Source organism: Streptomyces sp. CBMA156, from assembly GCF_014596515.1.
Classification (GTDB): Bacteria; Actinomycetota; Actinomycetes; order Streptomycetales; family Streptomycetaceae; genus Kitasatospora.
The window spans coordinates 1-48,043 of the sequence record NZ_MSJQ01000099.1 but is presented as its reverse complement, the minus strand read 5'-3'; the positions used below and the strand labels follow the sequence as shown (position 1 = coordinate 48,043).

Genomic DNA, 48,043 nt, shown 5'->3' with positions numbered 1-48,043 from the left:
CCCGGGCGCCCGGCGCCGGTTCCTCCGTCCGGCCGGTCGCCGCCGGTTCCTCCGTCCGGCTGGTCGGCGCCGACCGGCGGCGCGGCCCCGGGAACGACCGGCAGGGCGGCCCCTAGGGTCGGCCGGACCGTCCGTCCCAGCCCGGGAGAACGATGCCGAGGGTCCTCAGTCTCCGCTCGCGGTGGGCGAGCGCCGCCGCCGGACTGGCCGTGTTCGCCTCCGCGCTCGCGGGCTGCGGAGGCGGTGGGAGCGGCGGCCCGGTCACCCTGAACTGGTACAACTTCCCGGACGACTCGGGCGCCCTCCAGCAGGCCGCCGACCGCTGCGGGCAGCAGTCCGGCGGCCGCTACACGATCCGCTACGACAAGCTGCCCCGCGGCGCGGACGGCCAGCGCCAGCAGCTGGTGCGCCGGATGGCGGCGCACGACGCCGGCGTGGACATCCTGGGCCTGGACGTCACCTGGCCCGCCGAGTTCGCCGAGGCCGGCTGGATCCGCGAGTGGACCGGGACGATGCGCGAGCGGGCCACCGCCGACACCCTCGACGCGGCGGTGCGGACCGCGACCTGGCGGGACCGGCTGTACGCCGTCCCGTACAACTCCAACACCCAGCTGCTCTGGTACCGCGACGACCTGGTGCCCACCCCGCCGAAGACCTGGGCGGAGATGCTCGCCCGAGCGCAGCAGCTGGCCGACGAGGGCAAGCCGCACCTCGTGGAGATCCAGGGCGCCCAGTACGAGGGGCTGACGGTCTGGTTCAACACGCTGGTCGCCAGCGCGGGCGGCACGATCCTCACCCCCGACGCCCAGGCGCCCTCGCTCGGCGCGCCCGCCGTCACGGCCGCCGGGGTGATGCGCGACCTGGCGGTCTCGGTGGCCGCCGACCCCTCGCTGGCGAACCAGATGGAGGACCAGAACCGGCTCGCGATGGAGTCCGGCACCGCCGCCTTCGAACTCAACTACCCCTTCGTCTACCCCGCGATGAAGGCCGACCGGCCGGAGCTGTTCCCGCACTTCCGCTGGGCCCCGTACCCCGCGGTGACGGCCGACCGCCCCGCTCACGTGACCATCGGCGGCATCGACCTCGCCGTGGGCGCCTACAGCCGGCACCCCGACCTCGCCGCCGAGGCCACCCTCTGCCTGCGCGACCGGGACAACCAGCTCACCAACGCGCTGGAGGGCGGCCTCCCGCCCTCGCTGCGGAGCCTCTACCAGACCGCCGAACTGACCGCCAGCTACCCGTTCGCCGCCGACGTGCTGGCCGCCCTGGACTCCGCCGGCGTACGGCCGCAGACCCCGGCCTACCAGAACGTCTCCATCGCCATCTCGCACACCCTCTCCCCGCCCGCCGGCATCCGCCCGGAGAAGGACGTGGCCGACCTCCGCGGGCAGATCAGGGACGCCCTCGGTTCGAAGGGGCTGATCCCGTGACACCTTCCACCGAGGCCGCCGCCGCGGCCGTGCCGAGGCCCGCCGGGCCGTCGCGCGGCGCCCGCCAGGAGCGCCGGCTGGGCCTGCTGCTGTGCGCCCCCGCGGTGATCGTCATGCTCGCGGTCACCGCCTACCCGATCGGCTACGCCGTCTACCTCTCCCTCCAGCGCTACGACCTGCGCTTCCCCGACCAGGCGCACTGGGTCGGGCTCGCCAACTACGGTGCGGTGCTGGCCTCCCCGGTGTGGTGGCAGGCGCTCGGCGTCACGGCGCTGATCACCGTGGTGTCGGTGACCGTCGAGCTGCTGCTCGGCCTGGCGCTCGCCCTGGTGATGCACCGCGCGGTCTTCGGCCGCGGCGCCGTGCGCACCGCCGTCCTGGTGCCGTACGGGATCGTCACCGTGGTCGCCGCGTACTCCTGGCAGTACGCCTGGACGCCCGGCACCGGCTACCTGGCCGCCCTGCTGCCGGAGGGCAGTGCCCCGCTGACCGAGCAGTGGCCGGCCGTCGGTCTGATCATCCTTGCGGAGGTCTGGAAGACCACCCCGTTCATGGCCCTGCTGCTGCTCGCCGGCCTCGCGCTGGTGCCGGACGAGACGGTCAGGGCCGCGATGGTGGACGGCGCGGGCTTCGGGCAGCGGCTGCGCCTGGTGATCCTGCCGCTGATGAAGCCGGCGATCCTGGTCGCGCTGCTCTTCCGCACCCTGGACGCCTTCCGGATCTTCGACAACATCTACGTGCTGACCAGCGGCTCCAACGGCACCGGATCGGTGTCGATCCTCGGCTACGACAACCTGTTCACCGCGCTCAACCTGGGCATCGGCTCGGCGATCTCGGTGCTGATCTTCGTCTGCGTGGCGCTCATCGCCCTGGTCTTCGTCAAGCTGTTCGGCACGGCGACGCCCGGCGCCGAACCGGAGCACCGATGAGCACCCGGCACGCCAGGACGCTGACCGGCTGGGGCGTCGCCAACCTGGTGGTCGTGCTCTACGCGCTCTTCCCGGTGTGGTGGATCGTGGCGCTCTCCTTCAAGGACCCGAGCACCCTGTCCGACGGCGCCTTCGTGCCGCGCCGGTGGACCCTCGCCAACTACCGCGGCATCTTCCAGACCTCCGAGTTCACCCGCGCCCTGGTGAACTCGATCGGGATCGCGGTGATCGCCACCACCATCGCCGTGGTGCTCGGCACCATGGCCGCGTACGCGGTCGCCCGGCTGCGCTTCCCCGGCAAGCGGCTGCTGATCGGGGTGTCCCTGCTGATCGCGATGTTCCCGCCGATCTCGCTGGTCTCACCGCTGTTCGACATCGAGCGGGCGCTCGGCCTGTTCGACACCTGGCCCGGGCTGATCATCCCGTACATGACCTTCTCGCTGCCGCTGGCGATCTACACCCTCTCGGCGTTCTTCCGGGAGATCCCCTGGGACCTGGAGAAGGCGGCCAAGGTGGACGGCGCCACGCCGTGGCAGGCGTTCCGGCTGGTCATCGCGCCGCTGGCGGCACCGGGCGTGTTCACCACCGGCATCCTGGTCTTCATCTTCTGCTGGAACGACTTCCTGTTCGCGATCTCGCTGACCTCCACCACCTCGGCCAGGACCGTGCCGGCCGCCATCGCCTTCTTCACCGGGAGTTCCCAGTTCGAGCAGCCGACCGGCTCGATCGCGGCCGCCGCCGTGATCATCACGATCCCGATCGTGGTCTTCGTGCTGCTGTTCCAGCGCCGCATCGTCGCCGGGCTCACCGCCGGCGCAGTCAAGGGCTGAGACCCGCGCCGGGTCCCACAGCCGAGTCCCCAAGGCCGAGCCCGCCCCACCCGGCGGACCAGGAAGGCGGATCGTGGCCGAGATCGTCCTCGACGGCATCACCAAGCGCTACCCCGACGGCGCCCTCGCCGTCCGCGACGTCGACCTCACCATCGCCGACGGCGAGTTCGTGATCCTGGTGGGCCCGTCCGGCTGCGGCAAGTCCACCACGCTCAACATGATCGCCGGGCTGGAGGACATCACCGAGGGCACCCTGCGGATCGCCGGGGAGGTGGTCAACGACCGCGCGCCCAAGGACCGGGACATCGCCATGGTGTTCCAGAGCTACGCCCTCTACCCGCACATGAGCGTGCGCGACAACATGGGCTTCGCGCTGCGCCTGGCCAAGGTCGACAAGGCGACCATCGCCGCCAAGGTCGAGGAGGCCGCCCGCGTCCTGGACCTCACCCGGCACCTCGACCGCAAGCCCGCCAACCTCTCCGGCGGGCAGCGCCAGCGGGTCGCCATGGGCCGGGCGATCGTCCGCGACCCCAAGGTCTTCCTGATGGACGAGCCGCTGTCCAACCTGGACGCCAAGCTCCGGGTGCAGATGCGTACCCAGATCGCCGCCCTCCAGCGCCGCCTGGGCACCACCACCGTCTACGTCACCCACGACCAGGTCGAGGCCATGACGCTCGGCGACCGGGTGGTGGTGATGCGCTCCGGCGTCGTCCAGCAGGTCGGCTCGCCGCAGCACCTGTACGACGAGCCGGTGAACCTCTTCGTCGCCGGGTTCATCGGCTCGCCGGGCATGAACTTCCTCGGCGCCGCGCTGGAACGGGACGCCCTGCACACCTCGCTGGGCGCCTTGCCGCTGGACGACCGCACCCGGCGCGCCCTGGAGCGCGCGGACGCGCCGCGCGAGCTGATCGTCGGCATCCGCCCCGAGGACTTCGAGGACGCCGCGCTGGCCGAGGGGCACGACGGCGGGGTCACCGTCACCGTGACCGTCGAGGTCAGGGAGTCGGTCGGCTCGGACGTCTACGTCCACTTCGCGGAGGAGGGCGGTCCGGTGGCGGGTTCGGGGGGTTCGGGGGGTTCGGCAGGTTTGGCGGGGTCGGCCGGGTCGGTGAGGTCGGTGAGCGAGGAACTCGCCGAACTCGCCGCCGACTCTGGCCGCGCCGACACCGGGATGCTGGAGCACCGGGTGGTGGCCCGGCTGAACCCGGTGACCAGGGCCGCCGAGGGCGGTCCGCTGGAGCTGTGGGTGGATACGGCGCGGATCCACGTCTTCGATCCGCGCAGCGGCGCCAACCTGACCCACCCGGAGCACGCGTAGCCAGGTGCCTCGGGGCCCGGGCCGCCAGGGCTCGGCGTCCAGGGCTTGACGTCCAGGGCTTGGCACGGAAGGCCCAACGCCCCCGGGCGCGCGGTGTGCCTGACCGGGACCCTGTGTGGGCCGACCTACATTGCCCGATTATGAGAGAAAATGTCGGAATCACTCGCCGATCGGTGCTCAAGGCCGTCCCCGCCGCCGTCCTGGTGGCGGCCTCCGACGGGATCCTCGCCCGGCGCGCCAGGGCGGCGACCCCCTTCCCCCAGCCGGTCGTCCGCAGCGCGCGGCCGGCGCCCGGCGCACCGAGGGCGGTGCTCGACCAGACGCTCGACGTGCGGTTCACCGACACCCCCGTCCCCGGCCTCGGGACGGTCACCACGCGCACCTACAACGGCACCATCCCCGGGCCGACCCTGCGGGTGCGCGCCGGAGACACCCTGCGGCTGACCCAGGTCAACGGCCTGCCACCGAACCGGGCCCACGACGGCGGCCACCACAACCGGCCGCACCGCGAGAACAGCTTCAACCTGCACACCCACGGCCTGCACGTCTCCCCGTCCGGGGACGCCGACAACGTCCAGCGCGAGTTCACGCCGCGCACCGCCGAGGAGGCCGAGGCCGGCGCCCCCGAACCGCGGTACCTGACCGTCATCGACATCCCGGCCGACCACCCGGCCGGCACCTACTGGTACCACCCGCACGTGCACGGGGCCACCGCCGAACAGATCGCCGGAGGGATGGCAGGGGTCCTCGTCGTCGAGGGCGACGTCGACGAGGTGCCGGAGATCGCGGCCGCCGCCGACGTCGTCGTCTGCGTCAACGAACTCATGGTCAAGGACGGCAGGACCGCCGCGTTCGTCGCGGGCAACTCGTTCGCCGGCATCACGCCCGCCTTCACCGTCAACGGCGAAGTCAACCCGACCCTCACGCTGCGCCCCGGCGAGGTCCAGCGCTGGCGGCTGGTGGCGGCGACCGCGTTCACCGCGCTGTCGCTCCGACTCGCCGACGGCGACTCCGTACTGACACTCAATCAGATCGCCATGGACGGCGTGACCTTCCCGGCGCCGGTCGCCACCGACACGGTGCTGCTGTCCGTCGGCAACCGGGCCGACGTGCTGGTCCGGGGCGGCGAGCCCGGGACATACGAACTGCGGGCCCAGGGCGCCCCCGGCCCGCTGATGACGGTCGAGGTGACGGGGGAGGCCGTCGACCCGCCGATGGGACTGCCGGCCGCCCTGCCGCAGGGCAAGCCCTTCCTCGACGAGGGCGACATCACCAACCCCGAGGGCGACCGTACGGTGGTCTTCCACGTCGACGGCGGGGTCTTCGAGCAGCCGTTCCCGCACGCCTACCGCGTCCTCGGCAGCCGCCCGACCCCCGCGGCCGACCCCGACGGCGACCTCACCAGCGACCCCGCCTACGGCCTGTTCGACCCCGACTACGTCAACCACACCCTGGAACTCGGCACCGTCGAGCGGTGGACCCTGCGCACCGACGAGTCCGCACCGGGCTTCCACCACCCCTTCCACCTGCACACCAACCACGTCCTCGTCACCCACCGCAACGGCGAACGGCTCGACCCGCCGGTGTGGCAGGACACCGTCGACCTGGCCGGCGGCAGTCCGAGCGACACCGTCACCCTGCTGGTCGGGTACCAGGACTTCACCGGCAGTACCGTCCTGCACTGCCACCAGCTCCAGCACGAGGAACTCGGCATGATGCAGCGCGTCGACTACGTCGAGTCCCGGCAGGGGGAACGGGCCGGGAGGCGGGTGTAGCCGATGCCGGGCCGGTCCCTCCGGCGCCGGCCTGCGGGTGGAGGCGCGGCTCGCCCGCTCTGGGGGTGCGCGCCCGAGAGCGGGGGGAAGCGGGTCCGGCTGGAGACGGCGCTCCCGTCGGGAGCCTCAGCCGGCCGGACCCGGAAATACGGTGGGAAAACACCCGCACCATGCGTTCGACCCCGAATCCCGGGTAGAACACCCATGTGGCGGCCGTGAACGATCCGGCTGCCCCGGCACCCCCGCACGGTGTGCCACCGGGACCTCGCCTGCGGAAGCCGGGCACAGGTCCTGGGGGAAGAAGCCCGTGACGTGACACGCGAGACCGTCGCTGTCCACGGGCGCTCACCCCGATGCCCAGGAGCGATCACGTGTCCATCCACCGGGAAACGAGCGGTCGGGAGGCGACTGGCCGGGAGTTCACGGCCCCGGGCCTGTCGCCCGACCGGCCGTCCGGCCTTCCGTCCGATCTGCCGTCCGATCTGCCGCGCAGGCCGACGGTGGCCGAGCTGCGCCGGATGGGGAAGTCGGAGGCCCGTGAGCTGAGCGACGCCCTGTTCGAGCGGCTGGCCGGACTGGCCAGGGAGACCCGCGCCTACAGCTACGTCCGCGGCACGATCATCGAGCTGAACATGCCGCTGGTGCGGTTCATCGCGGCCCGCTTCCGGCACCGGGCGGAGGACATGGAGGACATCCTCCAGGTCGGCACGATCGGTCTGATCAAGGCCGTCGACGGCTACGACCGGCAGCGCGGCGTCGAGTTCGTCACCTACGCGATCCCGACCATCACCGGGGAGATCAAACGGTTCTTCCGCGACACCTCGTGGCCGGTGCGGGTCCCGCGCGGCATGCAGGAGCTCTACCTGAGCGTCGCCCGAGGCTCCGACCGCCTGGAACAGCGACTCGGCCGGCTCCCGCAGCCCGAGGAGATCGCCGAGGACCTGCACCTCACCGTCGAACAGGCCACCGAGGGCCTGACAGCGGGCCGGGTCTACCGCCCCAACTCCCTGGACGCGCTGCGCGACCAGGACACCGACGAGACCGGCAGCGCCCTGCTCGACCGCCTCGGCGGCTGCGACCCCGGCCTCGAACTCGCCGACTTCCGGATCGCGGTGCGCCCCCTGCTGGCCCGGCTGCCCGAACGCGAGCAGACCGTCCTCAAACTCCGCTTCTGGGACGGCTGGACCCAGTCCAGGATCGCCGACCGGATCGGCGTCTCCCAGATGCACGTCTCCCGGCTGCTCAGCGCCACCCTGGCCTGGCTCCGCGAGCAACTGGAGGACCAGGACGCCCCCGGCTGGGCCGACAAGCCCGGGCGGCCCGGGTGTCCTGGGTGCCAGGCTGAGCCCGCGGTGTCCGGCTGAGACGGTCGGGCCGGTCACAGGTCAGGCCGCTCACAGATCGGGCGGGTGCCGTGTCGAGTCCGAACGCCATCGCGTCCGGGCCGGGCAGCGCTCCCGTCCGTCCGCCTCGGCTGCCCCGGCCCGGACGACGCGGCTGTCTGCCGGCCGTCAGGCTGTGTCCGCATCAGGGGCGTTAACGATCGCGGATCCGGGGTAATCGCCGCGGCGGACCACGGGGGCGGCGCAGCGAGGAGGCGGACAGCATGGACGGACGCGAGCAGGCGGAGCCGCGCGGAACCAGTGGAACCGAACGGGAGCGGGTGCACGGCCGGGCCCTGGGGCGGTGGCTGGGGTCGCGTCCGGGGCCGGGGCTGCGCGGCGTCGGGCTCGGTCTGCGCGGCCGGGCCTGGGACCTGGTGCGCGGCGTGCGGCCGCGCACCGTCCTCGGGCTCGCCCTGCTGTCGCTGGGCCTGCTGGCGGCCGGTCTGGGGACGTCGAAGGCACCGTTCCTCTGGGGCCTCGCGGGCTGCTGGGCGCTGGCGCTGGCGATCGCCGCCACGGTGCTCCGCGCCTGCGCCGACGGGCGGGGGGACGGGGGGTGAGGGTGTGGTCCGTACCGTCCGTGCTGTCTGGGGTGCCAGTGGCGCGACCGGGGTGGGTCCGGGCCCCCGCCCTCGCGGCATGGTTCCACTGTGTGATCGGCGCATACTGTCCGTAAACACACGGAGGTGTTCATGCCCATGGTGGATGTCGCGGCCCTCGGCCGGCTGGTCGCGGAGTACGAGGCCCTGTCCCCGTCGCGCTCACCGGAAGCCCGGCAGCGGTTGCGCGACGTCTGCTACACGATCGGCATCTACACGGGGGAGGCCGACGCGGCCCGCGCGGTCGCCCGGGCCCGCGTGCTGCTGGACCGTCAGGACACCGCAGGCGACGACGGGGCAGCTGCCGGGGCCCCGGTCCCGGACCGCGCCCGCGAGAACCTGCTCGCCGAACTCGGCGACCTCGCGGCCCGTGAACAGGGCCGCTCCGGGCCCTTCTCGACGCTGCACGACATCGTTCAGCTGACCCGCGTCACCGTCCCGGACTGCGTGGGCGCCGCCGTGAGCACCTGGCACGACGACGGCTCCGTCGAGACCTTCGCGGCTACCTCGTCGTACCTGATGGCCCTCGAACGCGCACAGGGCGAGGCGGGCGCGGGCCCGCTGTCCCGGATCCGCCGCCAGGGCGAGGGGCAGGTCGTGGTCAAGCTGGACCCGGGCCGGCCCGGCCGCTTCGCCGACCGGGCCCGGCGCTGCGGCGTACGGGCCGTGGCCAGCGCCCACCTGCGCACCCACCCGCACGGGTGCACCGCCTTCAGCGCGTACCTGCGGACGCCGGCCGATCCCGGCACACCGGCCCTCGGGCTGGTGGAGGTGCTCGCCCTCCAGGCGTCCGTCGCCCTCGACCGCTTCGCACTCTCCCGGGCGGCCGCCGACCTGCTCGACCGCCGGCACGCCACCGGCCTGGCCATCGGCATCACCGTCGAGCGCTTCGGCGTCACCCCGCACACCGCGCTCGGCCTACTGGTCAGGGCTGCCCAGCGGCTGGGCACGGACCTCGACACGGTCGTCCGGCGTCTGGCGGGGGGTGAGGAGTCGTAAGGGAAGGGGCGTTCCGGCGGTGGCTGTCGGGCTGCCGCCGGAGACTGTCGAGGGGCGGGGAACCGGACGCGCTCAGCGGGCTTCGCCTTGGCACGAGGACCAGGCGGCCGTTCCCAGAGTCAGCAGCACCGACAGCGCGAACACCGTGAACAGGTGCTCGCCACTCAGCGCCGCATGCCCCAGCAGGGCCGCCTGCGCCCCGGCGGCCAGCACCAGCACGCGCCTGCCCCGGTCGGCCGGCAGCCGCCAAACCGCCCGTATCGCCCACCCGTTGAGCCCGGCCATCACCAGCCCCGCGCTCGCGAACACGTACGGCACCGCCTTGGGGCGCGGGGCCAGCTCGTCCTCGAAGCCGACGCCGTTGTAGAACAGCGGCACCGCGATGCAGAAGAACAGCACCACCGCCACCGTCTCCAGGGTCAGCAGCACGGTTGCCGCGGCCTGCGACAGCCAGGTGAGACGGGACATGTGCGGGGCCTTCCGGTGGTGAGGTGAGGGTGACGGAGGACCCGTCATCGCGGCGTGGTCGCCCGGCAAGCCGTGCGGATGATGGTGCGCGGGCCGGGGCCGGCGGGTGTCGCGCGCTGCTGCGGGCATGGCACGATGTGTGGGCTCCTTGACGCCATCCCAAGCTGCTACTGACGGGGCGCCACAGCATAGTCAAGAAATGGCAAAGGCCATGCTGCGCCGCAGGTCGGAAAGCCTCCTCCCCGCACCCGCAGGGGTCAGCCGCCGGGATCCGGGGCGATGCAGGACTGGTCGGTCTCCTCCCCGCACCCGCGGGGGTCAGCCTCGCGTCCAGTACCTCGGTCCACGGCCGGTGCTCTCCTCCCCGCACCCGCGGGGGTCAGCCTCGCGTCCAGTACCTCGGTCCACGGCCGGTGCTCTCCTCCCCGCACCCGCGGGGGTCAGCCGCCGAGCGTGATCAGATCGCCAGGCTGGAGGCACTCCTCCCCGCACCCGCGGGGGTCAGTCGGAAGTGCCCGCCTACTTCACAACTCCACAGCGCTCCTCCCCGCACCCGCGGGGGTCAGCCGCAGAACCGGATTGGCGCCAGACACGCCCCGTCCTCCTCCCCGCACCCGGGGGTCAGCCGCTCGTCGACGACGTGCCGCTGTTCGTCCCAGCCTTCTCCCTGCTTGCACCTCACCAGCAGGGGCGCGCCGGTGGCGGCAACGCGGTTCAACAGCTGAACGGTGTTGTCGGGTTCCTCGGCGGTGGCTCAGTGTGCGGGGTCGGCGCCGCACGCGGCTGTGGTGAGGAAGGCGGTGACGGCGGCCTTGGCGCCGCGCGGGTCGGAGGCGTCGTACGGGTTGTGGGAGAGCACGAGTTGACGTCGGCCGTCGGCCGTGCCGGCCACCATCGTCGAGTAGCCGGGGAGGTCTCCGCTGTGGCCCCAGAGCACTCCGCACGGCGTGTCGAACCGGGCCAGCCCCAGCCCGTATCCGCGCCCGGGTCCCGCGTCCACCGTCCTGGTCATTTCGGCGAGTTGGGCGGGCGGCAGCAGCCTGCCGCCCAGCAGGGCGGCGGTGAACCGGTTGAGGTCGTCCGCGCTGGATATGCCCTGTCCGGCGGCGCCCAGGACGGACGGGTTGAGTTCGGTGATGTCCACCGGACCGGTCGAGAGCTTCACGTAGCCGTGCGCGTGCGGGCCGGGCAGCAGTGGCGACAGCCCGGGCATGCTGGTGTCGTGCAGTCCCAGCGGCCGGATGATCCGCCGGTCGACCTCCTGCTGCCAGGAGTGGCCGGTGACCCGCTCGATGAGCAGGCCGGCGAGCAGGTAATTGGTGTTGGAGTAGTGCCATCCCTGCCCTGGCGGGAAGTACGGGGCGTTGCCGTTGGCGAGCGCGAGCAGTTCGGCCGACTGGTAGGTGCGCCAGCGCGGTCCTGCCAGCCAGCTGCGGTACTGGGCTTCGTCCCGAGGATCGAGGCCCGGTGCATCGGTGTAGTTGTACAACCCGCTGGTGTGGTTGAGCAGTTGGCGGATGGTGATGGTCGCGCCGTTCGGTACCGCGCCGGGCAGGTGGCGTTCGATCGGGTCGTCCAGGCCGATGCGCCGCTCACCGGTGAGTTGGAGCATGACGGTGGCGGCGAAGGTCTTGGTGACGCTGCCGATCCTGAACCGGGCCTGAGCGGGCACCGGCGCGCCGGTGCCCAGATCAGCGACGCCGGCCCGCCCACGCCAGATGGTCCGCCCGTCCTGGCGGACCTCGCCGACGGCTGCCGAGGAGCCGGCGTCGACGATGCCCTGCAGTGTGGTGCGCAGCGCGGCGACCCCGGCGGTTTCCACACGGAGTTCCTGGTGTCCGCCCGTCGGCCGGGCGGGGGATGCGGCGAAGCTCGCGGATGTGCCGGTGCCGAGCAGGGCGGCGGCGGCCAGGAGCGCGGCCGCCGAGCGGACGCCGAGTCCCAGGGGGCGCGAATATGACGTTACGTCGGGCATGAACTTCCCTTCAGGAGCAGGCGCTTGTCGCCGCCCCTGAAGCAAGCCTGCCGGTGGGGTTCCCGTCCGGGCATCCGCCGAAGGTGTCGCACCGTGTCCTACCTGAGGCCGGTGGACCCGGCACCCGTGCGGCCCTGTGGTAGGACCCAAGGCGAAGGCGGGCTGACCACCCTGGGCGCGTGTCTGTGGGCTTCCGTCCGCTCGCCGGGCAGGGGGCCGTGGGCGCCGAGGTGCCAGGTTCGGCCGTCGGTCGTTGGGATCCGGTCAACTCGGCTGCGAGGCCAGTGGAGTTCGATGGATCGCAGGCGCACCGGAAGCGGCGGCTTCTAGGCTCGCACGAACAATGGCGTCGTGAGGGGGAGTGCCGTGACTCGTAGGCCTGTCCGGCGGCGGCGCCGTTCGACCACCGTTCGTCGGGTCGTACGGCAGGCGAAGGCCAACCCCCTGCCGTCGGGCATCGCCGCGCTGGTCGTGCTCGCCCTGGCCGTGACGATGGTCCGCTGGTTGGCTCAACACCTGGTGCTGGTCGCCGCGTTGCTCGCCCTCGGAGCGGTGGCAGGCCTCGTGGTACTGCGTTCGCGAGCGCGGACCCGCCGTCGGGAGCTGGAGGCGCGGACGGCCCAACTGCGGCACATCGGGCCGTTCCTGGCGATGACCCCCAAGGCCTTCGAGCACGCGTTGGCCGATCTGTGCCGTCGGGACGGCTGCACGAAGGTGACGGTGGTCGGCGGCGCCGGAGACCTCGCGGCGGATGTCCTGGCCGTCACCCCGACGGGGCAGCGGCTCCTCATCCAGGCCAAGCGGTATGGCCCGAAGACCTTCGTCGGCTCCCACGACGTCCAGAAGGTCAACGGCACCTACCGCGACGTGCACCACTGCGATCTGGCCGCCGTGGTGACGACCAGCTCGTTCACCAAGGCCGCCGCCGCCTTCTGCACGCAGGTCGGCATCCGTACCGTCGACCGGCGAGCGCTCGCTCTGTGGGCGGACGGGCGGGGCGGACCACCGTGGGCCTGAGTTCACCCGTCCGCGCGTTCGGGGTCGGCAGGGGACAGCAGGAGCCGGCGCCGTTCCCGGTCCAATTCGGCGACGAGGAGCGGGAGTTCATCACCGATCCGGACCGCATCCGTCGGATCTCCTTCGGCGGGCGCGAGGTCCCGTAGCCGCACCAGTCCTTCGACGCCGTCGGCGACCTGGACGAACACGCCGAACGGGACCACCCCGGTGACCCGCCCCCGCAGCCGTTGACCGACCGGGCTGCGGTCGGCGAACGCCTGGAACGGGTCCGGTCGCAGCGCCCGCAGGGAGAGTCTGGCCTCCAGGTTCCAAGTGTCGACCTGGAGGAACTCGCAGGTGACGCGCTGCCCGACCCGTACGACGTCGGACGCCGCCTCGATGCGCCGCCACGACAGTTCGGGGACCGTGATGAACCCCACGCCGGGGAAGAGCGGGTGGTCGGGGCCGTCGTCCAGCGCCACGAACACGCCGTACCGTTCGATCGCCGCGACGGTGCCGGAGAGTGGCCGGCCGATGTTCAGCGATGCCAGGAACACCTCCAGCTCCGGGCTCCTGAGTGCTCCATCCATGCGACCCAGTCTTCCATCGTGCCCGACCGGTCTGTCGGTGGTCCCGTCTAGCCTGGCGGCGAAGCGGGCGTCGAAGGACGTCCCGGCGGAACGAACAGGGCGGGTGCGGGGCATGAGCGTGGACTTCTTCTGGCGGCGGGTGGACGGAGGACTGCTGGATGAGTTGTCGCCGGAGGAGCTCTTCGACCTGGTGCCGGATTGGTTCGACAGCGAGTTCGGACCGCTGCATCAGGCGGGCACCGTGCTGGCGGTGGAGCGCAACGGATACCTGATGCACGTCGCCCTGATGGAGGCGGTCGGCGGCGCGGGGCCGGACCTGAGAACCGCCCAACTGCCGGTGTTCGCCGGGGAGGAGCGGGTGATCGCCGATGAGGAGACGACGATCCGGGTGCTCCGGCCCGACGAGGTCCGGGCGGCGTCGGCCTTCCTGGAGCGGGTCGGCGTCGACGACCTGGTGGGCACCGTGGGCGCCGCGCTGGCGGAGAAGGTCGCCGACCTCGAATTCGCGACTCCGTGGTCCGAGGAATGGGCCGGCCACCTGACCGCCGACCTGCGCGCGCTGAAGGACTTCTACGCCGGGGCCGCCGCTGCCGGCGATGCGATGGTCAAGTTCGAGTCCGCATGACCTCTTGCGGGCCGGTTCGGCCGACTGTCAGTGGCATGCGGTTGAGTGTGAAGCATGTCCGTTCACGACCTCATCACCCTCCTGCCCGCCCCCGATGAGCTGCGAGCCCGCTGCCGGGCGGTGGCGCTGCTGGACGCGATCGTCTCCGTGCCCTACAGCCCCAGTTACGCGTTCGCGGTCGACTGGCGCCCGGGTGTCGACCTGGCCGGGATGGACAACGGGTCCGGCGACCAGTTCGACATCGTCTTCGACCCGGCGGGCGTGTTCCTCTACGGATTCGACCACGAAAGCGACGCCTCGCCGTGGCGGGAGGAAGTCCGCGCGCACTGGCCAGGACTGCTCGACGGCCTGCCGGCGTCGCTCGCGCACTACCCCCAGGCACCCGAGTTCGAGTTCGACGGGTTCTTCGACGCGACGTGTGCGCCTGGTACGAGACCGGTTCCGGCGGCTGGCAGTGCGGACCGGTCGACTTCACCGACGGTGACACGGACGGTGCCGACTGGCTGTTCGAGGTCCTCACCGGTGCCGAAGCCGCGCGGGCCTTCATCGACTACGCGGAGGAGTACCACGAGCGGTCCGTCGACAGGGAGGCGGTGGAGTCGGTCCTGAAGGGCGCCCCGCTCGACCGCCGTACGGTCTCCGCGCTGGCGGACGCTGCGGACTTCGACGCCGTCGCGGCGCGGGCACGTGCGTTGGGTTGGAGGGTGGTGGACGGCTGACGCTGCGGCGGGGTGGGGGGTTTGTCGACCGGCCGCAGTAGGTTCTGCTGCGGCCGGTGAACTCCTCGTTGTCTCATGGGCCTGCGCGGACTTGAGGCCGGCATGGACGATTCCGGAGGTGGAGCATGCCCAGGCGTGACTACGAGGACGACCCGAACGCCCCGAAGGTGAACAGCCTGGTTCCGGCCGCCTCCGTCGTGGTGACCGACGACGCTGGCCGCATCCTGCTCCAGCGCCGGACGGACAACGGCATGTGGGCCCTTCCCGGCGGCACGATGGACATCGGCGAGTCCATCGCCGGGTGCGGCATCCGCGAGACCCGCGAGGAGACCGGCCTCGACATCGAGATCACCGGGATCGTCGGCACCTACACCAACCCCGGGCACGTCCTCGCGTACGACGACGGCGAGGTCCGGCAGGAGTTCTCCGTCTGCCTCCTCGGACGCCCGATCCGAGGGGAGCTGCGGGTGTCCGACGAGTCGCACGAGGTGGCGTGGTTCGCCCCGGCCGAGACGGACGAACTGCCGATGGTGCCGAGCATCCGCAAGCGGCTGACGGACTGGCGCTCGGGAGCGATCCCGGTGGTGCGGTGACCGGCGTCGTCGGGCCGCGTGAACGGCGGTGTCATCTGGGCACGGAGCGGCCGACGGCCTCGATGCTGCCGCATCGCATGGTGCGGACGGTGTCGGCCGGCGGCTGACCCCTGCGGGGTGCGGGGAGGAGCTCAAGGAGCTGTGGGCGACCAACCAGGCCGCCGGCTGACCCCCACGGGTGCGGGGAAGAGTTCCAAATCGGATTACCCAGGGTGTCCTTGATCGGCTGACCCCCGCGGGCGCGGGGAGGTGGCCACCGTCGACGGGAACCGGGCGTTCTACGGCGGCTGACCCCTGCGGGCGCGGGGAGGAGCGGCCAAGATCCCACCGAATCCACACAACACGCGGCTGACCCCCGCGGGCGCGGGGAGGAGCCGCGAGGCGGCTTCCGGGGAGCCGCTTGTCACCGCTGACCCCCGCGGGCGGGGGGAGGAGGACAAGAAGATCCCCGGTGCCTGGCTGGCTGACGGCTGACCCCCGCGGGCGCGGGGAGGAGGTGGTGGGTTCCGGGGAGTCCGGGACCGGGATACCGAGGCGGGCGAGCGGCTGACCCCCGCGGGCGCGGGGAGGAGGGACGCACCAGAGACTCCCTGAACCGAAACGTCGGCTGACCCCCGCGGGCGCGGGGAGGAGTCGGTGGGTTCGCGGCCGGCCAACGGGCGCTCCGGCTGACCCCCGCGGGCGCGGGGAGGAGGGTCCGAGCTGGCTGATGCTCCCCGCGACGTTCGGCTGACCCCCGCGGGCGCGGGGAGGAGGTCTATCTGGATCCACTCGTCGTTGTCCGCCTCGGCTGACCCCCGCGGGCGCGGGGAGGATACTTTGTGACCTGGGGCGATGCGGCGGCTTTGCTGTTTCTTTGCATCGTCAAGTGCGTCTCTGCCCGAACGCCTCTCCACTGTAGTTGAACTGTCGAGATGTCAAAGAGCCAGCGAATCATCTCAGTGCTTGCCCGCCACGGGCGTCCGCCGCCACCGCTGTGCGGCCCGCAGGCAAGTGTGAAGGTGGGCCCACACCCACCCCTGCCGGGGGTGCAGCCGGATTCTTCCGCCGCCCCGCCACTCCTAGGGTTGATCATGTGCCCCGAGCCCCGGGCGGCACATGATCGACGCGGGGAGGACGAGGTGCGAGGAACGGCACGCACGACGCAGGAGGCTTCGGCCCCTGGGCTGTTGGGGCTGCGCAAGCGGTTCAAGCCGCGGCTCCCGCAGTCAGGGTCGAGCCAGGCGGCTGCGATCATGAACGGTCCGCGCCGTACCCGATCGGAGGCCCCGTGAGCAGCCCGCAGGCGACCCCGGTCGCCGGAGAACCACGTGGCGCCGCACAGGAGTTGCGCGCCGCCGTACGGGCCCTCGGGCGGCTCGCCGTCCTGACGCTGCTGATACCCGTTGGTGTGGTGCTCGCGACGGCCTTCCTGCTGTCCTTCCTGCTCTGGGGCTGCCTCGGGATGTTCCCGCTGTTCCCGGCGGTCATCCGGCGGGTCCGCTCCGTCGCCGGCGCCGGCCGGTGGGCGGCCGGCCACTGGTCGCAGGTGCCGGTGCCACCGCCGTACCGACCGCGTCCGGCCCTGGAACGCACCCTGCACGGCTGGTACTGGACCGGCCACGACTACCACAGGAACCGCTGGTTCGCGGGTATGTCCCTTGACGTCCGCTGGCTCTGGAACGACCCGGCGACCTGGCGTGACGCTCTCTGGCTGATCACCGACCCGCTGGTCGGCGGCGGCATCGCGGCCGGGCCCGTGCTGCTGGCCGGCGCCGGCCTGTACGGGGTCGTCCAGGCGCCCCTGCCGTACGACCTGCCGTTCGGCGGCCTGTCCGCCCTGCTCCTCGGTCTGCTCGGCCCCGTACCGATCGCCGGGGGCCTCGGCCTCGCCCGGCCCGCGCTGCGCCTGCACGGCCGCTGGACCCGCAGCCTGCTCGGCCCCACCGAGCGCTCCCGGCTCGCCAGGAGGGTCGAGCAGCTCACCGAGATCCGGCTGGACGCCACCGAGGCCCAGGCCGCCGAACTGCGCAGGATCGAAAGGGACTTGCACGACGGCGCGCAGGCCAGGCTGGTCGCGGTGAGCCTGCGCTTGGGCGCGGTCGCGGCACTGATCGACCGCGATCCGGAACAGGCCAAGCGGGTGGTGACGGACACCCAGGAGAACGTCACCCAGGCGCTCCAGGAACTCCGCGACCTGGTGCGCGGCATCCACCCGCCGGTGCTCGCCGAACGCGGTCTCGCGGAGGGCGTGCGGGCGCTGGCGCTGGACGTCCCGCTGAAGGTCGAGGTGCGGACCGAACTGCCAGGACGGGCCGAGGCGCCGGTGGAGTCGGCGGTCTACTTCGCCGTCAGCGAGGCGCTCACCAACGCCGTCAAGCACGGCGACGCCCGGCACGCCACGGTGCACCTCTCCCACACTGCGGGACTGCTGCGCGCCGAGGTCACCGACGACGGCCGCGGCGGCGCCGACCCCGGCCTGGGCAGCGGCCTGCGGGGCATCCAGCGCAGACTGGCGGTGTTCGACGGTACGCTCACGCTGACCAGCCCCCCGGGGGGTCCGACCAGGCTGATCATGGAGCTACCGTGCGTGTTGTCCTCGCCGAGGACCTCGTCCTGCTGAGGGACGGCCTCTCCCTGCTGCTGAGCGCCCACGGGCACGAGATCGTCGCCGCGGTGGAGAGCGGCCCCGAACTGGCCGCCGCACTCGCCGAACACCGTCCCGACATCGCGGTGGTCGACGTGCGTCTGCCACCCACCTACTCCGACGAGGGCCTCCAGGCCGCGCTCGCCGCCCGCCGCGAACGGCCGGGCCTGCCCGTCCTCGTCCTCTCCCAGCACGTCGAACAGCTCTACGCCCGGGAGCTGATCGCCGACGGCGCCGGCGGCGTCGGCTACCTCCTCAAGGACCGGGTCTCCAAGGCCGACCAGTTCGTAGACGCCGTCCACACCGTCGCGGCCGGCGGCACGGTGATGGACCCCCAGGTCATCTCCCGCCTGCTCGCCCGCAACGCCTACGACCAGCCGCTCGCCCTGCTCACCCCGAGGGAACGCGACGTCCTCGCGATGATGGCCGAGGGCCGCTCCAACGCGGCGATCGCCCAGCGCCTGCACTTCAGCGAGGGCGCGGTCAGCAAGCACACGTCCAGCATCTTCGCCAAGCTCAACCTGGGCGCCTCCGACGACGACAACCGCCGGGTGCTCGCCGTCCTCGCGTACCTCGACGGGACGCGCACTGGCTGAGGCCGTACGGCGGGCGGGCGTGGAGCGGGTGACACGCGCCCTCGCGGTGACAACCCCATGGGAAGGCCGCGAGTCGGACGCGCCGAACCCCCGGGGATGCGGGGAGGACCGTCCCATCTGCGCGGCCGACAGCGGTTACGTCGGCTGACCCCCGCGGGTGCGGGGAGGAGGGCAGCGCCAGCCACAGGGTCCGGCGGTGCATCGGCTGACCCCCGCGGGTGCGGGGAGGAGGCCGACATGACCCCCATGGAGGAGGCGAAGAGCGGCTGACCCCCGCGGGTGCGGGGAGGACTGGGCGGGGACCTTGCCGCGGGGGTCCAAGACCGGCTGACCCCCGCGGGTGCGGGGAGGACACTTCGTGACCTGGGGCGATGAAGCGAGTCTGCGATTTCTTTGCACGCCCGGACGCCTCCCGTGCGAGCATCACCGCCGCCGTGGCCTGACGAGATGTCAAGGAGCGCGTGAATCATCCCACGCGGCACTGAGAGAGCAGTAGCCGGAGCGTGAGCAGCAACTGGCGCAGGGGCGCCGGGCTTGGGCGCCGCACCGATGAACCGAGCGCAGGGCTACCCGTCTCCGCGCCCGCGCGAGTTCAGTCGCGCCGCGCGCTCCCGTCGCCGCCCCCCGGCGCACGAATACTGTCACAAATGTGGCCGTTGTGCCGCGATGGTGATCATTTTGGAGTACATGGCGAATGTACTGAATATTCCCCTGAGTAGTCATCAGGTGTAAGATGGAGAAACCGCGGCTCCGTGCCGAGAACGATATCAACGGGGGCAGTCATGGCTCGTCGATGGGAAGCCGATCCTTCCGCTTCGCTGCAGAAGCGCCTCGGGAAATCCGCCAAAGAACTGGGATCGTCCGACGAGAAGGACGAATGCCCGGACATCTGGCAGCTCTCGAACGGCGATGTCGCGGTGATCGGCCGTGACCTCACGGAGAACTACCGTGGCCGGCTCCCCGAGGGCGTCGTCCTGGGTGCGGACGAGCGGCTCGTCGTCATTCCCGGCCTCATGCTGAGCACGGCGAAAGCGGACATCCCGGATGCCTGATCGGCACGCTCCCGAGCTGCGGCCCGAGTGGGGCGAGTCGCTCGCCCGGGACGACTACAAGCGCGACTTCCGTGAGCGGGACGCGCTGGTCCGCGGCCGGGACTCGTGGAAGCTGGAGCGCCGACAGCACTTCGAGGAGCAGGGCAGCCAGAGCTGGGATGCCGCCCGCCGGGGTGACTGGGCCGAGGCGTTGCGGCTTCTGGAGGGCCGGCGCCAGGCGCTGCTCGCGATCGGGCGGGAGGACGCGGCGCGGCAGTCGTTCTTCCACCGGGTGCGGGTGGTCGAGCGGCCGTGGACGGACTACCTGTGGTGGCAACTGCACTCGCTGCGGCTCCGGGCCGAATGCGGCGAGCGGATCCGCATTGTCCGTGCCGCGACACTGGCCGCTTCCGAGGAATTCGGGCCGCTGCCGGAAATCGTCGTTCTCGGCGGCCGCACGCTCTACCAGGTGCGCTATTCGGACACGGGAATTCCGGCCGGCGCGGTCAGGTACACCGATCTCGGTCTCGTCCGCCGCTGGGAGGACTACCTCGCGGATCTCCACCGCGCGGGCGAGGACGTCCGGTCCTACTTCGATCGCGAAGTGGCGCCTCTTCCCCCACCCGTGCGGAATGGGAGCACAGTGGCGGCCGAGCGCGATGGGAATGCCGTCGGCGCCGGAAGTACCCGGTCCGCAGTGTCCGGTTCCTCCGCCCACGACGTCGTCCAGGCCAGGGACGTCAGCGGAGGCATCCACTTCCACCGTGCGACCGGGCGTTCGGACTCCGCCCCGACGCCCCGCCAACTGCCCGCCGACGTCCGTGGTTTCGTCAACCGCGTCGACGAACTCCACCAACTGGACGACGCCCTGGCCGGCGAGGAGCAGCACCCGTCCGACCCGGCCGTCGTCGTGATCGCCGGAACCGCCGGCGCGGGCAAGACCTCGCTCGCCCTGCACTGGGCCCACCAGGCCCGCCACCGGTTCCCCGACGGCCAGTTGTACGTCAACCTCCGCGGCTACGACCCCGGCCGGCCGGTCACCGCCCACGAGGCGCTCCACCGCTTCCTGACGTCCCTCGGCGTCAACGCCGGCTCCGTCCCGCACGACCCCGACGCGGCCGCCGCCCTCTACCGCTCCCTCCTCGCCGAACGCCGCGTCCTGGTCGTCCTCGACAACGCCGCCAGCGCGAACCAGGTACGCCCCCTCCTTCCCGGCAGCACCGGCAGCCTTGTTCTGGTCACCAGCCGCAGCCGCCTGTCCGGCCTCGCCGTCCGCGACGGCGCCCGCCGGCTCACCCTGCGGACCCTGCCCGAACCCGAGGCCGTCGCCCTGCTGCGCGCCGTCACCGCCGGGCACCGGCCGCAGGACGACCCCGCGAAGCTCACCGAACTCGCCCGCCTCTGCGCCCAACTGCCGCTGGCCCTGCGGATCGCGGCCGAACGCGCCGCCAGCCTGCCCCACATGGGCCTGGACGACCTGATCGGCGACCTGCGCGACGAATCAGCGCTCTGGGACGCCCTCAGCGTCGGGGAGGACGAGGACGCCGACGCCGTCCGTACGGTCTTCGCCTGGTCCTACCGGGCGCTGCCGGAACAGGTCGCACGCCTCTTCCGTCTCCTCGGCCTCCACCCGGGCCCCGACTTCGGACTGCACGCCGCGGCCGCCCTCGCCGGCCTCACGCCCAGTCGCACCCGCCAGCTCCTGGACTCCCTGGTCGGCGCCCACCTCGTCGAACAGAGCGCACCCGACCGCTACCAGTTCCACGACCTCCTGCGCGCCTACGCCACCGACCAGGCCCAGCAGGAGGAAACCCCTGCCCAGCGCCAGGCCGCACTGCGCCGGGTGTTCGACTGGTACCTGCACACCGCCGACGCCGCCCAGCAGTGGCTGCGGCCCGCCGAAGGCCGGTTGGCACTCGACCCCGCGCCCGACGGAGTCCAGCCGACGGCCTTCGCCGACTACAACGCCGCCGTGGACTGGGCCGAGCGCGAGCGCGCCAACCTCCTGCAAGCCGTCCACACCGCCCGCGCCGCAGGCGAGGACCGGCGGACCTGGCAACTGGCCGCCGTCCTGTGGAACGCCCAGGCCCCCTCGGCCCCCGGCGCGGACTGGCTTCCCGCAGGCCGGCTCGGCCTGGGCGCCGCCGAGCGCCTCGGCGACACCGCCGCCCAGGCTTTGCTGCTCACGGACCTCGGCATGGGGTACACCAGGATCAACTCCCTAGACGACAGCCTGGAGCACCACCGCAGAGCCCTGGCACTCTGGCGCGAACTCGGCGACGGGCCCAACGAGGCGCACTCGCTCAACCTGCTCGGGCTGGTCCACCTGCACGGCAGGCAACTGGACGACGCCGCACGGCACTTCGAGCAGGCGCTAGCGGCCTTCCGGCAGGCGAACGAGGCGCACTGGGAGGCCACCACACTCTCCAACCTCGCCAGCACCCACTACCGCGCCGGACGCCTCCCCGAGGCGGCAGCCGCCGTCGGCCAGGCACTCACCGCCCACCGCGCACTGAAGAACCAACGCGGCGAGGGCAACGCCCTGCGCCTGCTGAGCGATATCCAGCGCGACGACGGCGACCCGGCCGGCGCACTCGCCTCGGCACACGCGGCCCTCGACATCGCCCTGAACCTCCGCGACCACCGGCTGGAAGGCTTCTGGCTCATCACCCTCGGCGACGCCCAACGCGCCGACGGCCAACCCACCGAAGCCCTCGACTCCTACCAGCGCGCCGCCGTCCTCCACCGCCGCCTCGGCGACCGCAGCCGCGAAGCCCTCGCCTGGCACGGCGCCGGCGAGACCTACCGCCACCTCGACCGCCCCGCCGAGGCCGCCGCCTTCCTGCGCCGGGCCGCCACCGCCCACCGCGACCTCGGCGACCCCTGGCACGAGGCCCTGGCCCTCGCCGCCCTCGCGGCAACGGTGTCCGGCGACGACCCCCAGGCGGCCCGGCAGCACCGGGCGGAGGCCCTCGCCCTGCTCGCCGGGTACGGCGACCCGCGGGCGACCGCGGAGCGGGAGCGCCTCGCGCGGGGGAAGGCTGACGGGGCGGGTGGTGTGAGAGCTTGCGGCTGACACCCGCGAGTGTGGGGAGGAACCACTCGGTACGGCGGAGCCCTCGTAGTGGACCGGCTGACCCCCGCGGATGCGGGGAGGAGAGTTCAAACAGCGCGTCGCCCAGGTCTTCGGCCGGCTGACCCTCGCGGGTGCGGGGAGGAGGGCGGACGGCTCGTGCGGCAGTGGCTGCCCGAAGACTGACCCCCGCGGGTGCGGGGAGGAAGTCAAGGCGGCTTCGTACAAGTTCGCCGAAACCGGCTGACCCCCGCGGGTGCGGGGAGGACGTAACCGCATGCGCATTCGACATGCGGTGGTGGGCTGACCCCCGCGGGTGCGGGGGGGGACCTGCTCCTCCACGACGCCCGCCAGCGACCGGACGGCTGACCCCCGCGGGTGCGGGGAGGACACGTTCGAGGACCCCGCCCAGCTCGCCGCCGCCGGCTGACCCCCGCGGGTGCGGGGAGGACGGACCTCCGCCGAGCAGCCCCCCGAGAGACACCGGCTGACCCCCGCGGGTGCGGGGAGGACACTTCGTGACCTGCGGCGAAGCGGGGGCTTTGCCACTTCTTGGCCATGCGAGCGACGCACAGGCCGGCTTGGCCCTTGTGCCGTTGGATCGTTGAGATGTCAAGGAACTCCCGAATGATGCCATGACTGGGCCTGCCGTAGGCCAAACATTCCAACCTATGGGGAAGTTGATTCCGGTGTTGAGTGTCGGAATCGTTACGCGGCCGGTTCCCGCGCGGCGTTCGGCGTCGCGACCTCGGGTGATGTGCCCGGGAGGCCTGCCGCATCGGCGCTCCTCCCGTCGTCGGCTTCGCAGCCGCCGCGACGGATTGTCAGTGGTAGCTGATAGTTATTCAGCCATGACTGACAGCAAGCCCGTTGGCCAGTCCGGATCCGCCGATCCGGACACTCGCCTGTGGGGCAAGAGTGAAGGCCTGCCCGGCCCGTACCCCGTGATCTGTCACCTGCTGGACACGGCGGCGGTCGCGGGTGCCCTGTGGGACGCCGTCCTGAGCGAGCGCGTGCGGGCGCGGATCGCGGAGGCCGTCGGGGCTGCCGAGGATGAGGCCCGGGTGATGGTGATGCTGTGGGCGGGGCTGCACGACGTCGGGAAGATCTCGGTGCACTTCCAGCAGCAGGTGGCGCAGGAGTTCGCGAAGCTGCTGGAGGATCCGAAGCTCGCTGGAGACGGCTCGGCGGCGAAGCGCAGCGGCTTCCTGCGGCATGAGACGGCGACGCACTGGGGCCTGGTCGAGTTCTTCAAGCAGTGCGGCTATCCGTTGCGCAGGCCGGTCAGGCAGTCGCCGGCCCACCAGATCGCCCAGCTCCTCGGCGGACACCACGGCTGCTTCGCCGCGTCGTTGCTGCCCAAGGAGATCCTCAACCCGAGCGGCTACCAGCCCGGACTCGGCGCCGCGGAGGGGTGGCGCGAGCAGCGGCTCGCCCATGCGCACGCGGTGCGCCGGACGGTCGGGGACAAGCGGGCGCTGGGGTCCGTGCTGCCTGGGGAGTCGGCCGTGGTGGTCGCTGGGCTGGTCGTGGTGGCCGACTGGTTGGCCAGCCAGGTCGACCTCATCGAGCCGCGGATGCCGGGGGAGGGCTGGAAGGCGGGGGACGCGGATCTCGCCGAGCATTTCCGGGTGGCCGCCGAGGCCGCGCCGGGGTGGGTGGGTGCGGCCGGGCTCGGTCGGGCGGAGTTCCCGGACCGGCCGTTCGCCGGGCAGTTCCCGTTCCCCCCGAACAAGCTCCAGGCCGATGTCGCGGAGCGCCTGCCCATCGAGGTGAGGGGGCCCGGGCTGCTGCTGGTCACCGCGCCGACCGGGGACGGAAAGACCGAGACGGCCCTGCACGCGGCGTCCGTGATGGCGCGGGCCTCCGGCGCGTCCGGGATCTACTTCGCGCTGCCGACGATGGCCACGGCGGACGCGATGTTCACCCGGGTCCGCAGGTTCGCGGAGGACAACATCAAGGGCGACCGCGCGCTCACCCTGCTGCACAGCATGGCCTGGCTGAGCCCGGACTACGCACCCGGCGACGGGGCGACGGACGGGGCGGCCGTACTCGCGGACACCGAAGCCGGTCAGTGGCTGCGCACCGGACGGCGGGGCCTGCTCGCACCGCTCGCCAACGGCACCATCGACCAGGCGCTCACCGGCGTGCTGCCGGTCCGCTACGGCTTCCTGCGTCTGTTCGGCCTCTCGAACAAGGTGCTGGTGGTGGACGAGGCGCACGCCTACGGCCCGTGGATGCACAGTCTGTTGGTGCGGCTGCTGGAGTGGCTGGGCGCGTTCGGCGCCCCGGTGGTGCTGCTGTCGGCGACGCTGACCGGCCGGGCTGCGACATCGCTCGTCGACGCGTACCGGCGTGGTGCGGGCTTCCACGAGCCCACCACCGTGGAGCCCCGATACCCCGGGTGGCTCTTCGTGAACGCGGACGGCGGAACGGTGTCCGAGCCGCGGGAGGTCGGCAGCAGCCGGGCCCGCACGCTGCGCGTGGAGTCCCGTCAGGTGCACTGGGACGTGCGGGACGCGGACGTCGCAGCGAAGCCAGGACAGCAGGGCCGCCGTGCGGCGCTGCGCGACATCCTCGCCCCGGTCGCCGCCGAGGGCGGCTGTGTCCTCGTCTGTTGCACCACGGTGGACGAGGCTCAGCGCACCTACCACTACCTGCGCTCCGTCCTGCCCGAACTCGCCGCACGTGAGGGAGGATTGCGGCTGCTCCACTCCCGCTTCCCCGCCCATGAGCGGCAACGCATCACCGCCGACTGCGAAGCCGCCTACGGGAAGCCCGTGAGCGACACTGCGGCGGCAACCCCGCGTGAGGGCTCGATCCTGGTGGCCACCCAGATCGTCGAACAGTCCCTCGACCTGGACTTCGACCTGATCGTCTCGGACCTCGCCCCGCTCGCGCAGCTGCTCCAGCGGGCCGGCCGCGGCAAGCGCCACGAGCGCCCCAACCGGCCGGTGTGGACCGGCCTGGCCACCGAGCCGCGCATGATCGTGCTGGAACCGCTCGACGACAAGGGCGAGGTGGCCGCGCCCCGCTCCTGGGGCACCGTCTACGACGCCTCCCTGCTGCGCCGGACGAGTCTGCTGCTCCGACAGCACGTCGGCGGCGCGGTCGAGGTGCCGGCCGACGTCCAGCGGCTGGTGGACGAGGTGTATGCCGAGGACTTCGGCGCGGGCCTGGGCAAGGCCGCCGCGCAGGAGCTCCAGCGGATGGACGCGGAGCGCATCGCCTCGGCGGCGGCCGAGGCGCAGCTCGCCGACTTGACCGGCATCAAGTCGCCCTACGACGTGCGGGACGACCTGTCCCCACTCAGTGACCGGGGGCTCGGCATCAGCGAGGACATGCTGACCACTCGTCTGGGAGCAGACAGCGGACGGGCGGTGTGCGTCTTCGAGCGGGAGGGCGGGCGACCGAGTCTCGCCCCCGACCGCCACGTTCCGCTGCCGTCGTCCAGGGCCGCGCCGAAGAGGGAAGATCTCGCACTGATCATGCGGCACACCGTTCCGCTGCCGGGTCGCTGGCTCGCCGGGCGCACCGAGGAGAACGCTGTGCCGAAGGCCTGGAGCGACCGGCCCCTGCTGGCGGACCTCGCGCTGCTGCGCCTCTGTCGGGACGGCGAACGCTGGACGGGCCGTCTGGGAGAGCGGCGGATCGAGTACTCGAACGTGGGAATTTCCGAGAACTGAGGTCCTAAGCCCCGTACTTGACGATACGTTTGCTATGTCGGCCTCCGGGCGGGTGGAAGGCCCGCCCGGAGGCCGCGAGACCCCCGCCTGCGCGGGGAACCGGACCACCGACACGGCCCTTTCCTAAGCGCCGTACGGCTCACCCCCGCTCCTTCGCGGGGACCGCCCAGAGCCTACCCACCCCGTGATCATCCGTACCCGCCTCGCTGGAGGCCGCATGACATCCGCACCACCCGCCTACAACCTCTTCGACGAGGCGTGGATCCCCGTCCGCTGGGTCCCTCATGGGGAGACGAACGACGAGGCGGAATCCACCGCCAGGCCGTCCGCGGTCGGCCTGCGCGAACTCCTGCTGCGGGCACACGAGATCGAGCAGATCGAGATCGCGAACCCGCCGGCGCTCTCCGCGCTCTACCGCGTCCTGTACACGATTACCGCCCGTGTGACGGGGCTCGATGAGGCCGGTCCCGGGGACTGGTCGGGCCGCCGCCTCGATCTGGTGGCAGTGGGCAGCTTCGGCGAGGAGCAGGTCGCCACGTACGTCGCGCCGGTCCACGGCCGCTTCGGCCTGTTCGACCCCGTGCGACCCTTCCTCCAGGATCCGAGGCTGTCCGAGCAGTGCGATCCGGCGAACACCGCGGGCGTCGACAAGCTCGTCACCACCCGCCCTTCGGGCAACAACCACTCGTGGTTCGTCCACGTCAACAGCACCGCCCCCGAGCTGCCCACCCCTGCCCAGGCCGTCCTGCACCTGCTGGTGTGGCACTACTACGGGCCCTCCGGGCGCTGTTCCAGCCGCACCGTCGGCGACATCAAGGACGCCGGCAGCAAAGCGGGCCCGCTGCGGAGCACACTCTCCTACCACCCGGAGGGCGAGACCCTCTTCGAGTCGCTCCTGGCCGGGCTCCCCGAGCCCGGCCGCGACATCCGCCGTGAAGCCGACCTGTGCCCGTGGGAGTGGGAGGTGTTGCCGGATCCGGTCGCCGCCCCGCCGTCGCTGAAGGGGCCCTGCTCAGCACTCACCGCCCGCTCCCAGCACGCCCTGCTGCTCGTGCCCGACGCGACCGGCGCCTTCGTCGAGGACGCGTTCATCACCTGGGCCTACCGCGAGAAGATCTCCCGTGAGGGCGACCCCTACCTCATCTGGCAGACCAGCAAGGAAGGCAACAGCTACCCGCGGCCCGCCGATTCGCACCGCGCCCTGTGGCGGGACCTGGACGCGCTGCTGCTCAAGGACCCGGCGGGCAGCGCCCGGCCACGACGTCCCGAGGTGTTCCGCACCGCCCTGGACGTCTCGGACGAGCTGAGGGTGCGCGCGCTCGGATTCGAACAGGACGGCCAGGCCAAGGACACCCAGTTCGTCGACGCAGTGACCCCGCCCGTACTCGGACTCGCGGAGGACAGGGAACCCACGGTCGCCGTCGAGATCGGCCGCCTGCGCGTACTGGGGGAGCGGTACGGCAGCCGACTCGACCGCGCGGCCAAGAAGGCCTGGGCCGCCTTCACCGAAGCCCCCAAGATCCGCGACTGCACCTGGGCCGTGGACGCCGCCGCCCGCTACTGGCCCGCCGCCGAGGCGGAGTTCTGGAAGCGCCTCGGAGCACGCGACTTCGACGGCGCCGCCGTGGGCTTCCGCATCCTCGCCGAGCAGGCCTACGACACCGTCACCCACGGCGCCCTGGGCACCATGCGCGGGTCGAAGGCCTGTACCAAGGCCCGCATCGAGCTGTACGGCGGCCCGGTGAAGGCCCCCGCCAGGACCGGCGGCACCGGAGGCCGCACCACCAGCACGGAGGACACGTGAGCAACACCATCACCATCCCGGGCCCGGCCACACCCGCGGACGACGAGGTGCGCCCGGCGAGGGAATCCGTCCTGATCCCCTCGCTGGGACGGGCCCGGGCCTTCACCACCAGGATCGACCAGCGCAGCCACGACGACCCCGGCGTACGCGCCGCGTTGCGCCGCGGCGTCGGCAAGGACCTCGACGCGGTGCCGTTCATGCACCGCTTCGTGGCCTCCTGGCTCACCGATGAGCAGGCGCGCAGCCGCGACGTCCAGCGCGCCTTCTACACGGTCGCCTCACTGATCGCCGCGCAGCGCCGCGACCAGTACGCCGCCGCGAAGGCCGCGACGTCGAAGAAGGGCCAGGCGTCGAAGGACGAGCCGACGACCCCCGAGGTGACGACCGCCGAGGCGGCGACGGACGCGCCCAGCGCCCCGGCCGACCCCACGGCGGGTGGCACGGAACCCGCCACCATCAGGCGGATCCCGCCGCGCAGCCTCGGCCAGGCCTTCGCCGACGGTGTGCTCAAGGGCGGCCAGGGAGCCGGTCTGCGCGAGATCTCGGCCGAGACCCGCCTCAACCTGCTGACGCGCCAGAGCGTCGACGGGCTGCACCGCCACCTGCCCGGAGCCGTACGCCAACTGCGCGGCGGCGACGTGGAGATCGACTGGGCCCAGCTCCTCGTCGATCTCTGTCAGTGGCGGCGCCGCTCCGGCGCCATCAAGCGGAAGTGGCTCCAGGACTATCACCGGGCCCTGGAGAGGGACGGCGAGCGCCGGGCCCGAGAGCAGGACGACGACCGGGCCGACGGCGACACCACCGCCGGTGCGGACGAAGCCAACGCCGGCGGGGACGACGCCGACCTCGAATCCTGACCACGGCAGACCCGCACGACCCCGTATCAGCGCACACCCATCCCCGATCCCCAAGGAGCAGAGCATGCCCGGCCCCGACCGCACCACCGCCCGCTTCCTCGACATCCACGTCGTCCAGAGCGTCCCGTTCGCCAACCTCAACCGCGACGACAACAACTCCGTCAAGACCGTCCGCTACGGCGACACCGAGCGCACCCGCGTCAGCAGCCAGTCCTGGAAGCGCGCCGTCCGTGAGTACTTCCAGGACAGCTTCGGCGAGCAGGCCCTGCGGACCCGCCGCATCGGCGCCCGCGTCACCCGCCTCCTCCAGGAGGAGCACGGCTGGCCCGCCGAACTCGCCCAGCGCGCCGGCCAGCACGTCGCCGCCGGGAGCAGCATCAAGTTCGAGAGGGACAAGAACTCGCCGGTCGTCACCACCAACGCGATGGTGTACGTGCCCGAGACCGCCGTCGCCGAACTCGCCGCCCTCGCCGAGAGGCACCGCGCCGAGCTCGAAGGCGCGAAGGACATCAAGAAGACCAGCGACAAGAGCGTCCTGCCCAAGGAGACGATCGACGCGATCCTGCGCAGCCGCAACGGCGTCATCAACCTCTTCGGCCGGATGCTCGCCGAGGTCGACGACGCCGGCGTGGACGGGGCCGTCCAGGTCGCCCACGCCCTCACCACCCACGGCACCGACGTGGAACTGGACTACTTCTCCGCCGTCGACGACGTCACCTCCGCCTGGGGCGACACCACCGGCAGCGCCCACATGGGCCACGCCGAGTTCAGCGCCGGCGTCTTCTACCGCTACGCCACCGTCGACCTCGCCGACCTCGCGGGCAACCTCGACGGTGACCGCGACGCCGCCCGCGAACTGACCGCGGGATTCGCCGAGGCCTTCATCCTCTCCCTCCCGCGTGCCAAGAAGACCGCCACCGCCCCCCACACCATTCCCGACCTGGTCCACGTCGCCGTCCGCAGCGACCGTCCGCTCTCCTACGCCGCCGCCTTCGAACAGCCCGTCCCGTCCCACGAGAGCGGCGGCTACTCCCTCGCCTCCAGGGCCGCCCTCGCCCGCTACGCCACCGCCGCCAACAAGCTCCTCGGCAAGCGCGGCACGGTCGCCGCGGCCTGGGCCGGCCTGGAGGACAAGGACCTCGACGGCCTGGGCACCCGCGTCGACTCCTTCCCCCAGCTCGTCGACACCGCCGTCGACGCGGCCTTTGGCGCCGTTCCCGCCGAGGTCGGCGCATGAGCCGCGCCACCACGGACACCCGGGGACTGCTGCTGCGCTTCGCCGCACCGATGCAGTCCTGGGGCGAGACCAGCCAGTTCAATGAACGCGACACGGCTCGCTTCCCCACCCGCTCCGGTGTCATCGGTCTGCTCGCCGCCGCCCTCGGCAGGAAGCGGGACGACGACATCCGCGACCTCACCGCCCTCTCGCTGACCGTGCGCACCGACCGCGCGGGCGTCGTCCTGCGTGACCTGCACACCGTCGGCGGCGGCCTGCCCGCCGCCCGTACGGTCACCACCGCGGAGGGGAAGAAGCGTTCGGGCACCACCGCCACCCTGCTGTCCCACCGCTACTACCTCGCCGACGCGGCCTTCACCGCGGTCGTCACGGCGGACCAGGAGCACCTCGACGCCTGGGCGGAGGCGCTGCGGAACCCGCACTGGCCCCCGTACCTCGGCCGCCGCTCCTGCCCGCCCGAAGGCCCGCTGCTGCTCGGCCTGGTCGACGACCCCCTGCACCACCTCGTCCACCTGCCCCTCGCCCGCCGGGTCCGCCCGGGCACCAGGAGCGTCGATGTCGTCTTCCACGGCGACCGGCCGCTCGACCGCCTCGGCGACCACCCCCAGTCCGGGAACGACGACGGCAGCACCCCGGCCGGCGAGGTCACCGACGACCCGCTCACCTTCCACCCCCGGCGGCGGGCCTACCGCGCCCGCCCCCGCTACCAGCGCACCCTCACCCTGCCCGCCGACCGCTGCCGGGGTCTCGCCGCCGGCTACCTGACCGCCCTCGGCGCCTACCTCGACCAGCACACCACCCGCCCCGAAAGCATCCCCGCATGACCCTGTGGCTGACCCGCATCACCCCGGACCCGCGCAGCCGCGACGCCCGTCGCGACTCCGCCGGCGCCGTCGACCTGCACCACCGCATGATGTCGCTCTTCCCCGACCACGTCGCCGACGACGAGCCGCGCCGCCGCCTCGGCGTCCTCTTCCGCACCGAAGCCACCGCCGCCGGCGACCGGATCCTCCTGCAGAGCGGGCAGCAGCCGGAACTCGACCGCCTCCCCGTAGGCTACGGACAGGCCGTGAGCAAGCCGCTCACCCCGCTCCTCGACGCCCTCCGGCCCGGCCTGCACGTCCGCTACCGCATCGCCGCCAACCCCATCCGCAGGCCCAGCCGGGCCACCCGCGAGCTCTACCGGCTCAAGGCCGTCGTCCCGCTCCAGGGCACGGCGGCCGACGACTGGTGGGCCCGCCAGGCCGAAGCCTCGGGCCTGAACCTCGGCACGCTCCACTCCAGCCCCCTGGAAGCCGCCAAGGGAAACCGGCGCAGCGACCAACGGCCCGTCAGGCACGACCGCGTCCTGTTCGAGGGGACCGCCGTCATCACCGACGCCGACCGCCTGCGCGCCCGGCTCACCGACGGGATCGGCAAGGGCAAGGCCTACGGCTGCGGCCTCCTCAGCATCGCCCCGCACCAGGGGCCGGAGTGACCGGCCGCCGCCCCGACCCCGGGGCCGCCCGGCGCAAACTGGCCGCACCCACCGTCGCCATGCTGCCCCGGGTCGCGGACTCCCTGTCCTTCCTCTACCTCGACATCGTCCGCATCGTCCAGGACGACACCGGCGTCTGCGCCGAAGTCACCAGCCCCCACCGCGGCACCGAAACCGTCTACCTCCCCACCGCCGCCCTCAGCTGCGTCCTCCTCGGTCCCGGCACCTCCATCACCGCCAGGGCCCTGTCCACCCTCGCCCGGCACGGCACCACCGTCGTCATCGCCGGAGCCGGCGGCGTCCGCTGCTACGCCGCCACCCTCCCCGAATCCCTCAGCACCACCTGGCTCGAACGCCAGGCCCGGGCCTGGGCGGACGACACCGTCCGGCTGGCCGTCGCCACCGCCATGTACGAGCAGCGCTTCGGCCGTGGCACCGTGCCGGCGGGCAGCGGCCTCGCGCAACTGCGCGGCCTGGAAGGGCAACGGGTCAAGGCCCACTACCGCCTGCTCGCCCAGCAGCACCGCATCGGCCGGTTCCGCCGCAACTACGACCCGAACTCCTGGGAGCAGCAGGACCCGGTCAACCTCGCGCTGTCGTCCGCCAACACCTGCCTCTACGGCATCGTCCACGCGGCCGTCCTCGCCCTCGGCTGCTCGCCGGCCCTCGGCTTCGTCCACAGCGGCAACCAGCAGGCGTTCGTCTACGACGTCGCCGACCTCTACAAGGCCGAACTCACCATCCCGCTCGCCTTCTCCCTGCACGCCTCCCCACAGCCGGAGGCCGAGGCCAGACGCGGCTTCCGCGACGGACTGCGACTGTTCCGCCTGCTGCCGCGCATCGTCACCGACATCCAGCGCCTGCTCGCCCCGGACCAGGACATCACCCTCCCGGACCCGGAGGAACAGCTCGTCGACCTGTGGGACCCGGTCTCCGGCCCCATCCCGGGCGGGGTCAACTACGCGGGGGAGGAGCTGCTCTGATGGTCCGCTGCCTGTCCGCTCCTTCCCATGTCCCTTCCCTTGCCCCTGCCCGTACTCGGCCCGTCAGGGAGCGCCGATGGCAGCCATGACCGTGCTGTCCGCGACCGCGGTCCCCGACCACGTGCGCGGAGCGCTGACCCGCTGGCTCATCGAAGTCACCCCGCAGCTGTACGTCGGCACCATCTCCGCCAAAGTCCGCGAAGAACTCTGGCAGGCCGTCAGCGGCTGCGTCGGCACAGGGGTGGCGGTTCTGGTCCACACGGCGGCCAACGAACAGGGCTTCGAACTGCGTACGGCGGGTGAACAGCGACGGAAGCCGGTCGACTTCGACGGGCTGACGCTCGTCGCGATGACCGGGGCGCAGCCCGCGGCCGACGACCAGGAGGCGGCGGGGCCGTAGGCGCGCGGGGACCAGCCGTCCCCACGTGGACGTGCGTGAGACCCGGTTGCGGCGTTCCCGCAGGGGACATCAAGCTGAGCGCGGCGGATGACGTCGCGCTCAGCCGGCTCCGTTGACACAGGGAACTGCGCCGCCTGACACGGCGGCAGGCCGAACCCGGCTGACCCCCGCGGGTGCGGGGAGTTCCTCTTCGCCCTCTATTTCCTACGGCGTATCCGCGGCTGACCCCTGCTCGTGGCAGGGAGGATGTCGTGTCGACGACGCTCAGGCGCCAGACCGGTGGTGCCGCCGCTGTTGAGGGTCGGCTGACTTCGGGGGCGGAAGGGAGAAGCATCGTCCCGGGTTGGCAGGACGGGGCGGCTGACCCCCGCCGGTGCGGGGAGGGCCGCCGGGAGCGCCGCGTGCGCACCATCGGAAGCGGCTGACCCCCGCGGGTGCGGGGAGGACACGATCTCCGGCATCGGCCGGGAGCCCTCGAACGGCTGACCCCCGCGGGTGCGGAGAGGACCTCTGTGGGAACCGCTGGGGGAGGCGCGCTCTCGGCTGACCCCCGCGGGTGCAGGGAGGACGCGACGACCGCCAGACCCTCCCTGCGACAGGACGGCTGACCCCCGCGGGTGCAGGGAGGACGAGCAGACTCCGTGCCGGAGCAGCCGCCCGAGCGGCTGACCCCCGCGGGTGCAGGGAGGACGTGTCCGACCGCGGCGCCGGCCTCGACGTGATCGGCTGACCCCCGCGGGTGCAGGGAGGACCTGACCATGTCACGGCAATACCCGGCATAGTTCGGCTGACCCCCGCGGGTGCAGGGAGGACGCACGCTCTCGGAAGGGGAGCCCTGCCATGGACGGCTGACCCCCGCGGGTGCAGGGAGGACCTCCCCCGCGAAGGCTGGGACGAGATCCGCCACGGCTGACCCCCGCGGGTGCAGGGAGGACACTACGACCCGCAGGGTCACCTCACCTCCCAGCGGCTGACCCCCGCGGGTGCAGGGAGGACCGGAAGAATGGGAGTAAGGGACTCCTGGAGGTCGGCTGACCCCCGCGGGTGCAGGGAGGACCCACTCGTAGTGCTGCTCGTACCGCTGGTGCTCGGCTGACCCCCGCGGGTGCAGGGAGGACCCTTGAAGAGGAAGGGGTGGGGGCGCCGTCGTCGGCTGACCCCCGCGGGTGCAGGGAGGACGTCCGCGAGCTGGTCCGCACCCACGGCCGGCCCGGCTGACCCCCGCGGGTGCAGGGAGGACGTAGCCGGCCAGGCCGCCGACGCCGTACCACGCGGCTGACCCCCGCGGGTGCAGGGAGGACACTTCGTGACCTGTGGCGCAGCAGGGGCTTTGCCAATTCTTGACCATTGCTCGATGGTTGAATCGGAGCGGGCTCAGGGTTGCCTGCTGGGTGAGCTGTTGAGATGCCAAGGATCGTTGGCACATCGTGTCACGGTTGGTTTGGCGATGACCACTGCTTCGCTGCGTGGGGCAGTCAGAGGACTGTCGAGGCGTCAAATTTTGCCGGTGGTGTCACACGGCCGCTGCGGTAGCCACCTCGCGGCGGGCGGGCGGGCGGGCGGGAGTGGTGTCGGGGTCAAGGTGCGGTGGCTGAAGTGGCCGATGAGTCGAGGTGGTTGGGGCGGCTGTAGAGGGTGTGGGCGCCGAGGTGGTTCGAGGTGCGGACTTTGGCACCCGGACCCGGTCGGCCTGCGATTCCGTACTGCGTGGTCGGGCCTGATCGCCACCAGCAGCAGTCAGTAGGTCCCCGTCCCGGTCGGGTTGGAGCCGCTGACGACGAGGTCAAGCCGGAGGTCCTCGTCGGGCAGCGCCGGGCCCGCGGCGCCGGAAGGCGGATGGCCTCGATCTGCGCCGGCGTTTTCGTCCGGGCCCGGGGTGGGGCTGCTCGACGGGTGTGGCGCCGCCCCGCCTGCTGGACTGCCGCCGTGGAGATTTCCGCTCGGTTCCCTGTTACCTGGTCGCGGCCGGATGTGTTGTCCGTGGAGGGTGGCGGGGTGCTGACCGCCGCCGGACGGTGGCCGGGCGCAGTTCATTACGAACCGCACCGCCGTGCAGGTCTGGCCGCCCACGCGGCGACCGCCGCCCGTACTCTGGCGTGCGGGTTCCCCGGGGAGGCCGGGTTCAGTCCGCTTCGGTGGCTGGTGCACTCACGGGGTGATCCGGGCGCAGGAACTGTTGGAGGCCGCGGAGTTGCCGGTGGAGCGGGGCGCCCAGTTGAGCGGTCCCACCGCCATGGACTCCCCGCGTCGGTACCTGGCGGAGCGGACTTGGCCCGCTCCCAGCGCGTACCGCATCGCGACAGCCCGGCGCCCGGGGGTGGAGGGCCCGATCCGGTGCGGCCGGGGTGAGTGGCGTGGCCTGGCCGCTCGCGAACTGCGCGGGCGGTAGCGTCACCCTTGGTCACCAGAGTGTCACGGTGCGCCCTCTTCGGAGGGGGCGCCCGGCCGGGCCCTGGAGTCGACCAGCCGTCCCGATCGTCGAACCGACAGGAGCGTCTTTCCGTGGCCGTACCCACCGCCTTCGACCAGCACGCCACCGGCTACAGCCTCCCGCACGCCTACTGGCTGGCCAAGGCCTCCGACCTGGCCTACAAGGACGAGGCCACCATCGAGGAGCAGGCCCAGGCCTGGGGGTTCGACGCGGTGCGCCACCACCGGACGAGCTTCACGCCGCCGTTCCCGCTCCAGGACACCCAGGCCTACACCATGGGCGGCGATAACATGATCATCACCGCGTTCCGCGGCACCGAGCCCGCGCAGATCCGCGACTGGCTCACCGACGGAACCACCCCGCCCTGGCCCGGACCCGCCCGGACGGGCTACGTCCACTACGGCTTCGCCGAGGCCCTGGACTCCATCTTCCCCGACGTCGCCAAGGCCGTCTCCGACCTGCGGACCGACGACCAGACCGTGTGGTTCACCGGGCACAGCCTCGGTGGCGCCCTCGCCATGCTCGTCGCCGCCCGGCTCGACCTGGAGGACCCCCGGCTGGCGGCCGACGGCGTCTACACCTTCGGCCAGCCGCGGACCTGCGACCGGCTGCTCGCCGCCGCGTACAACAAGGGCCTCCAGGGGCGCACCTTCCGGTTCGTCCACGGCAACGACATCGTCCCCGAGCTGCCTCCGGAGCCCGTCTTCACGCATGTCGAGACGCTGCGCCACATCGACTCCGCGGGCCGCGTCAAGGAGAAGGCCGGGCTGGTCTCCGCGCTGACCGACCGGGCCAAGGGGCTGGGCACCGCGGCCTTCTCCCCGGACGGCGAGGGCATCCGCGACCACCTGATGCGGAGCTACCTCGCCGCGCTGGAGAAGGCCCTGGCCTGATCCGTGCCGCTCCGAGGTCCGGGTGCGTTCGGTCCCGCCGGGCGCACCCGGACCCGGGCCGGAGCGGTCAGGCCCGTTGGCGTGGGGTGAGCAGTCCGCTCTCGTAGCCGATGATCACCAGCTGGACCCGGTCGCGGGCGTCGAGCTTGTCCAGGAGATGGCCGAGGTGGGTCTTCACCGTGGCCATGGAGACGTAGAGCTCCCGTGCGATCTCCGCGTTGGACCGGCCGGCGCCGACCAGTTCGAGGACCTGCCGCTCCCGGCCGGTCAGGCCGTCCAGAGCGGGGGGCGGGCCGGGCGGGTCGGTGGCGGGGTGGCGACAGAACTCCGCGATCAGCCGCCGAGTGACGCTCGGGGAGAGGAGGCTCTCCCCGGTGGCCACCACCTGGATCGCGCGCAGCAGTTCGACGGGCGGGATGTCCTTGAGCAGGAATCCGGCGGCTCCTGCCCGCAGTGCCGCGAAGACATGCGCGTCCAGGTCGAACATGGTGAGCATCAGGACCCGTACGTCCGGGCTGTGTTCGCAGATCGCCCGGGTGGCCTCGATGCCGTCCATGCCGGGCATCCGCACGTCCATCAGCACCACGTCGGGCCGTTGTTCTGCGGCGAGTTCGACCGCGGCGGCGCCGTCGGCGGCCTCGCCGACCACCGTCAGGCCGGGTTCGGCGTCGATCAGCATGCGGAAGCTGCCGCGCAGTAGCGCCTGGTCGTCCACGACCAGGACACGGACGGGCTCGGTCACGGCATCCTCCATACGTTCGTTCTTCCCGCTTCGATCCTGTCGCCGATCAGGGCTCAGCACCTGCGGTTTCCGCTTCGGTGGTCCGGTAGGGGAGATCGGCGCGAACTGCGAAGCCGCCGTGGGCCAGTGGGCCCGCCTGGAACCGTCCGCCGAACAGCTCGACCCGCTCCCGCATCCCGATCAGGCCGTGGCCGCTTCCGTGGCCGGGGGTGTCGGAATGCCCGGGGCCGTGCCAGGGCGGCTGTCCGCCCGGGCCCGGGCGGCGGGTGCCGCGGCCGGGGGCGGCAGCCTCGTTCGTCACGCCGATGCGCAGCTCCCGGCCGTCGGCGACCAGTTCGACCCGGCACCGCGTGGGGCCGGCGTGTTTGAGGACGTTGGTCAAGGCCTCCTGGACCACCCGGTAGGCGGAACCCTGCACGCCCTGGGGGACGTCGGCGGCGCCCTCGATGTGCAGTTCGGCGGTGAGCCCGGCCGCCTCGGCGCCAGCCAGCAGCCCGGGCAGCGCCGCGAACCCGGGCGCGGGCCGGAGTCCGCCGACGGCGTCCGCCTCCGAATCGGGCACGCCGGCCCGCAGCACGCTGAGCATCTGCCGCATCTCGGTCAGGGCGGAGCGGCTGGCGGTCTCGATCACCCGCAGGGCCTCGCCCGCCGCCTCCGGACGGGTGGCCAGCAGGTGGTTGGCGACGCCGGCCTTCACCGCGATCACGCCCACGTGGTGCGCCACGATGTCGTGCAACTCCCTCGCGATCCGCAGCCGTTCCTCGGAGACGGCCTCCACGGCGACGCGTCGGGCCGAGCGGGCCGCCTGCTCGCGCCGCTCGCGAACCGCCCGACCGAGCACCCAGGCCGCCCCGGCCAGTGCCAGGCCCGTCAGGCGGAGCACCACGGCCTGGTCGCCGCCGCCCGGCGAGCCCGAGACCAGGAGCAGCACCAGCACGGTGGCGCTCGCGGCGCCGATCACCGGGGTGGGCACCCGCCGGGCCGGGGTGGTGACGGCCACCTGGTAGAGCGCGAAGGCCACCGCGAGGAAGGGCTCCCGGACCGCGCCCGTCACCGCCGCCGTCACCGAGGATGCCGTGACCACCGCGCAGACCCCGCTCGGGTGGGCCCGGCGCAGGGCCAGTGGCAGCCCCATCGCGACCGCGAGGCAGAGCCGGGTCGGCCACCCGCCGTGGGCGCTCCACGCGGGGCTGGGCAACGCCGCGAAGAGCGTGGCCAGCACCACGGCGACCAGGCCGTCCACCGTGGCCGACTCGATCCGGCGCAGCGGTCGGACCGCGCCCTCGGGGTGTGAAGCCGGGGGCGCGGGTGTCTGCGGTGATGGCGGCCAGGCCGGCGGGAGTCGGACCATGCGCACACCGTAGCCGTTCGGCCACGTCGGCACCTCGGCCGCCGGAATGACCGACTGCGGTAGGAGACGGTGCCGTTGGGCCGCGACGCCTCCACCGGCAGGTGGAGGCGGTAGTTCGGATCCGGGGCCGATGTGCGGAAGCGGTGCATCGAGGCAGCCTGTTGCCGTGATCGAAATCCAGCAACTGACCAAACGCTACGGAGACACCGTCGCGATCGACGGGCTCACCTTCACCGTCCGGCCCGGCCGGGTGACCGGGTTCCTCGGCCCGAACGGGGCCGGAAAGTCCACCACTCTGCGCATGATGCTCGGACTGGAACGCCCCGACCGGGGCCGTGTCCGCTACGACGGCGCGGCCTACCACGAACTGCGCGAGCCACTGCGGCACGTCGGCGCGCTGTTGGACGCCAGGGCGGTGCAGAAGAGCCGCACCGCCTACCACCACCTGTGCTGGCTCGCCCGCACCAACCGGATCGGCCGGGCCCGGGTCCGTGCGGTGCTGGCCGCGGTGGGCCTGGAGCCGGCCGCCACCCGTCGGGCCGGCGGCCTGTCGCTCGGCATGGCGCAGCGGCTCGGCATCGCCGCCGCGCTCCTCGGCGATCCGCCGGTGCTGCTGCTGGACGAGCCGGTCAACGGCCTCGACCCGCAGGGCGTGCGCTGGATCCGCACGCTGATGAGGGGCCTGGCAGCCGAGGGGCGGACGGTCCTGGTGTCCAGCCACCTGATGGCCGAGATGGCGGTCACGGCCGATCACCTGGTGGTGATCGGGCGCGGCCGGCTGCTCGCCGACAGCGGGACGGACGAGTTCGTCGCGCGGCACTGCCGCCCCCGGGTGTCGGTCCGCACCGTCGAGCCGGACAGGCTGCTGGGCGCCCTGGCCCGAGCCGGCCTGTCGGCGCGTCAGGAGGAGCGCGGCGCCGTGCTCGTCGAGGGCGTCGAGGCGGAGCGGGTGGGCCGGATCGCGGCCGGGGCCGGGCTCGTACTGGAAGAGCTGACGACCCGTACGGACTCGCTGGAGGACGCCTTCCTGGGCCTCACCGGCGGCGCGACCCAGTACCGGGCCGGAGTCGTACCGGAAGGGGGCGCGGATGTTCGCTAACTCGCCCACGGCCGTGTTCCGGGCCGAGTTGACCAAGATCGGGACGGTCCGGTCGACGCTCGTCCCGCTCGCCGCCGCCCTGGTGACCAGCGTCGGAATCGGCGTGGTGAACGGCGCCTCGGCCCGGTCGGCGATCGACCGTGGCAGCCACCTCCTCCGCTCCGACTTCGATCCGCTGGACGCGGGCTTCGTCGGCGTCCAGTTCGGCCAGCTGGCGCTGATCGCCTTCGCGGTCCTGCTGATCGGCGGCGAGTACGGCAGCGGCATGGTTCGTACCTCGCTCACCGCGGTCCCCAGCCGTGGCCTCTTCCACCTCGCCAAGACCGCCGCCGCGGCGACGGTGGCCCTGGTCGTGGCGTTGCCGACGGTGCTCCTCGCCTTCCTGGCCTCCCAGGCGGCGTTGGGCCCGCACGGTGTGGAGATGAGCCGTCCCGGGGTGCTCGGCGCTGTCCTCGGGGCCAGCCTCTACCTGATCCTGATGTGCCTGTTCTCGCTGGGCATCGCCACCGTGCTGCGCAGCACGGGGCCGGCCCTGTCGCTGCTGTTCGCCTTCGTCTTCGTGCTCTCGCCGGTCGCCGACTCCGTCCCGGCCCTGCATGCCGCCGCCCGGTACCTGCCCGACCGTGCCGGTGCCGAGGTCATGAAGGCCAACCCGGGCCTCAGCCCGGCAACCGGCTTGCTCATACTCGCGGCCTGGGCCGCCGCCGCCCTGCTGGCCGGGTATGTGACGCTGCGGAGACGGGACAGTTGAACCGTGCTCGACGGGTGCGCTGTCCTGCCTGGGGCGGTCGGCCGGTGCCGGGCGGCGAGGGGAACCGGCCTGGATGCCCCGGCGAGGGCCGTTCGGTGGCAGCGCCGGGCGCCGCAGGAGTGGGCCGGGCACCAGTCTCGACGCGCGCACCGCTGAGCGGGCCCGCACCTGCGAGGCGCCGGATGCGGGGGAGGCCACGGCCTCCGCCGCGTCGGTGGCGTGGAGGCGTGGAGGCGGTCAGGCGCTGGGCGCCGTGAGGCCGGAGATGTCGCGGCGCCGTGCGGCGCCGTGCCCGAGGCCCGGGACCGGGGGAGGCGCCTTCGTGCAGCTCGTCGGGGAGCAGGCGGAGGTGGCGGGCGCCGGCGAGGGCTTGCGTCGGCCCGGGCCTCCACCTGTGTGGCCGTGCGCGGGGCGCCCGGCCGGTCGGGGGATCCGGCGGGTGATCTTGGACGGATAGGCTGCCGTGATGTCAGGTCCTCGCGGAGAGGACGGAGCTGATCAGGATCGGTGGTGTACGGAGATGATGGGACCGGCGCATTCGCTGTCGGGTGCGACAGCATGGCTGGGGGTGGGGGCGGTGGCGGCCGGGATGGGTGAGCCGATGCCCTGGCCGGTCCTGCTCACCGGGGCGCTGATCTGCGCGGGGGCGGCGCTGGCGCCGGACCTGGACCACAAGGCGGCGACCATATCCAGGGCGTTCGGGCCGGTGTCCCGGGCGCTCTGCGAAGTGATCGACAACCTCTCGTACGCGGTCTACAAGGCCACCCGGGGCAAGGGGGACCCTCGGCGCTCGGGCGGCCACCGGACGCTGACGCACACCTGGCTCTGGGCCGTGCTGTGCGGGGCGGGCGCCGCGGCGGTGGCCGTGTACGGCGGCCGCTGGGGCGTGCTGGTGGTGCTGTTCGTGCACATGGTGCTGGCGATCGAGGGCCTGCTGTGGCGGCACGCCAGGGTCTCCAGCGACGTCCTGGTGTGGCTGCTGGGGGCGTGCAGCGCGTGGATGCTCGCGGAGGTCCTCGACAAGCCGGGCAACGGCTCGCAGTGGCTGTTCGAGGAGCCCGGGCAGCAGTACCTGTGGATCGGACTGCCGATCGCACTCGGCGCGCTGGTGCACTGCCTGGGCGACGCGCTGACCGTCTCGGGCTGTCCGGTGCTCTGGCCGATCCCGGTCGGGCGCCGTCGCTGGTACCCGATCGGTCCGCCGAAGGGCCTGCGGTTCCGGGCCGGCAGCTGGGTGGAGATCAAGGTGCTGACCCCGGTCTTCATGGGGGCCGGCGGGCTCTGCGCGGCGGGGGCGCTCGGCTTCTTCGGTAACGGCTGAGGCGGAGTTTGGTTCCAACGGCTGCGAGCCGGTGCCGAGTTGGGGGATCATCGGCCGGGTAGGCGCTGCTCGGCGCGGGAGGCCGGGTCTCCGGCGCCGGGAGCGTGGTCCTCGCAGCCGTGGGAGCGTGTCAGATGGTGGCGTCCGTACCGGGAGAGGTGGCGATCGTCACCGGCGCCGCCAGCGGGATCGGCCGGGCGGCGGCGCTGCGGCTGGCCGGGGCGGGCTGGACGGTCGCCGCGGTCGACGTGGACGCGGCCGGTCTGGACTCGCTGGCGCAACAGGCCCCCGGGGTAAGTCCGTTCGTCTGTGACGTCACGGACCGAGCGGCGGTCGCCGCCGTGGTCGGTGACGTCGGCCGCGAACTGGGGCCGCCCCGACGGCTGGTGCACTGCGCGGGCGTCGGCGTGATGGGGCGGCTGCTCGATCAGGACGCGGCCGGCACCCTCCGGGTGATGGAGACGGTGTACGGCGGCACGCTCCACCTGGTGCACGCCGTCGTCCCCGGCATGGTGGCCCGGGGCGGGGGCCAGGTGGTGCTCCTCGGCTCCATCGCGGGCTGGGTGCCGGTACCGATGGGCGGGGCGTACGGTGCGGCCAAGGCCGCGGTCCACTTCCTCGCCGAGACCGTCGCGGCCGAGCACCGTAAGGACCGGATCCAGGTCGTGTGCGTCTGCCCGCCCGCGGTGGAGACCCCGATGCTGGACCGGATGCGCAGCGACTCCCCTGAACTGATGGGCCGGGTCAGCGGGTTGAGCCCCGAGGCGGTCCTGGACTCGATGGACCGCGCCCTGGCCCGGGGCCGGCTGTGGGCCTTCCCCGGGCGCGGTACCCGCGTGATGTGGACCGCCCGGCGCCTGGCACCGCGTCTCCTCGGCCGGACGATCGGCCGTCTCGTGGTCGGGAAGTAGGCGGGGGCGAGGCTAGCGGTACCGCCCGGAGGCCGAGCAGAAGTCCACGCAGCCGCGCATCAGTGAGCGCAGGTCCGTCACGTACCGGTAGGCGGGGGAGCGCTCCTCGACCGCGAGCCCGAGCCGGTCGAGCAGGTGGGGCAGACCGGCCTCGGTGCGAAGGAAGGAGTCGGTGTAGCCGCGGACCATGGTGTGGATCCGGGCGAGCGCCTCACCCCGGGTGATGCCGTGCTGCCGTTCGAGGACGATCACCAGGTTGTGGTGGTCGCCCGCGAGCTCCTCCTTCGCGAGGGACTGCACGTCCTGGGTGATGTTGACGACGTGGGTGGTGAGGTGGCGCAGTGTGCGCAGGGGCCGGCTGCGGAGGACGTCATCCGGGACCTCGTACCGGCCTGCCCGCTCGGCGGCGTCCATCTCCAGGCGCACGGCGCCGGTCAGTTCGCGCAGGGCGAGGTACTCCTCGACGTCGAGGACGACACCCTCCCGGCGCTGTCGGCAGCGGGTGAGGCAGGCGGCGAACCAGTCCGCCCAGTTCTTCCCGGTGCGCGCCACGAACGCCGGTGACATGCCGTCGGTCCACCGCCGCCAGAGGTCGGTGAAGGCGCGGACGTGCGGGTCGGCGGGTAGCCGGCCCGGCTGCGGGCCAGTCAGCCGGCCCGGTGCGTCGAGGACGGCGGCCAGGGAGGTGAAGAAGGCGTCGGCCCGGCCGGGTTCGCCGAGGAAGCCGGGGTCGTCGGGAAAGTCGTTCCAGACCGACCACCAGGAGACCCAGTCGGCCACCAGGTCGAGGCCGTCGCCGGTGGCGTCGGGGTAGCTCAGGCAGGCGAACAGGGCCATGTCGTACCGGTCGTGGCGGCGCAGGGCCGCGTCGTCGGGGGCCAGGCCCATGCGTCGGACCCAGTCCCGGGTGTGCGCGGTGACCCGGGCGCGGTCCTGGCCTATTCGGTACGGAAAGGGCAGGTCGAAGGGCCATGACCGGGTGTCCCGGTGGGCCTGCTGGGCCGGCAGGGTGATGGAGGGTTCCACCGGTGAGGACTCCTCGTGAAGGCGGGAGGGCGCGGATGGGCGACGGCGGCTGCGGGCCGCCCGTTCAGCCCGCGGCGAGCAGGCCGTCGACCAGGGCGCGGAGGCCGTCCTGGTAGGTGTCCCCGGAGGTGAGCGGGGCCCAGCGGTCGGCGAGCCCGGCCAGCCGGGGCAGGTGTGCCGGGTCGAGGTCGGCGAAGACCTGCTGGCGGTGGGTCGGGCGGTCGTCCGCGGCCCGTCGGCGGGTCGCCGTCGCGCGGACCAGGATCTCGCCGGCGGTGTAGTACCAGATGGCGCGGTAGCCCTGGACGGCCCGGTCCGGTGACAGGCCGCACCCGATCAGGCCGTCGACGATCTGCTCGACGAACCACAGGGAGTGGGCGGACATCAGGTCGTCCCCGGTCAGCACCTCGACGATCCAGGGGCAGGCGGCGAGCGCCCCGTGGATGGCGGCCGCCGCGGCGACGACCCGCTCGCGCGGCTCGGCCGGCAGCCCGGTCGGCCGCAGCGTCCGCGCGGCGTAGTCGTCCAGCAGCAGGACGAGCAGCTCCTCCTTGTCGCGGACGTGGTGGTAGAGCGCCATCGGCGTGCTGCCGATCTCGCCGGCCAGGCGCCGCATGGTGAGCCGCTCGACGCCCTCCTCGTCCACGATCCGGCGGGCCGCGGTGACGACCTCCTCCCGGGAGATGCGGGGAGGCCGGCCGGTGGCCTTGCGCGGCGTGGCGGCCTTGCGCGGTGTGGCGGCCCCTCGCGGCGCGGCGGCCTCTCGCGGTGCGGTGCCCGTGCGCGGCGTCGACGAGGTCGACGAGGTCGCGGACGTCGGGGCCGGCGGCTGCGGTTCGGCGGGCTGCTGCATGCCCCCATCATCACCCGGGACTCGACAGCGGCGATCATCCAGGGCTACTTTCTTTACATGTATAAAAACTCACGGGGGCGCCCCGGCATGGTGCTGGCGGCGGTGACCGTCGCGCAGTTCGTCTTCGCCCTGGACATGTCGGTGGTCAACGTCGCCCTGCCCGCGATCAGGAGCGACCTGGGCTTCGCGCCGCTCGACCTCTCCTGGGTCGTGCACGTCTACGCACTCACCTTCGGCGGGCTCCTGCTGCTGGGCGGCCGGGCCTGCGACCTGTACGGCAGGCGGCGGCTGTTCCTGCTGGGCCTGGCCGTCTTCGGGCTCTGCTCCCTGGTGGGCGGGGTGGCCCAGGCACCCTGGCAGCTGGTCGCCGCCCGCGCCGGACAGGGCGTGGGCGCCGCGGCGGCGGCCCCGGCCGCGCTCGCGATGCTCACCACCACCTTCACCGAAGGCCCCCGCCGGGTGCGCGCGCTCGGCGTGTGGAGCGCGGCGAACGCTGCGGGCGGAGCGCTGGGCGTGCTGGCGGGTGGAGTGCTGACCGAGTACGCGAGCTGGCGCTGGGTCATGCTGGTCAACCTGCCCGTGGTGGCGGTGGCGTTCGCGCTGGCACCCGGCGGCGGACCGGACGAGGCGCGGCCCGTACGGCGGGAGCGGCCCGACGTGCTCGGCGCCGTGCTGGCGACCGCGGGGATCGGGCTGCTGGTGTTCGGCGTCGTCCGCACCGACGTCCACGGGTGGGGCTCCCCGGCCACCCTGGGGACGCTCGCCGCCGCGGTCGTGCTGCTGGCCGCCTTCGTCGTCACCGAGACCAGGGCCCCCGCGCCGCTGCTCCGCCTCGGCCTGCTGCGCAGCCGCTGGGTGGCCGGTGCCAACGCCCTGGTGTTCCTGGCCGCCGCCGGGCAGTTCACGGCCTTCTACTTCGTCTCCCTCTACCTCCAGCAGGTACTGGGCCTGGGCGCCGCCGCCACCGGCCTCGCGTTCCTGCCCTTCTCAGCCGGACTCGTCGCGGGCACCGTCGTCGCCACCCGGATCACCGCGCGCCGCACACCCCGCGTCGCCCTGGTGCCGGGGGCCGTCCTGGCCGCCGCAGGCCTGGCCTGGTTCGCGTCGATCAGCCCCGACGGGGGCTTCCTCGCCGACGTCCTCGGCCCGTCCCTGGTCACCAGCATCGGCACCGGGCTGGTCCTGGCGCCGGTCGCCGCCGCGGCGACCACCGGCGTGGCCGCCCACGAGGCCGGCATGGCCTCGGGACTGCTCAACAGCTCGCGCCAGCTCGGCGGCTGTGTCGGCCTGGCCGCCCTGGCGACCGTCGCCGCCCACCGCACCGGCGGTGCCACCGACCCCGCCGCTCTCAACGACGGCTACGCGGCCGGACTGGCCGTCACCGCCGTCCTCTTCGTGCTCGCCGCGCTCGTGGCGATCGCCGTGCTGCCCCGGCGGCGGCCGGAAGACCCCGGCCCCCGCCCGCTCACCCCCGCAGAGAACCGACTGGAAGGAACCCGCTCATGACCACCACTCCGATCGCGGCCGTGGACCTCTTCGCCTCGGCGCTGCACATCCACCCCGACGGCGACGTCACGGCCACCGAGCGGCGGATGACCGGCGGCGACACCGGGGCCTGGCAGATCGCGACCTTCCACGTGGAGACCGACGCCGACGTCCACGCCGACCACTGGGAGATGCACCCCGAGGCGGAGGAGGCGGTGTGCTGCCTGGCCGGCGGCGTCCGGCTCCACCTCCGCCCGGTGGAGCCAGGCGGGGCCGGCGAGCCTGGGGAGTCCGGGGAGGCGGGCGAGGCCGAGACCGTGGTGCGCCTGACGGCGGGCACCGCCGCGATCGTCCCCCGGGGCCGCTGGCACCGGCTGGAACTCGACTCCCCCAGCGACCTGATGTCGATCACCCTCCGTACGGGCACCCGGCTGGAGCCGCGCACCGGCGCCCACTGACGTGAGCTGACATGAGCCGGAGCTCACGAGGTCCGGAGCCCACGCGAGCCGGAGCTCACGAGGGCCGGAGCCCACGCGAGCCGGAGCTCACGAGGACCGGACGGCGGGGTGGGTGGGCTCCTCGTCCGGCCCACCCCGACCGTCGGACCGGCGGTCGGACCGCCGGCCGGTGCCGGCGATCCCGGCCAGCAGGGCGGCGAGCTTCCCTGGCATGGACAGGAAGGGGGCGTGGCCGCTGGGCAGCCGGTGCACGGTGTCGGCGCGCGCGGCGAGCACGCGCTGCCGGGACGGTTCGAGCGCCCGGTCGTGGTCGCAGATGACATAGCTGGACGGCACCGTGCGCCAGCCCGCCGTACGCACCGGCTCGGTGAAGGACCGGACGCTCTGCGGGGTCAGCCGTGCCACGGCGCGGTCGGCCTCGGCGTCGGGCACGTCGGGGAAGTGCAGCTGTCGGGCGTCCTTGCCCGGCGGGGTGTGGCCCGACTCGTCCTCCGGAGCGGGTTTCCCCAGGAAGGAGAACAGGCTTTCCCCCGCGTCCAGTTGGAAGGCGGCGAGGTACACCGCCCGCACCACGTTCGCCGCGCCCGCGATCGCCTCGGTGACGGGGGCGCCGCCGTAGGAGTGGGCGACCACCACCACCGGGCCGTCGATCCGCCGCAGGTGGTCGCGGATCACGGCCGCGTCCTCCGGCAGGCCCGCCGGTCCGGTGCCGTCGGGGCGGGCGGGGGCGGAGCTGGGCAGGTCCACGGCGTGGGAGCGCCAGCCGTCGGCGTCGAGGGCGGCCCGTACGGCGTCCCAGCACCAGGCGCCGTGCCAGGCGCCGTGGACCAGCAGGAAGGCGGGGCGGTCGGGGTCGGCGGTCATCCGTGGGTCCTCCGTCGTCCGGGAGGTGATCGATGGGCCTGTCCGAGTATCCGGGCCGAATGTGACGGGAGTGTGGCGGCGTGTTGCCTGCCGGCCGTGATCTGCCGCTCAGCGGCAGCCGGCGGCGCGGGCGGCGGGCGGGACAGCGGCCGCAACGGCGGTCGGTGCGGCAGCCGAGGAGGCAGAGGGGGCGGCGGGCGAGGAGTCGCCGGGCGCCGCCGCGCCGCCGGTGAGGCCGTGCCGCTCCGCCAGCACCCCCGCCTGGAAGCGGCTGTCGGCGCCCAGCGTGCCGTACAGGCCGGCGATGTGCCGTCGGCAGCTGCGCAGTGAGAGCCCGAGGCGGCGGGCGATGACCTCGTCCTTCAGCCCGTCGGCGAGCAGCCGCAGGATCGCGCCGCGCAGTTCGTCGGAGACGGCGCGGGCGGCGGCCGGCCCGCTGCGGAAGGCTTCGCCCCGGTGCCAGAGCGTCTCGAAGGTGTCGGCCAGGTGGTTCACCACGGACGGCTGGGTCACCGGCACCAGCTCGTCGGGCCGCCCGTGCTCCGGCAGGAACGCGCTCTCCCGGTCGATGACCAGCAGCGGGCCGCAGCTCTCCCCGGTGGTGCGCACCTCGGCGCCGGCCCGCGTCGCGGCCCGGGCCCGGCGCTGGGCGGGCAGGTGGAAGCGCGCCGGGTGCTGGAGGATGATCCGGATGCTCAACGCCGCTTCGGTGCGCGGCAGTTCGGCCAGCAGCAGCTCGGCCAGCCCGGCCGCGGCCGGGTCGCCCCCGGGGCAGCAGAGCAGCACCTCCCGGCGGGCCAGGAGCAGTCGGCCGACGACGCCGGCGTGCGCGGTTCCGGGGCCGGCCGGCATGGCGG

At 73.0% G+C, this 48,043-nt stretch carries 41 protein-coding genes, 3 pseudogenes and 3 CRISPR repeat arrays; of the genes and pseudogenes, 32 read left to right on the top strand and 12 right to left on the bottom strand.

Translation table 11 applies throughout. The features are described from left to right. Positions 1–152 precede the first annotated feature (152 nt). From BU198_RS08640 to BU198_RS41950, 8 genes are all read left to right on the top strand, one after another. Positions 153–1,430 carry an ABC transporter substrate-binding protein gene (locus BU198_RS08640; protein WP_188296256.1) on the top strand — a complete coding sequence of 426 codons (1,278 nt, stop codon included), beginning with the start codon at positions 153–155 and terminating at the stop codon, positions 1,428–1,430. Further along, positions 1,427–2,359, top strand: a complete 933-nt coding sequence (locus BU198_RS08635) for a carbohydrate ABC transporter permease (RefSeq protein WP_188296255.1) — start codon at positions 1,427–1,429, stop codon at positions 2,357–2,359. Before BU198_RS08640 ends, BU198_RS08635 begins: the two co-directional genes overlap by 4 nt. After that, a complete protein-coding gene (locus BU198_RS08630) occupies positions 2,356–3,189 on the top strand; it encodes a carbohydrate ABC transporter permease (RefSeq protein ID WP_188296254.1) in 834 nt (277 codons plus the stop codon). Before BU198_RS08635 ends, BU198_RS08630 begins: the two co-directional genes overlap by 4 nt. A 73-nt stretch (positions 3,190–3,262) precedes the next feature. Continuing rightward, complete coding sequence (locus BU198_RS08625) at positions 3,263–4,507, top strand: ABC transporter ATP-binding protein (protein ID WP_188296253.1); 1,245 nt, start codon at positions 3,263–3,265, stop codon at positions 4,505–4,507. Between the two features lie 140 nt (positions 4,508–4,647). Then, on the top strand, positions 4,648–6,282 hold the full coding sequence (locus BU198_RS08620; protein ID WP_188296252.1) for a multicopper oxidase family protein: 1,635 nt from the start codon (positions 4,648–4,650) through the stop codon (positions 6,280–6,282). A 353-nt stretch (positions 6,283–6,635) separates the two neighbouring features. Then, positions 6,636–7,646 carry a SigB/SigF/SigG family RNA polymerase sigma factor gene (locus BU198_RS08615; RefSeq protein WP_411293162.1) on the top strand — a complete coding sequence of 337 codons (1,011 nt, stop codon included), beginning with the start codon at positions 6,636–6,638 and terminating at the stop codon, positions 7,644–7,646. Between the two features lie 242 nt (positions 7,647–7,888). Further along, positions 7,889–8,227: a hypothetical protein gene (locus BU198_RS08610; protein WP_188296251.1), complete on the top strand. Its 339-nt coding sequence runs from the start codon at positions 7,889–7,891 to the stop codon at positions 8,225–8,227. 132 nt (positions 8,228–8,359) lie between these two features. Further along, positions 8,360–9,265 (top strand): DUF5133 domain-containing protein, encoded by a 906-nt coding sequence (locus tag BU198_RS41950; RefSeq protein WP_223244114.1) that lies wholly within the window; start codon positions 8,360–8,362, stop codon positions 9,263–9,265. Positions 9,266–9,337: 72 nt separating this feature from the next. Here BU198_RS41950 and BU198_RS08600 read toward each other — a convergent pair whose 3' ends face one another. From BU198_RS08600 to BU198_RS08590, 3 genes are all read right to left on the bottom strand, one after another. Then, a complete protein-coding gene (locus tag BU198_RS08600) occupies positions 9,338–9,733 on the bottom strand; it encodes a hypothetical protein (protein ID WP_188296250.1) in 396 nt (131 codons plus the stop codon). A 562-nt stretch (positions 9,734–10,295) separates the two neighbouring features. Continuing rightward, positions 10,296–10,451: a hypothetical protein gene (locus BU198_RS08595; RefSeq protein WP_188296249.1), complete on the bottom strand. Its 156-nt coding sequence runs from the start codon at positions 10,449–10,451 to the stop codon at positions 10,296–10,298. A 36-nt stretch (positions 10,452–10,487) separates the two neighbouring features. Beyond that, positions 10,488–11,708: a serine hydrolase domain-containing protein gene (locus BU198_RS08590; protein WP_188296248.1), complete on the bottom strand. Its 1,221-nt coding sequence runs from the start codon at positions 11,706–11,708 to the stop codon at positions 10,488–10,490. Positions 11,709–12,074: 366 nt separating this feature from the next. Between BU198_RS08590 and BU198_RS43750 the strand changes: the two genes are divergently transcribed. Then, complete coding sequence (locus tag BU198_RS43750) at positions 12,075–12,725, top strand: restriction endonuclease (RefSeq protein WP_188296247.1); 651 nt, start codon at positions 12,075–12,077, stop codon at positions 12,723–12,725. A gap of 2 nt (positions 12,726–12,727) precedes the next feature. Here BU198_RS43750 and BU198_RS08580 read toward each other — a convergent pair whose 3' ends face one another. Further along, entirely contained in the window at positions 12,728–13,294 is a 567-nt protein-coding gene (locus BU198_RS08580) for a S1 RNA-binding domain-containing protein (RefSeq protein WP_223244113.1), read from the bottom strand. A 112-nt stretch (positions 13,295–13,406) separates the two neighbouring features. Between BU198_RS08580 and BU198_RS08575 the strand changes: the two genes are divergently transcribed. From BU198_RS08575 to BU198_RS44205, 7 genes and pseudogenes are all read left to right on the top strand, one after another. Further along, positions 13,407–13,919, top strand: a complete 513-nt coding sequence (locus tag BU198_RS08575; protein ID WP_188296245.1) for a DUF1877 family protein — start codon at positions 13,407–13,409, stop codon at positions 13,917–13,919. Positions 13,920–14,335: 416 nt separating this feature from the next. Next, positions 14,336–14,638, top strand: coding sequence for a hypothetical protein (locus BU198_RS41945; protein ID WP_223244112.1), 303 nt, complete (start codon positions 14,336–14,338; stop codon positions 14,636–14,638). A gap of 125 nt (positions 14,639–14,763) precedes the next feature. After that, entirely contained in the window at positions 14,764–15,231 is a 468-nt protein-coding gene (locus BU198_RS08565; protein ID WP_188296244.1) for an NUDIX hydrolase, read from the top strand. Between the two features lie 162 nt (positions 15,232–15,393). After that, a CRISPR array of direct repeats spans positions 15,394–16,047; the repeat unit is 29 nt; unit sequence CGGCTGACCCCCGCGGGCGCGGGGAGGAG. 454 nt (positions 16,048–16,501) lie between these two features. Further along, on the top strand, positions 16,502–17,833 hold the full coding sequence (locus BU198_RS08560; protein ID WP_317620025.1) for a sensor histidine kinase: 1,332 nt from the start codon (positions 16,502–16,504) through the stop codon (positions 17,831–17,833). After that, positions 17,797–18,453 carry a LuxR C-terminal-related transcriptional regulator gene (locus BU198_RS08555; RefSeq protein ID WP_188296243.1) on the top strand — a complete coding sequence of 219 codons (657 nt, stop codon included), beginning with the start codon at positions 17,797–17,799 and terminating at the stop codon, positions 18,451–18,453. The genes BU198_RS08560 and BU198_RS08555 overlap by 37 nt, the downstream gene beginning before the upstream one ends. 782 nt (positions 18,454–19,235) lie before the next feature. Continuing rightward, positions 19,236–19,505, top strand: a complete 270-nt coding sequence (locus BU198_RS08550) for a hypothetical protein (protein ID WP_188296242.1) — start codon at positions 19,236–19,238, stop codon at positions 19,503–19,505. After that, positions 19,498–20,865, top strand: a pseudogene (locus tag BU198_RS44205) (DUF6879 family protein); the annotation flags it as partial. The gene BU198_RS08550 and the pseudogene BU198_RS44205, both read left to right, overlap by 8 nt. 120 nt (positions 20,866–20,985) lie before the next feature. Here the strand turns inward: BU198_RS44205 and BU198_RS44200 are convergent. Beyond that, positions 20,986–21,348, bottom strand: coding sequence for a hypothetical protein (locus tag BU198_RS44200; RefSeq protein WP_411293161.1), 363 nt, complete (start codon positions 21,346–21,348; stop codon positions 20,986–20,988). Positions 21,349–21,681: 333 nt separating this feature from the next. Here BU198_RS44200 and BU198_RS44195 point away from each other — a divergent pair. Beyond that, positions 21,682–21,951: pseudogene (locus BU198_RS44195) on the top strand (tetratricopeptide repeat protein); the annotation flags it as partial. Here the strand turns inward: BU198_RS44195 and BU198_RS44190 are convergent. Further along, positions 21,859–22,443, bottom strand: coding sequence for a hypothetical protein (locus tag BU198_RS44190; RefSeq protein WP_411293160.1), 585 nt, complete (start codon positions 22,441–22,443; stop codon positions 21,859–21,861). The pseudogene BU198_RS44195 and the gene BU198_RS44190 overlap by 93 nt on opposite strands. 111 nt (positions 22,444–22,554) lie before the next feature. Then, positions 22,555–23,065: a CRISPR direct-repeat array (repeat unit 23 nt; unit sequence GGCTGACCCCCGCGGGTGCGGGG). A 343-nt stretch (positions 23,066–23,408) separates the two neighbouring features. On the opposite strand from BU198_RS44190, the gene cas3 reads away from it, so the two are divergent. The 9 genes from cas3 to BU198_RS08500 all read left to right on the top strand — a co-directional run bounded on the left by cas3 (position 23,409) and on the right by BU198_RS08500 (position 36,325). After that, a complete protein-coding gene (gene cas3 / locus BU198_RS08540; RefSeq protein ID WP_188296240.1) occupies positions 23,409–26,243 on the top strand; it encodes a CRISPR-associated helicase Cas3' in 2,835 nt (944 codons plus the stop codon). A gap of 217 nt (positions 26,244–26,460) precedes the next feature. Further along, positions 26,461–28,047, top strand: coding sequence for a type I-E CRISPR-associated protein Cse1/CasA (gene casA, locus BU198_RS08535; protein WP_188296239.1), 1,587 nt, complete (start codon positions 26,461–26,463; stop codon positions 28,045–28,047). After that, positions 28,044–28,904: a type I-E CRISPR-associated protein Cse2/CasB gene (gene casB, locus BU198_RS08530; protein WP_317620024.1), complete on the top strand. Its 861-nt coding sequence runs from the start codon at positions 28,044–28,046 to the stop codon at positions 28,902–28,904. The genes casA and casB overlap by 4 nt, the downstream gene beginning before the upstream one ends. Before the next feature lie 64 nt (positions 28,905–28,968). Continuing rightward, positions 28,969–30,141, top strand: a complete 1,173-nt coding sequence (gene cas7e, locus BU198_RS08525; protein ID WP_188296238.1) for a type I-E CRISPR-associated protein Cas7/Cse4/CasC — start codon at positions 28,969–28,971, stop codon at positions 30,139–30,141. Continuing rightward, entirely contained in the window at positions 30,138–30,965 is an 828-nt protein-coding gene (cas5e, locus tag BU198_RS08520) for a type I-E CRISPR-associated protein Cas5/CasD (protein WP_188296237.1), read from the top strand. Before cas7e ends, cas5e begins: the two co-directional genes overlap by 4 nt. Further along, the gene (cas6e, locus tag BU198_RS08515) at positions 30,962–31,618 is read left to right on the top strand and encodes a type I-E CRISPR-associated protein Cas6/Cse3/CasE (RefSeq protein ID WP_188296236.1); all 657 of its coding nucleotides are present in this window, start codon (positions 30,962–30,964) and stop codon (positions 31,616–31,618) included. Before cas5e ends, cas6e begins: the two co-directional genes overlap by 4 nt. 59 nt (positions 31,619–31,677) lie before the next feature. Beyond that, entirely contained in the window at positions 31,678–32,601 is a 924-nt protein-coding gene (gene cas1e, locus BU198_RS08510; protein WP_188296257.1) for a type I-E CRISPR-associated endonuclease Cas1e, read from the top strand. Between the two features lie 76 nt (positions 32,602–32,677). Continuing rightward, the gene (cas2e, locus tag BU198_RS08505; RefSeq protein ID WP_188296235.1) at positions 32,678–33,001 is read left to right on the top strand and encodes a type I-E CRISPR-associated endoribonuclease Cas2e; all 324 of its coding nucleotides are present in this window, start codon (positions 32,678–32,680) and stop codon (positions 32,999–33,001) included. Between the two features lie 357 nt (positions 33,002–33,358). Further along, positions 33,359–34,302: direct repeats of the CRISPR family, unit length 29 nt; unit sequence CGGCTGACCCCCGCGGGTGCAGGGAGGAC. A 1,201-nt stretch (positions 34,303–35,503) separates the two neighbouring features. Then, positions 35,504–36,325: a lipase family protein gene (locus tag BU198_RS08500; protein ID WP_188296234.1), complete on the top strand. Its 822-nt coding sequence runs from the start codon at positions 35,504–35,506 to the stop codon at positions 36,323–36,325. 67 nt (positions 36,326–36,392) lie between these two features. On the opposite strand, the gene BU198_RS08495 is transcribed toward BU198_RS08500, so the two are convergent. Both BU198_RS08495 and BU198_RS08490 read right to left on the bottom strand, forming a co-directional pair. Continuing rightward, positions 36,393–37,079 (bottom strand): response regulator, encoded by a 687-nt coding sequence (locus tag BU198_RS08495; protein WP_188296233.1) that lies wholly within the window; start codon positions 37,077–37,079, stop codon positions 36,393–36,395. Positions 37,080–37,113: 34 nt separating this feature from the next. Continuing rightward, complete coding sequence (locus tag BU198_RS08490; RefSeq protein WP_188296232.1) at positions 37,114–38,418, bottom strand: sensor histidine kinase; 1,305 nt, start codon at positions 38,416–38,418, stop codon at positions 37,114–37,116. 166 nt (positions 38,419–38,584) lie between these two features. On the opposite strand from BU198_RS08490, the gene BU198_RS08485 reads away from it, so the two are divergent. From BU198_RS08485 to BU198_RS08470, 4 genes are all read left to right on the top strand, one after another. Further along, positions 38,585–39,517: an ABC transporter ATP-binding protein gene (locus BU198_RS08485; RefSeq protein WP_188296231.1), complete on the top strand. Its 933-nt coding sequence runs from the start codon at positions 38,585–38,587 to the stop codon at positions 39,515–39,517. Further along, positions 39,507–40,268 carry an ABC transporter permease gene (locus tag BU198_RS08480; RefSeq protein WP_188296230.1) on the top strand — a complete coding sequence of 254 codons (762 nt, stop codon included), beginning with the start codon at positions 39,507–39,509 and terminating at the stop codon, positions 40,266–40,268. Before BU198_RS08485 ends, BU198_RS08480 begins: the two co-directional genes overlap by 11 nt. Positions 40,269–40,788: 520 nt before the next feature. Next, entirely contained in the window at positions 40,789–41,589 is an 801-nt protein-coding gene (locus BU198_RS08475; RefSeq protein WP_188296229.1) for a metal-dependent hydrolase, read from the top strand. A 134-nt stretch (positions 41,590–41,723) separates the two neighbouring features. After that, on the top strand, positions 41,724–42,500 hold the full coding sequence (locus BU198_RS08470; RefSeq protein ID WP_188296228.1) for an SDR family NAD(P)-dependent oxidoreductase: 777 nt from the start codon (positions 41,724–41,726) through the stop codon (positions 42,498–42,500). Between the two features lie 12 nt (positions 42,501–42,512). Here BU198_RS08470 and BU198_RS08465 read toward each other — a convergent pair whose 3' ends face one another. Both BU198_RS08465 and BU198_RS08460 read right to left on the bottom strand, forming a co-directional pair. Continuing rightward, positions 42,513–43,526: a terpene synthase family protein gene (locus BU198_RS08465; RefSeq protein ID WP_188296227.1), complete on the bottom strand. Its 1,014-nt coding sequence runs from the start codon at positions 43,524–43,526 to the stop codon at positions 42,513–42,515. A gap of 64 nt (positions 43,527–43,590) precedes the next feature. Next, the gene (locus tag BU198_RS08460; protein WP_317620027.1) at positions 43,591–44,211 is read right to left on the bottom strand and encodes a helix-turn-helix domain-containing protein; all 621 of its coding nucleotides are present in this window, start codon (positions 44,209–44,211) and stop codon (positions 43,591–43,593) included. Positions 44,212–44,436: 225 nt separating this feature from the next. On the opposite strand from BU198_RS08460, the gene BU198_RS08455 reads away from it, so the two are divergent. Beyond that, positions 44,437–45,885: an MFS transporter gene (locus BU198_RS08455; RefSeq protein ID WP_188296225.1), complete on the top strand. Its 1,449-nt coding sequence runs from the start codon at positions 44,437–44,439 to the stop codon at positions 45,883–45,885. Beyond that, the gene (locus BU198_RS08450) at positions 45,882–46,322 is read left to right on the top strand and encodes a cupin (RefSeq protein ID WP_188296224.1); all 441 of its coding nucleotides are present in this window, start codon (positions 45,882–45,884) and stop codon (positions 46,320–46,322) included. The genes BU198_RS08455 and BU198_RS08450 overlap by 4 nt, the downstream gene beginning before the upstream one ends. Before the next feature lie 87 nt (positions 46,323–46,409). Here BU198_RS08450 and BU198_RS08445 read toward each other — a convergent pair whose 3' ends face one another. Continuing rightward, positions 46,410–47,186, bottom strand: coding sequence for an alpha/beta fold hydrolase (locus BU198_RS08445; protein WP_188296223.1), 777 nt, complete (start codon positions 47,184–47,186; stop codon positions 46,410–46,412). Between the two features lie 108 nt (positions 47,187–47,294). After that, positions 47,295–48,043: pseudogene (locus tag BU198_RS08440) on the bottom strand (hypothetical protein); the annotation flags it as partial.

Coding starts and splice junctions, on each gene's coding strand:
- BU198_RS08640 (WP_188296256.1), top strand. CDS start 153: ATGCCGAGGGTCCTCAGTCTCCGCTCGCGGTGGGCGAGCGCCGCCGCC.
- BU198_RS08630 (WP_188296254.1), top strand. CDS start 2,356: ATGAGCACCCGGCACGCCAGGACGCTGACCGGCTGGGGCGTCGCCAAC.
- BU198_RS08620 (WP_188296252.1), top strand. CDS start 4,648: ATGAGAGAAAATGTCGGAATCACTCGCCGATCGGTGCTCAAGGCCGTC.
- BU198_RS08615 (WP_411293162.1), top strand. CDS start 6,636: ATGCCCAGGAGCGATCACGTGTCCATCCACCGGGAAACGAGCGGTCGG.
- BU198_RS08610 (WP_188296251.1), top strand. CDS start 7,889: ATGGACGGACGCGAGCAGGCGGAGCCGCGCGGAACCAGTGGAACCGAA.
- BU198_RS41950 (WP_223244114.1), top strand. CDS start 8,360: ATGCCCATGGTGGATGTCGCGGCCCTCGGCCGGCTGGTCGCGGAGTAC.
- BU198_RS08600 (WP_188296250.1), bottom strand. CDS start 9,733: ATGTCCCGTCTCACCTGGCTGTCGCAGGCCGCGGCAACCGTGCTGCTG.
- BU198_RS08590 (WP_188296248.1), bottom strand. CDS start 11,708: ATGCCCGACGTAACGTCATATTCGCGCCCCCTGGGACTCGGCGTCCGC.
- BU198_RS08580 (WP_223244113.1), bottom strand. CDS start 13,294: ATGGATGGAGCACTCAGGAGCCCGGAGCTGGAGGTGTTCCTGGCATCG.
- BU198_RS08575 (WP_188296245.1), top strand. CDS start 13,407: ATGAGCGTGGACTTCTTCTGGCGGCGGGTGGACGGAGGACTGCTGGAT.
- BU198_RS08565 (WP_188296244.1), top strand. CDS start 14,764: ATGCCCAGGCGTGACTACGAGGACGACCCGAACGCCCCGAAGGTGAAC.
- BU198_RS08550 (WP_188296242.1), top strand. CDS start 19,236: ATGGCTCGTCGATGGGAAGCCGATCCTTCCGCTTCGCTGCAGAAGCGC.
- cas3 (WP_188296240.1), top strand. CDS start 23,409: ATGACTGACAGCAAGCCCGTTGGCCAGTCCGGATCCGCCGATCCGGAC.
- casA (WP_188296239.1), top strand. CDS start 26,461: ATGACATCCGCACCACCCGCCTACAACCTCTTCGACGAGGCGTGGATC.
- cas7e (WP_188296238.1), top strand. CDS start 28,969: ATGCCCGGCCCCGACCGCACCACCGCCCGCTTCCTCGACATCCACGTC.
- cas5e (WP_188296237.1), top strand. CDS start 30,138: ATGAGCCGCGCCACCACGGACACCCGGGGACTGCTGCTGCGCTTCGCC.
- cas6e (WP_188296236.1), top strand. CDS start 30,962: ATGACCCTGTGGCTGACCCGCATCACCCCGGACCCGCGCAGCCGCGAC.
- cas1e (WP_188296257.1), top strand. CDS start 31,678: ATGCTGCCCCGGGTCGCGGACTCCCTGTCCTTCCTCTACCTCGACATC.
- cas2e (WP_188296235.1), top strand. CDS start 32,678: ATGGCAGCCATGACCGTGCTGTCCGCGACCGCGGTCCCCGACCACGTG.
- BU198_RS08495 (WP_188296233.1), bottom strand. CDS start 37,079: ATGGAGGATGCCGTGACCGAGCCCGTCCGTGTCCTGGTCGTGGACGAC.
- BU198_RS08490 (WP_188296232.1), bottom strand. CDS start 38,418: ATGGTCCGACTCCCGCCGGCCTGGCCGCCATCACCGCAGACACCCGCG.
- BU198_RS08480 (WP_188296230.1), top strand. CDS start 39,507: ATGTTCGCTAACTCGCCCACGGCCGTGTTCCGGGCCGAGTTGACCAAG.
- BU198_RS08475 (WP_188296229.1), top strand. CDS start 40,789: ATGATGGGACCGGCGCATTCGCTGTCGGGTGCGACAGCATGGCTGGGG.
- BU198_RS08470 (WP_188296228.1), top strand. CDS start 41,724: ATGGTGGCGTCCGTACCGGGAGAGGTGGCGATCGTCACCGGCGCCGCC.
- BU198_RS08455 (WP_188296225.1), top strand. CDS start 44,437: ATGTATAAAAACTCACGGGGGCGCCCCGGCATGGTGCTGGCGGCGGTG.
- BU198_RS08450 (WP_188296224.1), top strand. CDS start 45,882: ATGACCACCACTCCGATCGCGGCCGTGGACCTCTTCGCCTCGGCGCTG.
- BU198_RS08445 (WP_188296223.1), bottom strand. CDS start 47,186: ATGACCGCCGACCCCGACCGCCCCGCCTTCCTGCTGGTCCACGGCGCC.